The 57671-nt window shown below is 56.5% G+C and carries 50 protein-coding genes and 1 tRNA gene (2 of these 51 only partly in view); 29 read left to right on the forward strand and 22 right to left on the reverse strand.

Annotated features, from left to right (window positions below; translation table 11 throughout):
• Window positions 1–607, forward strand: partial view of an HlyC/CorC family transporter gene (locus DHN60_RS02480; RefSeq protein WP_108835653.1) — the final stretch only. It extends 704 nt beyond the left edge of the window; 607 of the gene's 1311 nt are visible here — the last part of the coding sequence; its start codon lies beyond the left edge, outside the window; its stop codon occupies window positions 605–607.
• A gap of 3 nt (window positions 608–610) precedes the next feature.
• On the opposite strand, the gene DHN60_RS02485 is transcribed toward DHN60_RS02480, so the two are convergent.
• The 3 genes from DHN60_RS02485 to DHN60_RS02495 all read right to left on the reverse strand — a co-directional run bounded on the left by DHN60_RS02485 (window position 611) and on the right by DHN60_RS02495 (window position 4966).
• Complete coding sequence (locus DHN60_RS02485) at window positions 611–1390, reverse strand: LytTR family DNA-binding domain-containing protein (protein ID WP_159089088.1); 780 nt, start codon at window positions 1388–1390, stop codon at window positions 611–613.
• A 189-nt stretch (window positions 1391–1579) separates the two neighbouring features.
• Window positions 1580–4000, reverse strand: a complete 2421-nt coding sequence (locus tag DHN60_RS02490; protein ID WP_108835655.1) for an FAD-dependent oxidoreductase — start codon at window positions 3998–4000, stop codon at window positions 1580–1582.
• 189 nt (window positions 4001–4189) lie between these two features.
• On the reverse strand, window positions 4190–4966 hold the full coding sequence (locus tag DHN60_RS02495; protein ID WP_108835656.1) for a potassium channel family protein: 777 nt from the start codon (window positions 4964–4966) through the stop codon (window positions 4190–4192).
• Window positions 4967–5293: 327 nt separating this feature from the next.
• Here DHN60_RS02495 and DHN60_RS02500 point away from each other — a divergent pair, with 327 nt between their 5' ends.
• Both DHN60_RS02500 and DHN60_RS02505 read left to right on the forward strand, forming a co-directional pair.
• The gene (locus DHN60_RS02500; RefSeq protein WP_108835657.1) at window positions 5294–7711 is read left to right on the forward strand and encodes an FAD-dependent oxidoreductase; all 2418 of its coding nucleotides are present in this window, start codon (window positions 5294–5296) and stop codon (window positions 7709–7711) included.
• 12 nt (window positions 7712–7723) lie between these two features.
• The gene (locus DHN60_RS02505; protein ID WP_108835658.1) at window positions 7724–8332 is read left to right on the forward strand and encodes an NTP transferase domain-containing protein; all 609 of its coding nucleotides are present in this window, start codon (window positions 7724–7726) and stop codon (window positions 8330–8332) included.
• A 524-nt stretch (window positions 8333–8856) separates the two neighbouring features.
• On the opposite strand, the gene DHN60_RS02510 is transcribed toward DHN60_RS02505, so the two are convergent.
• Together DHN60_RS02510 and DHN60_RS02515 are read right to left on the reverse strand one after the other, a co-directional pair.
• Window positions 8857–12756 (reverse strand): Hint domain-containing protein, encoded by a 3900-nt coding sequence (locus tag DHN60_RS02510; protein WP_108835659.1) that lies wholly within the window; start codon window positions 12754–12756, stop codon window positions 8857–8859.
• Between the two features lie 884 nt (window positions 12757–13640).
• A tRNA-Leu gene (locus DHN60_RS02515) sits at window positions 13641–13726 on the reverse strand.
• A 104-nt stretch (window positions 13727–13830) separates the two neighbouring features.
• Between DHN60_RS02515 and DHN60_RS02520 the strand changes: the two genes are divergently transcribed.
• The 5 genes from DHN60_RS02520 (at window position 13831) to DHN60_RS02540 (ending at window position 19070) form a co-directional block, all read left to right on the forward strand.
• Window positions 13831–15084 (forward strand): integrase family protein, encoded by a 1254-nt coding sequence (locus DHN60_RS02520; protein WP_108835660.1) that lies wholly within the window; start codon window positions 13831–13833, stop codon window positions 15082–15084.
• A gap of 399 nt (window positions 15085–15483) precedes the next feature.
• Window positions 15484–15786 carry a hypothetical protein gene (locus tag DHN60_RS02525; protein WP_108835661.1) on the forward strand — a complete coding sequence of 101 codons (303 nt, stop codon included), beginning with the start codon at window positions 15484–15486 and terminating at the stop codon, window positions 15784–15786.
• Window positions 15787–16157: 371 nt separating this feature from the next.
• The gene (locus DHN60_RS02530) at window positions 16158–17315 is read left to right on the forward strand and encodes a DEAD/DEAH box helicase family protein (RefSeq protein ID WP_108835662.1); all 1158 of its coding nucleotides are present in this window, start codon (window positions 16158–16160) and stop codon (window positions 17313–17315) included.
• A 604-nt stretch (window positions 17316–17919) separates the two neighbouring features.
• Window positions 17920–18600 carry an exopolysaccharide biosynthesis protein gene (locus tag DHN60_RS02535; protein ID WP_234423491.1) on the forward strand — a complete coding sequence of 227 codons (681 nt, stop codon included), beginning with the start codon at window positions 17920–17922 and terminating at the stop codon, window positions 18598–18600.
• Window positions 18597–19070 carry a disulfide bond formation protein B gene (locus DHN60_RS02540; protein WP_108835663.1) on the forward strand — a complete coding sequence of 158 codons (474 nt, stop codon included), beginning with the start codon at window positions 18597–18599 and terminating at the stop codon, window positions 19068–19070. The genes DHN60_RS02535 and DHN60_RS02540 overlap by 4 nt, the downstream gene beginning before the upstream one ends.
• On the opposite strand, the gene DHN60_RS02545 is transcribed toward DHN60_RS02540, so the two are convergent.
• Window positions 19051–19476 carry an Lrp/AsnC family transcriptional regulator gene (locus tag DHN60_RS02545; RefSeq protein WP_108835664.1) on the reverse strand — a complete coding sequence of 142 codons (426 nt, stop codon included), beginning with the start codon at window positions 19474–19476 and terminating at the stop codon, window positions 19051–19053. The two genes, DHN60_RS02540 and DHN60_RS02545, sit on opposite strands and share 20 nt — an antisense overlap.
• A 105-nt stretch (window positions 19477–19581) precedes the next feature.
• Between DHN60_RS02545 and rocF the strand changes: the two genes are divergently transcribed.
• Complete coding sequence (rocF, locus tag DHN60_RS02550) at window positions 19582–20505, forward strand: arginase (protein WP_108835921.1); 924 nt, start codon at window positions 19582–19584, stop codon at window positions 20503–20505.
• A 21-nt stretch (window positions 20506–20526) separates the two neighbouring features.
• Window positions 20527–21579 carry an ornithine cyclodeaminase gene (locus tag DHN60_RS02555; protein ID WP_108835665.1) on the forward strand — a complete coding sequence of 351 codons (1053 nt, stop codon included), beginning with the start codon at window positions 20527–20529 and terminating at the stop codon, window positions 21577–21579.
• Window positions 21580–21774: 195 nt separating this feature from the next.
• Here DHN60_RS02555 and dksA read toward each other — a convergent pair whose 3' ends face one another.
• Complete coding sequence (dksA, locus tag DHN60_RS02560) at window positions 21775–22197, reverse strand: RNA polymerase-binding protein DksA (RefSeq protein WP_108835922.1); 423 nt, start codon at window positions 22195–22197, stop codon at window positions 21775–21777.
• A gap of 185 nt (window positions 22198–22382) precedes the next feature.
• Between dksA and DHN60_RS02565 the strand changes: the two genes are divergently transcribed.
• The 7 genes from DHN60_RS02565 to DHN60_RS02595 all read left to right on the forward strand — a co-directional run bounded on the left by DHN60_RS02565 (window position 22383) and on the right by DHN60_RS02595 (window position 28655).
• Entirely contained in the window at window positions 22383–23222 is an 840-nt protein-coding gene (locus DHN60_RS02565) for a MoxR family ATPase (RefSeq protein ID WP_108835666.1), read from the forward strand.
• 301 nt (window positions 23223–23523) lie between these two features.
• A complete protein-coding gene (locus DHN60_RS02570) occupies window positions 23524–23979 on the forward strand; it encodes a GNAT family N-acetyltransferase (protein ID WP_108835667.1) in 456 nt (151 codons plus the stop codon).
• Between the two features lie 5 nt (window positions 23980–23984).
• Window positions 23985–25343: a DUF2927 domain-containing protein gene (locus tag DHN60_RS02575; RefSeq protein WP_108835923.1), complete on the forward strand. Its 1359-nt coding sequence runs from the start codon at window positions 23985–23987 to the stop codon at window positions 25341–25343.
• 34 nt (window positions 25344–25377) lie between these two features.
• A complete protein-coding gene (locus tag DHN60_RS02580) occupies window positions 25378–25548 on the forward strand; it encodes an apolipoprotein acyltransferase (RefSeq protein WP_108835668.1) in 171 nt (56 codons plus the stop codon).
• Between the two features lie 3 nt (window positions 25549–25551).
• Window positions 25552–26739, forward strand: coding sequence for a VWA domain-containing protein (locus tag DHN60_RS02585; RefSeq protein WP_108835669.1), 1188 nt, complete (start codon window positions 25552–25554; stop codon window positions 26737–26739).
• 39 nt (window positions 26740–26778) lie between these two features.
• Window positions 26779–27942, forward strand: coding sequence for a cytochrome P450 (locus DHN60_RS02590; protein ID WP_108835670.1), 1164 nt, complete (start codon window positions 26779–26781; stop codon window positions 27940–27942).
• Window positions 27943–27965: 23 nt separating this feature from the next.
• On the forward strand, window positions 27966–28655 hold the full coding sequence (locus DHN60_RS02595) for a M48 family metalloprotease (protein ID WP_108835671.1): 690 nt from the start codon (window positions 27966–27968) through the stop codon (window positions 28653–28655).
• Here the strand turns inward: DHN60_RS02595 and DHN60_RS02600 are convergent.
• The 5 genes from DHN60_RS02600 to DHN60_RS02620 all read right to left on the reverse strand — a co-directional run bounded on the left by DHN60_RS02600 (window position 28652) and on the right by DHN60_RS02620 (window position 34269).
• Window positions 28652–29200, reverse strand: a complete 549-nt coding sequence (locus DHN60_RS02600) for an RSP_2648 family PIN domain-containing protein (protein ID WP_108835672.1) — start codon at window positions 29198–29200, stop codon at window positions 28652–28654. The genes DHN60_RS02595 and DHN60_RS02600 overlap by 4 nt on opposite strands.
• Window positions 29197–30405, reverse strand: coding sequence for an RSP_2647 family RNA methyltransferase (locus DHN60_RS02605; protein WP_108835673.1), 1209 nt, complete (start codon window positions 30403–30405; stop codon window positions 29197–29199). The genes DHN60_RS02600 and DHN60_RS02605 overlap by 4 nt, the downstream gene beginning before the upstream one ends.
• A gap of 39 nt (window positions 30406–30444) precedes the next feature.
• Window positions 30445–31101, reverse strand: coding sequence for a DUF6778 family protein (locus DHN60_RS02610; protein WP_108835674.1), 657 nt, complete (start codon window positions 31099–31101; stop codon window positions 30445–30447).
• A 124-nt stretch (window positions 31102–31225) separates the two neighbouring features.
• Window positions 31226–31504, reverse strand: a complete 279-nt coding sequence (locus tag DHN60_RS02615) for a hypothetical protein (protein ID WP_108835675.1) — start codon at window positions 31502–31504, stop codon at window positions 31226–31228.
• Window positions 31501–34269 (reverse strand): glutamine-synthetase adenylyltransferase, encoded by a 2769-nt coding sequence (locus tag DHN60_RS02620; protein ID WP_108835676.1) that lies wholly within the window; start codon window positions 34267–34269, stop codon window positions 31501–31503. The genes DHN60_RS02615 and DHN60_RS02620 overlap by 4 nt, the downstream gene beginning before the upstream one ends.
• A 77-nt stretch (window positions 34270–34346) precedes the next feature.
• On the opposite strand from DHN60_RS02620, the gene DHN60_RS02625 reads away from it, so the two are divergent.
• The 5 genes from DHN60_RS02625 to DHN60_RS02645 all read left to right on the forward strand — a co-directional run bounded on the left by DHN60_RS02625 (window position 34347) and on the right by DHN60_RS02645 (window position 37874).
• Complete coding sequence (locus DHN60_RS02625) at window positions 34347–34814, forward strand: YbaK/EbsC family protein (RefSeq protein ID WP_108835677.1); 468 nt, start codon at window positions 34347–34349, stop codon at window positions 34812–34814.
• A gap of 136 nt (window positions 34815–34950) precedes the next feature.
• Window positions 34951–35358, forward strand: coding sequence for a DUF2852 domain-containing protein (locus DHN60_RS02630; protein ID WP_108835924.1), 408 nt, complete (start codon window positions 34951–34953; stop codon window positions 35356–35358).
• Window positions 35359–35430: 72 nt separating this feature from the next.
• On the forward strand, window positions 35431–35859 hold the full coding sequence (locus DHN60_RS02635; RefSeq protein WP_108835678.1) for an RDD family protein: 429 nt from the start codon (window positions 35431–35433) through the stop codon (window positions 35857–35859).
• A gap of 73 nt (window positions 35860–35932) precedes the next feature.
• Window positions 35933–36751: an arginyltransferase gene (locus DHN60_RS02640; RefSeq protein WP_108835679.1), complete on the forward strand. Its 819-nt coding sequence runs from the start codon at window positions 35933–35935 to the stop codon at window positions 36749–36751.
• A gap of 316 nt (window positions 36752–37067) precedes the next feature.
• The gene (locus tag DHN60_RS02645; RefSeq protein ID WP_108835680.1) at window positions 37068–37874 is read left to right on the forward strand and encodes a mechanosensitive ion channel family protein; all 807 of its coding nucleotides are present in this window, start codon (window positions 37068–37070) and stop codon (window positions 37872–37874) included.
• A gap of 442 nt (window positions 37875–38316) precedes the next feature.
• Here the strand turns inward: DHN60_RS02645 and cls are convergent, their stop codons facing one another.
• The 5 genes from cls to DHN60_RS02675 form a co-directional block, all read right to left on the reverse strand.
• Window positions 38317–39750 (reverse strand): cardiolipin synthase, encoded by a 1434-nt coding sequence (cls, locus tag DHN60_RS02655; protein WP_234423492.1) that lies wholly within the window; start codon window positions 39748–39750, stop codon window positions 38317–38319.
• Entirely contained in the window at window positions 39744–40430 is a 687-nt protein-coding gene (locus DHN60_RS02660; RefSeq protein WP_108835682.1) for an endonuclease/exonuclease/phosphatase family protein, read from the reverse strand. Before DHN60_RS02660 ends, cls begins: the two co-directional genes overlap by 7 nt.
• A gap of 127 nt (window positions 40431–40557) precedes the next feature.
• Window positions 40558–42912 carry a TRAP transporter large permease subunit gene (locus DHN60_RS02665; protein WP_108835683.1) on the reverse strand — a complete coding sequence of 785 codons (2355 nt, stop codon included), beginning with the start codon at window positions 42910–42912 and terminating at the stop codon, window positions 40558–40560.
• A gap of 68 nt (window positions 42913–42980) precedes the next feature.
• Window positions 42981–43937, reverse strand: a complete 957-nt coding sequence (locus DHN60_RS02670) for a TRAP transporter small permease subunit (RefSeq protein WP_108835684.1) — start codon at window positions 43935–43937, stop codon at window positions 42981–42983.
• Between the two features lie 114 nt (window positions 43938–44051).
• Window positions 44052–45137, reverse strand: coding sequence for a TRAP transporter substrate-binding protein (locus DHN60_RS02675; RefSeq protein WP_108835685.1), 1086 nt, complete (start codon window positions 45135–45137; stop codon window positions 44052–44054).
• 252 nt (window positions 45138–45389) lie between these two features.
• On the opposite strand from DHN60_RS02675, the gene DHN60_RS02680 reads away from it, so the two are divergent.
• The 4 genes from DHN60_RS02680 to ilvN all read left to right on the forward strand — a co-directional run bounded on the left by DHN60_RS02680 (window position 45390) and on the right by ilvN (window position 50246).
• Complete coding sequence (locus DHN60_RS02680) at window positions 45390–46844, forward strand: cache domain-containing protein (RefSeq protein WP_108835686.1); 1455 nt, start codon at window positions 45390–45392, stop codon at window positions 46842–46844.
• Window positions 46841–47494 (forward strand): response regulator transcription factor, encoded by a 654-nt coding sequence (locus DHN60_RS02685; protein ID WP_108835687.1) that lies wholly within the window; start codon window positions 46841–46843, stop codon window positions 47492–47494. Before DHN60_RS02680 ends, DHN60_RS02685 begins: the two co-directional genes overlap by 4 nt.
• 355 nt (window positions 47495–47849) lie before the next feature.
• Window positions 47850–49601, forward strand: a complete 1752-nt coding sequence (locus tag DHN60_RS02690) for an acetolactate synthase 3 large subunit (RefSeq protein WP_108835688.1) — start codon at window positions 47850–47852, stop codon at window positions 49599–49601.
• 84 nt (window positions 49602–49685) lie between these two features.
• Complete coding sequence (gene ilvN / locus DHN60_RS02695) at window positions 49686–50246, forward strand: acetolactate synthase small subunit (protein WP_108835689.1); 561 nt, start codon at window positions 49686–49688, stop codon at window positions 50244–50246.
• Here ilvN and DHN60_RS02700 read toward each other — a convergent pair.
• The gene (locus tag DHN60_RS02700; protein WP_234423493.1) at window positions 50243–51001 is read right to left on the reverse strand and encodes a helix-turn-helix domain-containing protein; all 759 of its coding nucleotides are present in this window, start codon (window positions 50999–51001) and stop codon (window positions 50243–50245) included. The two genes, ilvN and DHN60_RS02700, sit on opposite strands and share 4 nt — an antisense overlap.
• Before the next feature lie 266 nt (window positions 51002–51267).
• Between DHN60_RS02700 and DHN60_RS02705 the strand changes: the two genes are divergently transcribed.
• From DHN60_RS02705 to DHN60_RS02715, 3 genes are all read left to right on the forward strand, one after another.
• Window positions 51268–51624, forward strand: a complete 357-nt coding sequence (locus tag DHN60_RS02705) for a hypothetical protein (protein WP_108835691.1) — start codon at window positions 51268–51270, stop codon at window positions 51622–51624.
• A 110-nt stretch (window positions 51625–51734) separates the two neighbouring features.
• Window positions 51735–52889: an aromatic ring-hydroxylating dioxygenase subunit alpha gene (locus DHN60_RS02710; protein ID WP_108835692.1), complete on the forward strand. Its 1155-nt coding sequence runs from the start codon at window positions 51735–51737 to the stop codon at window positions 52887–52889.
• Window positions 52886–53104 carry a hypothetical protein gene (locus DHN60_RS02715; protein ID WP_108835693.1) on the forward strand — a complete coding sequence of 73 codons (219 nt, stop codon included), beginning with the start codon at window positions 52886–52888 and terminating at the stop codon, window positions 53102–53104. Before DHN60_RS02710 ends, DHN60_RS02715 begins: the two co-directional genes overlap by 4 nt.
• On the opposite strand, the gene DHN60_RS02720 is transcribed toward DHN60_RS02715, so the two are convergent.
• The 4 genes from DHN60_RS02720 to DHN60_RS02735 form a co-directional block, all read right to left on the reverse strand.
• The gene (locus DHN60_RS02720; protein WP_234423494.1) at window positions 53101–53892 is read right to left on the reverse strand and encodes a DUF2189 domain-containing protein; all 792 of its coding nucleotides are present in this window, start codon (window positions 53890–53892) and stop codon (window positions 53101–53103) included. The genes DHN60_RS02715 and DHN60_RS02720 overlap by 4 nt on opposite strands.
• A 12-nt stretch (window positions 53893–53904) precedes the next feature.
• Window positions 53905–55338 (reverse strand): amidase, encoded by a 1434-nt coding sequence (locus tag DHN60_RS02725; protein WP_108835694.1) that lies wholly within the window; start codon window positions 55336–55338, stop codon window positions 53905–53907.
• Between the two features lie 71 nt (window positions 55339–55409).
• Window positions 55410–56534 (reverse strand): peptide chain release factor 2, encoded by a 1125-nt coding sequence (gene prfB / locus DHN60_RS02730; RefSeq protein ID WP_108835695.1) that lies wholly within the window; start codon window positions 56532–56534, stop codon window positions 55410–55412.
• A 141-nt stretch (window positions 56535–56675) separates the two neighbouring features.
• Window positions 56676–57671, reverse strand: partial view of a penicillin-binding protein 1A gene (locus DHN60_RS02735; protein WP_108835696.1) — the 3' end only. Its footprint extends 1515 nt past the window's final position; only the last 996 of its 2511 coding nucleotides appear in the window; its start codon lies beyond the right edge, outside the window — the gene reads right to left on this strand; the stop codon is at window positions 56676–56678.

Here is a 57671-nt window from a genome sequence, read left to right on the forward strand (position 1 = left end):
GGAACAGTGCCTGAAATCGAACCACACCCGCCTGCCCGTCTATCGCGAGGAACAGGAAAACATAACCGGCGTGATCCACGCCAAGGATCTGCTGCGCGCGATGTACGGCGTCGTGGGTGGCCCGGATGGGGATGCGACGGCGTTGCGCTCCTTTGACATCACAGCAGTCGCCATGCCGCCGTATTTTGTGCCTGAGACCACAACGCTGGATGAACAGATGCGCCAATTCCTGCGCATTCGCAGCCACTTTGCGCTGGTTGTGGATGAGTATGGGACCTTGCAGGGCCTCATTACGCTCGAAGACATTCTGGAAGAGATCGTGGGCGAAATCACAGACGAATTTGATCCTGATGGCGATCAGCCCGTAATTCAAAGCGAAGACGGCCACTATTTCGTGGACGGTTCGACCACCATTCGCGACCTGAACAGGGCGACGGACTGGAACCTGCCAGATGACGAGGCAAACACAGTTGCAGGCCTTGTCATTCACGAGGCGCAAATGATCCCGACTGTGGGTCAGGTGTTCAGCTTTCACGGCTTTCGGTTTGAAGTACGCGAGCGGGAAGGCAATCGGATTACCATGTTGCGGATTACGGCGCTGGAATAGTCGTCAGGCCGCAGCAGCGATAGCGTTCCTTGCCTCGATCCACGCGCGGACTTCGTCCAACCGCCCGCGCGCGACCGGTATTTTGGATCCACAGATCAGACGCAACTTGCGCCCGCTCAAGGCTTCCACATAGCGCCGGGAGACCCAATGGGACCGGTGTGTCTGAATGCCATCTTCTGGGGTGACCTGCTCCAGAAAGGTCGACATCCGTTCACGGATCACTTCGCTGCCAGTCTCGTTGTGAATTTCCAGATAGTGCTCTGCCGCCTTGACCCTTGCGATGTCGGACAACAGAAAACGGCGGCCAGCCAGTGTGATCCATCTTTGTTGCTGACTTTTTTGTTTGCGTTCTCGTTGGGCCGGGATCAGCCACAGCAGGGCAACCGTTTCAAACGCATGGGCCACCAGAATGTTACGCACATTCATCTGCCATGTCATGATGTCGAACGGGTTGGTATCTGGTTCAAACACTATGCACAGGATCACAGCCGCCAGATAAGTTGACGCCAACACCAATGGGCCAGACAGCAGGATCAATGGAATGGCCTTGCCGAACAAACGGTGCCACATCTTGCCCGTTAGTTTGGAATACAAGTCCGATGTCAGTATGTAGATGATCAGGGCGACGAACCAGAACCCCATGCGCAGGCTGAAACTGTCGAATTGCGGCAAGGTCACCGGATGCCCTGTCGACATCATGAAAAAGCCGACCGTGATCAAAAGCCACATCTGCCAGGACCGATAAAGCTCTTGCATTTCGCGCAACGTAAAATGCGTAATCATGCCGTTCGAGACATAAACATGCACTTTATGATCAAGAGCCTTTGAAAACATATTGGACGCTAGCATGGGGCGCGAAATGGAGTAAACGAGCTGTGACGGCCTGAACCGGATGCAGTTCGGTGGCCTTTTCGGTATCAGTTACAGGCCTGAAACCACTAGTCTATGCTGCCGAGCTGCATCCCGCCTACACTATCCCCGAAGCCGTTTTCCGTCCGCATCAAAGGGCGGAGCGTCAAGTATAGTTGCCTTATGGGGCCGTCCCAGAACCATGACGTCGACGCGATCCCCGGGCCCCACACCTTTGACATAGGCGAGCGCAAGGCTCATCCCAACAGTGTACCCATAGGCACCGGACGTCACACGCCCCACGCCATTGTTACCGGAAAAGACCGGCTCTCCGCCTGTTGCATCCGCGCCAGAGGCCTCTGTATCCGTTTCATCCAGATGTAAAAGAACCAATGATTCCCGCGCGGTTTGGGTCATCACCTCGGCGACGGCGTCCTTGTTCAAGAACTCTTTGTCCATCTTGATCAGACGGTCCAGTCCGACTTCCTGAGGCCAGTATTCCGGGCTGTATTCCCGGCTCCAGGATCCATATCCTTTTTCGATACGCAGGCTCATGAGCGCCCGGCTTCCAACCGGACCAATGCCTATATCGCGCCCAGCCTCGATCAGAGCCGTATAAAGCTGCGCCTGATGTTCGGTGGCACAATGCAGCTCCCAACCCAGATCGCCTGTAAAGGACACGCGCAAGGCAAGGACCTCAACACCTGCCAGTTCGATGCGAGCCGAACGCATGAACGGGAAATCCTCGTTCGCAAGCGACGCATTGGTCATTCGCTGCAACATTGCGCGCGATTGCGGTCCGGCCACGTTGAAGCCGCACATCGCTTCTGTATGGCTTTCGAAAGTCGTTCCTGTCGGCAGTGGCACCTGTTTGAAAAAGCGGGTGTGATAGCGTTCGGCCATGCCCGACCCGATGATCCAGAATTCATCGTCGCCCAGTCGCGTGACCGTAAAGTCCCCAGCAATTCCACCCCGTTTGCTGATCAGAGGCGTCAGGCACGACCGCCCAACAAGGCGCGGCATGCGGTTGGCAAAGACTGCGTTCAACCACTCTTCTGCCCCCGGCCCCTTGCAGACGTATTTGGCAAAGTTTGAGATGTCGATGATGCCGCCTTTGTCCCGCAACATCCGGCATTCTGCGCCCACAGGTTCCCACCAGTTCTGCCGCGTGAAACCATCGGTGTCTTCGACTTCAGGTTCATCCGCAAACCAAAGAGGATGCTCCCAGCCATAGTTCAGCCCCATAACAGCACCCATGTCGCGCTGCATGCTGTATGCCGGGCGTGTACGCACGGGGCGGCCTGCGGCGCGTTCTTCGTTTGGAAAGTGGATTTTGAAGCGGTTGGCATATTGGTCGCCGACCCGCGCTTTGGTGAAGGCTTTGCCCGCCCACGTGCCATAGCGCGCCATGTCCCATGCGAACATGTCGTACTTTGTCTCGCCTTCGATGATCCACTGTGCCGCCAGCAGGCCCATACCGCCGGATTGGGAAAATCCTGGGATAATTCCGTTGCAACAGAAATAGCCCGTGAGTTCAGGCACCGGCCCAAACAGCACATTTGAATCTGGTGACCAGATCATCGGCCCGTTGATCACCCGCTTGATTCCGGCGGTACCAACGACAGGCACCCGATCAATGGCGCGCATCATGTTGTCTTCGATCCGTTCTAAGTCATCTGCGAACAACTCGTGCCCAAATCCCTGCGGCGTGCCCTCTTCGGCCCAAAACCGGTAGTCTTTCTCATAAGCGCCGACCAAAAGGCCCTTGCCTTCCTGACGCAGGTAGTACTCCCCGTCCCGATCCGCGACCGAAGGTAAACGACGGTCCATGGCGTCGATCTCGGCAATCGTTTCCGTGACAAAGTACTGATGTTCAGTGGGTTGAAGGGGCAGTTCGACGCCAGCGAGTGCCGCCACTTCGCGCCCCCAAAGCCCGGCGGCGTTCACCACCCAAGGGGTTGCGATGTCGCCCTTTTCTGTGCGCACGATCCACGTGCCGTCGGCTTGCTGCTCTGTCCCTGTTACAGGGCAAAACCGGATTATTTCAGCGCCGTTCTGACGCGCCCCTGCCGCATAGGCGTTTGTCACGCCGGACGGATCCACGTTGCCGCCTTCGGGTTCCCACATGATGCATCGGATGCCGTCGAAATCGACGAGCGGGTGCAGACGCTCGGCCTCGGCCCGATCCACCTCGAAAAAGTTCATGTCATACAGCTTGGCCTTGGCGGCTTGCAGCTTCAGCTGATGCTCGCGCGCCTCGGTTTGCGCGAGGTAGAGGCTGCCGGGTTGGAACACGCCGCAGCCCTGCCCGGTTTCCTGCTCCAGTTCCTTGTACAGGCCCATGGTGTAGTGCTGGATGCGGCTGATGTTGGTGCTGTCATGCAGCCCATGAATGTTGGCCGCTGCGTGCCACGTGGACCCTGACGTCAACTCATCCCGTTCCAGCAGAACAACATCCGTCCAGCCAAGTTTTGTAAGGTGATAAAGGATTGAACAACCGATGACGCCGCCGCCGATGACGACAGCCTGTGCGTGGGTGCGCATGAATGCCTGCCCTGTATTTGAGGTCTCTGGCTGGCATACTGTCGCGGCGTTTGCTGTCCCGATTGCGCAAAGGCGACATTTTCGGTCGCTGACGCGCAAGTTACAAATTTATGCGGAAACGCGGTTGCGACCGTCGGTACATGTTTGAGATGGGCGAACACGACAATAGGCCCATTTGTTCGGTCATGTTCAACTGAACCCGTGCGTTCGGATTTTTACGATTGCACCACAATGTTTGCAGTGTGACGCGTCAATGTCATGATCGGTCAAGCCACACTTTTTGCATTCGAAAAAAGCTTTGGAAGGCATGAAAATTGCACGGGCGAACTGAACAAACAGGGATACGCCGACGACCATCATCGTCACAGCCATCAATTTGCCCGGTACTGTTGTTGGCGTGATGTCGCCGTACCCCGTGGTCGTTAACGTTGAGATGGTGAAATACAATGCATCCACATAGCCAGCAAAGCCCGAAGAAGCATCCGCGAAGAAGGTGAAAACCAATGCGGTCGAAAAGAACACGAATACAAAGAAATTGACCAACGCAAATGCCGCCTGCTCATGCTTTTGAAAGAACGGGCTAATGTGGCGCAAGTCATTCAAAAGATGATATGAATGGACGAGGCGCAACCCCCGTAAGATCCGCAAGAATGCTGTGTCAGGCTCGATAAACGGCGAGATGAGCAAAGTCGCAATCACGACCATATCGGCAATGACATAAACCCGCCGCAGCAACGCCTTTCGATCTGTCGATATCCACAGTCGCGCCGAGAAATCGGCCAAGATAACCAACCCGACCGGAAGTGTAAGGAGTTCAAGACCCACCGTTTGCTGCAAAGGGGTTATCGCGACGAACAAAAAAATGCTGAAAAAATCGAATGCCAGCAGCGCATACCGAAACACACGCGAGCGTTGTGACGCCCCGGTATACAGTTCGATCAGGGTTTCTTTGAACGTGTGTGCCATCGCAAATGTGATCAAGGCCAAAATCCTTGGTCAAGGCAAGTGCGAAATCCACCCTGCTCTGATGCAAATGACATTGCGCGCGCGCATCGCCCCTTCAATCCAGTAATCGAGTGCGCATTCCGGCAAACGTCATGTTTTGTCGCCACCACCCGGATTGAACCTGCGATGCAAAAGCAGCAATGTCGTTCAACAAGATTGCAGTCTTCTCGGATACCGATTGGCATTCGCGACATGATATGTCGCTTGTCGTCGCTCAATTGCAGTCGTCAGGCAAATAGACTGTCCTTCAGCACATGAAATGACCAGCACAATGTCATGAGGTTCCCTATGAAAACCACCACCCGTGTCGCCGTTATCGGCGGCGGCGTTGTCGGCGCATCTGTTCTATATCACCTGACCAAGCTTGGCTGGTCCGATGTCATGCTCTTGGAACGCTCCGAGCTGACCTCCGGCTCCACATGGCACGCTGCTGGCGGGTTTCACACCCTGAACGGCGATACCAACATGGCAGCACTTCAGGGCTATACCATCAAGCTTTACAAAGAGTTGGAAAAGATCACCGGCATGTCCTGTGGCCTGCACCATGTGGGCGGTGTGACACTGGCAGAAGATCAGGATCGGTTCGATATGCTGGTGGCCGAACGGGCCAAGCATCGCTTTATGGGGCTTGAAACCGAAATCGTGACCCCGGACGAGATCAAAAAGATCGCGCCTGTCACCAATGTCGAAGGAATCGTGGGCGGGCTTTATGATCCGCTTGATGGCCACCTTGACCCGTCCGGGACCACACACGCCTACGCCCGCGCTGCGCGGATGGGAGGCGCGACGATTGAGACGCATACCATGGTGCAGGAAACCAACCAACGCGCAGATGGCACGTGGGATGTGGTCACAGACAAGGGCACCATCCACGCGGAACACGTGGTCAACGCCGGAGGCCTTTGGGCGCGTGAAGTGGGCGCGATGGCCGGCATCTACTTTCCACTTCATCCGATGGAGCACCAGTATCTGGTCACCGAAGATGTGCCGATGATCGTCGAGATGATGAAGGACGGGCACGAACATCCTCACGTTATGGACCCGGCCGGCGAATCCTATCTGCGCCAAGAGGGCAAAGGCCTGTGCATCGGGTTTTACGAACAGAATTGCCGCCCTTGGGCGGTGGATGGCACTTCGTGGAGTTTTGGGCAGGATTTGTTGCAAGACGACTTTGACAAAATCGAAGACTCGATCACCTTTGCCTACAACCGTTTTCCCGATCTAGAGCGCGCTGGCGTCAAGAACGTGATCCATGGTCCCTTCACCTTTGCGCCCGATGGCAACCCTTTGGTCGGCCCCGTGCCGGGCGTGCGTAACTATTGGTCGGCCTGTGGCGTCATGGCTGGCTTTTCCCAAGGTGGTGGTGTCGGTTTAATGCTGGCGCAATGGATGGTTGAGGGCGAGACAGAGCGGGACACGTTCGCCATGGATGTTGCCCGCTTTGGAGATTGGATTTCGCCGGGCTACACACTACCCAAGGTGATCGAAAACTATCAGAAACGATTTTCAGTCGCCTACCCTAACGAAGAATTGCCTGCTGCGCGCCCAAATCGCACGACGCCGATGTACGATATTTTTTCAGACATGGGTGCTGTGTGGGGCCAGCAATACGGGCTGGAAGTGCCCAACTACTTCGCCCAGGGCAACGAACCGACATATGAAACGCCGTCCTTCCGCCGGTCAGACGCGTTTGAGGCAACCGCGCGCGAAGTGCAGGCAGTGCGTGGCGCTGTCGGCATCAACGAGGTGCACAACTTCGGCAAATACCGCGTCACTGGTCCCCGTGCCCGCGCATGGCTTGACCGCGTTATGGCGGGCCGAGTCCCGCAACAAGGACGGATTTCACTGACACCAATGCTAAGCCCCAAAGGCAAGCTCATCGGCGACTTCACCATGTCCTGCCTCAGCGAAGAAGAGTTCCAGCTGACCGCGTCTTATGGCGCCCAAGCCTTTCACATGCGCCACTTCCTCAATGAGGCCGAGGACGGGATGCACATCGAAAACATCACAGATCGACTGAATGGCTTCCAGATCGCCGGACCCAAAGCACGCGAGGTGCTACAGGACTGCACCCGCACCGACATCTCGCAGATGAAGTTTCTGGATGTCTGGTCGATCACCGTCGGCATGACCGACTGCATCGTGCAGCGCGTCAGTTACACTGGTGACTTGGGGTTCGAGATTTACTGCGATCCAATGGCTCAACGCCAACTTTGGGCCACTCTATGGGCCGCAGGTCGACCGCACGGGATGACACCCTTCGGAATGCGGGCGATGATGTCGCTTCGATTGGACAAGTTCTTTGGCGGCTGGCTGCTGGAATTTGGACCCGACTACACGGCTGCAGAAACTGGCCTTGATCGCTTCATTTCTTGGAAGAAAAACGCGGCCTTTATCGGGCGTGATGCCGCAGAGACGGAACGGGCCAAGGGCCCCAGTCGCAAGTTGTGCGCATTTGTTGTTGAGGCCACGGATGCAGACGTACAGGCCTATGAGCCGATTTGGCTGGACGGCGAAGTGGTCGGCTTTTGCACGTCGGGCGGTTATTCGCACCACGCGCAGCTTTCTGTTGCGCAAGGGTTCCTTCCTGTGGACCGGATAGCTGAGGGGCTGGAGGTTGAGATCGAAATTCTTGGCCAGATGTGCAAGGCGCGTTTGGTCACCGAGCCATTGTTTGATCCGGATGGCGCGCGGATGCGGGGGTGATAGGATAGGGCCATGATGCCTATCCTGATCCTTGCCGCCGGAGCATCCTCGCGTATGCGCGGCGCCGACAAGCTGTTGCTGGATGTCGACGGCATGCCATTGCTGCGCAAGCAGGCCTGTATGGCCCTTGAGGTGAGCACAGATGTGCGCATCGCACTGCCACCGCGACCGCACCCACGCTATGACGTGGTTCAGGATCTGGACGTCCAGACAATTGAGGTCACAGATGCGGCCCAAGGCATGAGCGCGAGCCTGCGGGCTTTGTTTGCCACTCTGGAACCAGAGCAGTCGCATGCAATGGTGCTACTGGGGGATTTGCCAGACCTGATCAACGAGGATTTGCGCGCGGTCATGAGCGCAACGACCCAATACCCGGATGCGATGATCTGGCGCGGGGCAACCCAGACCGGAAAGGGTGGGCATCCAATGGTCGTATCCCGCTCCATTTTCAAGGAATTTCAGATGCTTGAAGGCGACAGCGGAGGTAATTCCATCATCGCCAACCACGATGATGCAGTCCACCTTGTGCCTTTGGTTGGGAACCGGGCACGCCAGGACCTCGACACGCCCGAGGACTGGGCAGCGTGGCGTGCAGGCCGTTCTAGCTCAAACGCTCCATGATAACGTGCGCGTCATACCGTTTCATAGACAAACAGGCCGCGCCGTATTCTTCCAGTCCGGACTGGGAGAGCAGCGCCGGGAAATGGACAACGTTTTAGCGCCAAGGGCCAGACAGCTGATCATCTCAGCTAGACGCATTGATCGTCTCATCTTCATTGGGACCCTGAAAGGTTCCATTACGGTAAGGTCCAGTGACCACAGACGTGACAACAGCCCTCACATACAAAAAACAATACCATCGGCCTCGTTACGCCGCCCACCGGACGTTCATACTACTCTGTGAAATTATCCAAATTGAGTGCACATTCTGAGGGGAGCTTCCCTAGAGTGGCAACCTCAACAACAACTTGGATCAATTGGCGCACGATTGCAGCAGCAAGTACGCCATCCAATGAAGCAAGCCGGTGTTGGGGACCCTTCTAAAACACAAAAAACGGGTGCAGCCCCCTGCCCCGTTTTTTGCGTTCCGCACGAGTCACACACGGAATGCTGCATATTTCGATGCGCCTTTGAGGCGCGAAACCTTATTGCGTCAGAAGCTTGGCCTCATGCTTTTTCAAACTGCGGCGCGCCGCTGCATAGGCCCTGATCCCTGTTTCTGTTTCCAACTCCAGGAACAGTTCTAGAATTTCAGCGCGCACAGTGTCGTCCATCGCATTCAGGGTCTGATCGCCCGGCTGGAAGCTTTCGGTCCATGTGCCATCGGACAGGATCACCTCATGCTGGTCGAACATTACGTGGATGTAGGTTGTGTGCGACACGTCCACAACGTCGATCCCTTCCATGTCTGTCAGATGCTTTGCCGGCACCAGCACTTCGGATTCTTCAAAGTAAAGGGCGGTCTTGTCACTGGACATCAACACACGGTGCTGCGGCGAAACGAGCATATCTCGCTCTGGCAGACCGTTGCCCAAGGCTCCTTGGCGGATAAGAACCGGACGCAGGTGTGCAGCGCGGCCAAGTTCGCAACCGCTCATGTCGCGCTGTCCCACCCAACGGATTTCCTGAATGCCATTGTCCCGGGTGATCACCCGATCACCAACTTGCAGATCCTGAACAAGGCGTTCGCCACTTGCCGTTGCGATCTTGGTACCGGGGGTAAAGCAGGGAATGACATTCTCAATTTCAGCGAATGTCAGTGTTCCGGTGACATTGCCATCGTCGTCAAGGAAATCGACCGTACCGCTTTCGCTGTTGGGATCCCCCCCATCAAAGTTGATAGTGAGCGGACCAGAACCAGTCAGATTGAGGGTGTCATCGTCATTGCCGCCTTCGCCACCAATAATTGTATCGCCGGCGCCACCACCAAATATCTGGTCGGCATCATCACCTGCAAAGACAATATCGGCCGCACCATCATCAACCTGATTGGTGTCCCCGACAAAGATCAGATCATCGCCTTTACCACCAACGATGAAGTCAGAGTCGTCACCGCCCACCACAAGGTCGCCATCGTCGCCACCTATGATGAAGTCATTACCGGCCCCGCCTTCCAACACGTTCGTGCCGTCGCCACCTTCGAGAATGTCGTTGCCTTCACCCCCAAACAATTGGTCATCACCCTCGTCGCCAGCCAATTGGTCATTGCCAATACCGCCGCGGATGGTGTCATCGCCATCTTCTCCGCGCAGGACATCATTGCCCTCACCGCCAAGCACGCGATCATTGCCGCCGCCAGCCAACACTTCGTCGTCACCAAGCCCTGCATCCACGGTGTCGTTGCCATCAAACGCAAGAATCGTGTCATCCAGACCGTCAGGGCCGTCTACTTCGTCACCGTCGGCATCGACATAGCCGGGGCCGATGGAATCTGGACCGTTCGTCCCCTCAACGACACCCGGTCCGGGTACTGGGACACTCGGAATTGAGACGGAGGTTGGAATGACCGGCACAACGTCAAATTCGTCGTCCTCACTGTCCGGTGCATCCGATGGCGGAGCGGGGTTCGGGTTGTCCTCAACAAAGATGACGTTTTCGATTTGCGAGAAAGTCGCCGTGCCCGTTGGCGTGATGCTGCCAAAGTCATAGAACGTGACCACACCTGCTTCTGGATCGTTCGGGTCGAATTCCACAACGGACGTGCTGGACACCACGATGGTGTCAAAGTCGTCACCCCCTTCACCGCCGACAATTGTGTCACCGGGACCAATTTCGATGAACGTGTCACGGTCATCGCCACCACTTTGGAAATCCGCACCTGCGCCGCCGTCGATCGTGTCGTTACCCGACCCACCTATCAGGCTGTCATCGCCGTCACCGGCAAACAGGAAATCAGCTCCCCCACCGGCCGTATTACCTTCGCCAACTGTGCCGTCACCGTACAGCGTGTCATTGCCGATACCACCGACCACAACGTCTTGATTGTCGCCGCCAATCAGACTGTCATTACCAGCCTCGCCAATTACGAGGTCGATGCCTGCGCCACCGTCGATGGTGTCATCGCCCGCTTCACCGTCAAGGATATCAATGCCTTCGCCGCCAGCAATGACATCATCACCCTCACCGCCCAGGATAAGGTCCGTGTCCGCGCCGCCATCAAGGTCGTCATCGCCTTGGCCACCAACAATGATGTCGACGCCGTCACCACCAACGACAGTGTCGTCGCCCTGGCCACCGCCCAAAAGGTCATTGCCTATGCCGCCATCGATGTAATCGTCGTCGATTTCGCCAAGAATGAGATCGTCACCCTCTTCTCCATAGAGGACATCTTGGTCGTCCGCGCCATAGATCACATCACTGCCGTCGCCGCCAAACACGGTATCACGGCCATTGTCTGGACGCAGGTCAGGCCCAAACGGGTTGGATCCGTCATCTTCGATGTTCAGCGCGTCCAGACCCAGATCAGGATCGTTGCCAGCATAGATCGTGTCGTTGCCGACGCCGCCTTCGATCAGGTCATTGCCTTCGCCGCCGACGATCCGGTCTGCACCATCGTCGCCGGTGATCTCGTCGTCGTCGATGCCCCCATCGATGACATCATCGCCGGTCCCGCCCACAATCGTGTCGCGGTCATCCCCGGTCGAGATGGTGTCGTTGCCAGCCCCGCCATCGACAAAGTCGCGATCATTCTCGGCGGCAGGCGTGCCTTCTTCACCCGGGAAGAGCCCTGGATAGCCCTTGTCGACCAGCAGATTGCTGGCCGGATCGCCCGAGGTGATCGAGTCATTCCCGTCGCCGCCCAAAATACTGTCAGACCCTGCGCCACCTGTGATGACGTCGTCGCCGCCTTCACCAAAGATGGTGTCGTCACCTTCACCTCCGTGAAGGGTATCGTCCCCGGGTACGGCAGGTGTCGTCGGAACGTATGTCGGATAGAAATCGGCATACTCAAGCACAGCATCATTGCCGGGCCCTTTGTTGATCGTGGGTCCAGGGTCCTCGGCTGGGCCATTTGTGTCCCCGTCCACTTGATAGAACCGCGTCGGCTGCTTCCCACCCTTGATCGAGGCGCCAATGAGCGGATCAAGCCCGTCCAGAGCAGACTGCTCGGACACAATGTAGTCCGACAATTGCTGGTAGAAATCGTCCAGATCGTTGCTGATGAAGGTCGGGGTGTCGCTATCGGGGAAGTTGTCTACTTTCACCGAGTAGTCATAGATCCCATCGCCCGTCGTGTCATAATACAAGACGACGTTCGAGATATCCTGTTTCCATTCTGGGAAGTAATCGGTGCCGGTTTCCGATCCGCCAAAGGTGCTGTCGCCATAGATTAGATCGTCACCGGTGCCGCCTTCGACACTGTCACTGCCGGAACCCGCATAGACGTCATCATCACCCGCGCCGGATTCAATCGTATCGTCTCCACCCAATGCATCTACGATGTCATCGTCGGGGCCTTCCCCGGGTAGTTGTGCGTCGCCTGCATCGATAAAGTCGCCATCAGGGTCTTCGTCGTAGACAGCGTCGATCAGGTTGGCAGAATTGTCGCCTTCCACCACGCCATCCAATCCAGAGTCGTCAAACACCAGATTGTCGATTGCGCCCGACCCATTCAGCGTCACGTCCATCCGCGCTACGCCATCGATATTGAAATCCTGAATCAGCTGTCCGTTATTGTCCGTGGCACCGATGTGCACAGTCTCGATCAGATGCCCGTTGGCATCAAAAAACTTGACCGAGGCACCTTCTTCAACATCAAGGAATGTCAGCTTGTTGATATAGGCCAATTCGTGGAAGTCGAACGTGATCGTGCCACCGTTGGCGTTGTCATCGGGATCATTGCTGTCACCATCTTCGGAAATGATCAGAACATTTCCGAGGTTCGTCGTTTCAAGATCATGATCACCGCCAGTTGGGTTTGCGGAGTCAAAAATCATGGCCTTGCACGAACCGCCCACAGCCGAAATGGTCACGCCTTCGGACTGGAATTCGTTATCTACAACTGTGCCTGTCGCAAGGTTATTGAAATCAAACAACTTTGTCATGGATCGAAACTCCTAGCCGGTCGCGCAAACAACGCGCGGCGCAGCGGGAACAAACAATTGGATCGGAGTTTTTGGGGCGCGCATGAAACATAGCGCGTCTTGCGCATGCTTAACCGCACACATCAGCGTAAATCGCTTCACAGTTCTTACCTCGTCACACACTCACTACCCGAACTGAAGCGATGAACCGAACACTGGGCGATCCACACATAACGCCCCGTAGGAAGGAACAGAGAGAGAAGCCGCACGAGGGCCTCGCGATACCAACTGTCTGGTATCCCTTGCTTACATACCGTCGCAACGCGACTTAACGAACGCACATCTCCCGTACCTTTAACAGTACGCACAGTGCGGTCGCCCCCGTGACCAAAATAATCATCGCCCCCCAGATGGGCTAACCTTAACTACGAAGTGGTTTAAGCCAACAAAAGTAAAAAATGTATGAAAAGCTGCGGTATTTCTTTACAGCGCCGCGTTGCGGACCTGAGAGGCCTAATGCAAACTCAATCCTGAGTAGAAGACTCCTTCTGGTATAATTTAAGACTCTTGGAACAATCACACGAAAACCGTTTGAAAATAGGGCTTTAAACAAAATAACGTGCTATTTTCAATTCAACTTAAAGTTTGAATAGAGAAAACACAGAACAATCTGCTCACAATATGGCAAAGTCGGTCGTTTTATAACAACCATGCGTTCCAGTATGGAGATCAATCCCAAAAAAATGGGCGAATTGATGCCAAATTACGGGATTATCTAGAGCGATTTGCGAATCATTTCGTCGAAAATGTGGTGGCAATGTGAAACCCTGCACCGCCAAAGCGCCCATGCATAAAGAATGCGGAGCCTCGTCTGCGGCACGACTGAAGAAACTACCTTATGAGGCTGGTACCCAAGGCCGGACTCGAACCGGCACGTCCGTTAGGACGGGGGATTTTGAATCCCCTGCGTCTACCATTCCGCCACTTGGGCCTCATTGAAAACATTAGACTTTCTCTGTCTACTGCTTCCCTTGTCTTGGTTTATTGAGGTAATCTCGTCTACTAAATGTCTACTGCTGGACACAGGGGACTATTATGCAAACCAAGATCACTCAAAGGGCCATCGCCAAGCTTGAATCAACTGGTAGCGTCCAATTCATACGTGATTCTGACCTTCAGGGATTTGGTATCAAGGTGACTGCCAAAGGGAAAGCCTCCTATTTCGTTGAAGGCAGGATCAAGGGAGGACGCACTGTCAGGAAGGCCATTGGCTCTGTGGATCATATCGCATTGGACCAAGCCAAGACGGACGCCAAGGGGATGCTGTACCGCCTCTCCAAAGGGATCGACATATCAAAGGAACGGACAACCCCTGCCCCATTACCCGTTGAACCTGACACGCTTCAGGATGCTCTGGACAAATACCTGCTGACCCGTGTCTCCCTCAGGGAAACGACAGTGAACGACTATAAGAAAGTGTTCGCCAACTGCTTCCCCGAATTGCTCCACATCCCGATTGAGGACATCAGCAAAGAAACTGTAGCCGCCAAGCACAGGGAATTGACCAAGCAAGGCAAGTCTACCGCTTACGTGAACAAGGCCATGCGGACCCTGAAGGCTGTCTTCAACTCAACGGACCTCACCCGCAATCCCGTCACTCAGTTCTACAAATCATCAGGTGTCACCACCAAACCGACAGCACGACACAGATACCTGTCAGCCCATGAAATTTCAGAGATTGTCCAACTGACCAGACGGGACAAGGAAGCCATTCCCTACCCCAATGTGAACAGAGACTTTGCAGACCTGCTGATGTTCTACCTTCTGACAGGCTGTCGATTGAATGAGGCTCTTGGGCTTAGGAAGTCAGATTACAATCACCGCGAGGACACGCTTACCTTCAGGGACACCAAATCAGGACGGGACCACACCATTCCCTGCACTGGATGGATCAAACGGATTACTCAACGCTACGCCACATCAGACGACGACAGCACACTGTTTCCATTCACGTACAGCACCTATCGCCACCAGTTCGACATTCACCGTAAGATACTTGGGTTCCACGAACCTTGGACGACACACGACCTCAGGAGGACATTTGCTGAGCATTGCCAGTTAATCGGGGTGGATCATCACGTCATATCCGCTTGTCTCAACCATGCCCCTGTCGGTGTCACAAGTCGATCATACTTGGGTGGCGGTCTTGCCAAGAAGCATATGCTGTCAGAAGTTTACGGCCAGCTACAGCGACAATACTCGGCTTACGTCATGGGATTGCCAGAGGCCAAGTACGCTCCTGAGGATGATCTGGCCACACTGGTTGATGAGATGTATTCAGAGCACTGATTCGCTTATGTTCTGATCCACAGTTATGTCCACACGTCAACAATAAACTTGACTTTTGTCTCAGAAACTGATACGCTTAATGCATGTTTTTCAAATTAACCCAACAAGCCAGGGCGAATCAGTTACCAAAATGGACGATGCTCGAACCCATACCAATCCTCTTATGTCAACAGAAACTTGACAAAAAGGAATTTTTCCCTTACACTATATGTATGGGGTGCAAGTAACCTCCAGTGATCTTTGGATCATGACCAGTACCAGATTTATCAAAGAGCACATTACGGTGTTCTCTTTCATGAAGCTGAGTGGGCCATACTCAGAATGTTACTCCTAACCGAGTAGCGGCAAACAAGCCCAACATCCCTACAATTAAATACCTACAATGAAGGATGCTTAGCTATGCCAAGCCGTACCCCTAAGCCATGGTCGCACTATCAGAAGATGCGCAAAGAAAACCCACGTCAGTATCGTACTGGTGCTGTACAAAACCAGATGCTCCAAGACAGGGAATATCTAGGCCAGTCATTCTACAAAGTTCAGAACGAGGACGACAAACTACAGAAAGCAGTAAAGCTATTAGAGGAAATTGTTGGTGAGCCTAACGACACTGACAACGATGAACCTAAAGTAGTCCGTTCCTCTCTGATGTTCCGTGGGGAGGATAGGGTAGAACGCACTGAGGAGGACTATAGCAAATGGTAGAGGCTGTCGTACTCACTTGGTTCATAATGTCTGCCGTACTTCTACTGCTCATGTGGTGGTTCAAGTAACTTAAAAAAGATTGGCCAATAGAGTGGGTGGGAGTCCCTCTATAGCCGATAGGCTCCTAGTCTGGTCCGCTAGTTGAGCTAAAGCTGGTCCCGGTGGATGTTCCCCTTCCTCAGTGTCTATCGTGGCCAGTGATTACCCCTAATACAAATGAAAGAACTTACTATGTCCCACGATCCTAACGATGATGAACTAGAGCAAGACTTCAACGACACTGAAGAAGACGATGAAAGCATACCTCCTGAAGCAATGTCCGAAGCTGAGCTAAGAGAGCGATATGAGAACGACCCACGGGAGATGCACTGATGCCCTATGACTTCACATCTACTTCAGTTCCAGCGCAGGAGGTGCAACAGCGTGTCTCCAAATTGGTCAAGAAAGCTATCAAAAAATCACTGCCAGACGGTGACAAGGAAACGTGGTTCTTCAGAAGCGATACTGGCACCGGGAAAACAACTGGCTTCATTCAGGCTATCGCGGACAGTTCAAATTCATTTGCAATTGCTGTCCCCACGATGGTCGATGTCGATAGCGTCTATGACGATTTATTCAGTCTTGGCGTGGATGTCTTCAGGTGGCATTCCAACTCTGGGACGGAAAAGAAGGACGGGAGAGGCTACCGTGTGGTTGTCGGCACTCATGCCTTTATGCTGTCAGAAAAGGATGATCCCACACGCCATATCGGGGACAAGGACATTCTGATTGTCGATGAGGTCCCCAGTACCGCTAGGGCCAAAGCTGTCCAGCATTCCGATATCGTGAAAGCGAGGGAATATGCGGAAGAATACCTATCCCAGGAATTGAAAGATGGGTTCCGTAATCTGGAGGAATGGGTTCAACGCAGACATGGTTACGCTGTGGACGATGGGGGCAACGCTGCATTCCATCCTATCAAGGTTAAGCATAGTCCTGCCTTGCTCAGTGCTGAGAGTGAGATTGTCGAAATACCGAATGAGAGTGCCAAGCGTAAGCTGCGTGAGGTTGTCGAGTTCCTAGTTGCTGTCAGTGAACAACGGGCATTTGAACGGGTGATGCGAGGTCCCAAGGGCCATGTCATGTATTACTGTTGGTTTGCCTTCCCTGCGTACAATTTCTCAAAGCAGATTGTTTTCAGTGCGACCTGTCACTTGGACGGGCTTCAATTCAGCCCTGATGGTGGCAAGATTGTCAGCGAGTATTGTGGCTTTGACGTGGACTACACGAACCTGACTGTGTGGGATGTCCCGTATCCGGTGAAGGAATTCCCCAAAGCTGTGAGTAGGTTCAATCTGCCAGACTTCGAAAAGGCATACGATCACGTCATGGCGATGGTTGAACATGCTGCATTGAAGAACAGGGAAATAGTCGTTGTCTGCCCCAAGCGGATGAAAGAAAGCATCGCACACAAGAACGACATTCCCACCAGTAGCGAGACATTCACCCTGCACACGTACACGCGAGGAGACTTTCTGGGGTGTGTGTGAAGGTCGCAAACAAGAAGCGCTTGTCGTCTAGGGCGATAAGGCAACCAACACCCTCACACACCAAAACAGCTTATGTAACTTTCTGAGTTACGTCAATGGAACCGATGTATGTTCTCAGAGAGGGGGCGTGTGTGAAGGCACCTCTGGAGTAGGTGTTGCTCTCTGGGGAACAGAATACAAAAACCCTCACGCACCAAAACAGCTTATGTAACTTTCTGAGTTACGTCAATGGAACCGATGTATGTTCTCAGAGGGGGGGGGGGCGTGTGAAGGCCGAGGTAAAATCTACTGATCCTTGTGAGTTTGGGGCACAAAGAGCAAAAGCCCTCACACACCAACAAACGATACGTAACTTTCCTGATTGCCCCAAGCGAGCATAAGGATAGGCCAGCTATACTTTCGGATAGGTGGAGATGACTACTAAATGTCTACTGGCCCTACCCTAGTGTCATTTAACATATTGTCTTTAAACGATAAGGCATTCTCTTTTGAATCCCCTGCGTCTACCATTCCGCCACTTGGGCCTCATGAGGCTCTCTACACCGGGATATTGGCATGGGCAAGCGGCCCCAACCCGACCTGCGCGACATTTTTTTGGTGTCCGATGCTGGGCACTGGCACACCCTGTGTTGATTTGATACCGCAGGCCGACACGTTTGGAGATTTCAACAGCATGGCGACGTTGGCGCAGGACATGGCGATCTCAGATCGACTCGCGCAATTGGTCGTAGATGCCGATGGCGATACAGTCACGCTCGAATGGATTCTAGGCCAGTTGCACGAGCGGGCCTTTGGCCTGTTCCTCCTCATTCTTGCGCTGCCCTGCTGCATCCCTTTCCTCTACGGCCTGCCGCAGGTTGTTGCCTTGCCGCTTATGTTTGTGTCCGCTCAGATCCTTTTGGGCCGCCGCGTACCTTGGCTGCCCGAAAAGCTCAGCGCGCGGACAGTGACGACACAAGGGCTCGACAGTCTTTCGCGTCGATCCGGCCCATGGCTGAAACGGATCGAAGCCATCAGCCGCCCAAGACTGACAGCACTGACGACAAAGCCTTTGGACCGGATTGTGGGCTTGGCTCTTGTGCTGTTCAGCGCGTCGATTCTGGTGCCGTTGCCTGCCACCAATACCGTGCCCGGATTTGCGGTGGTGATTGTGGCGATGGGTCTTTTGCAACGCGATGGCGTGCTGGTCATTTTGGGCGCCGCGCTGGGCACCGCTTGGATTGGCACGCTCATTTTTGCCGGGGCGACGCTGGCTAGCCTTATCAAAACCTGGATCGGCCTATGACTGTCACACGCCAACGCCTCATTTTCTGCGCCGCCCTTGGTTCTGCTCTGCTTTTGGGGGGCGCATTTGTCTTTCAGCTTTTGGGCTATGCCCCGTGCAAAATGTGCATCTGGCAACGCTATCCGCACGCAGCGGCCATAGCACTTGGGGCACTCGCCTTCTTTGTCCCCCTGCCCGCCCTCATCGCTCTTGGAGCGCTTGCGGCCCTGACGACAGCGAGCATCGGTGGCTACCACATGGGCGTCGAAAAAGGTTGGTGGGAAGGCCCGACAAGCTGTTCTGCCGGTGCCATCGACAATATCGACCCAGATGCCCTTTTTGATCAGATTATGGCCGCGCCGCTCATTCGCTGTGATGAGATTGCCTGGCAATTGGCCGGCCTCAGCATGGCAGGTTGGAATATGGTGATTTCGTTGGTGTTGGCCGGATTGTGGATCGCAGCCCTCAGGGTCAAGCAGACTTCCGCGTAGATAACAGCAGCGACGTTTCTGACGACATCACGCCTTCCAGTCGCCGGATGCGAAACAGCACGTCGTCAAAGCGTTCGAGCGTGTCTGTTCCGATCTCCACAATCACATCCCAGCGTCCATTTGTGGAATGAACACTGCGCACTTCGCTCAGGCCATTAAGCTGACGAATAATCTTTTCTGTGCCGCGCCCCTCAATCCCGATCATCATAAGACCCCGGACGGGATCGCGCAGCGTGTCTTCACGCAACACCACCGTAAAGCCAATGATCTCACCCCGCGCCCGCAGCTTTTCGATTCTCGCGCGCACTGTGGTGCGTGACAGACCAAGGGACGCGGACAATTCCGACAAGGACGCGCGGGCATCGTGGCGCAGCGCTGAGATCAACCGGGTATCCGTATCGTCCATTTTCAGCTTCCGTTTTGTACAATTGCCATCCGTTACGGTCATTTTGGCGACTTGTCTACGCTCCATTTCGGACAGATGTATCACACAAGACCAAAGGAGATCGTGATGACATTGCAAAACATACACCTCATCGGCGTGCCCATGGACAGTGGCAAAGCCCGGCGCGGCTGCGTTATGGGCCCAGACGCCTATCGCACCGCCGGACTGGCCGAGGCTCTACGTGATCTGGGTCATGAAGTTCTGGACACTGGCAATGTCACCCCCGGAAATTTCGACGACGTGCCGCACCCACACTTGCACGCACTTGGCGAAACCATCGCATGGACAAAGGCGCTGTCAAAAACGGCGGAAGCGGCATTCGCCGCCTCCTTGCCGATTTTCATGGGCGGCGATCACGCGCTCGCTTTGGGCACGGTACATGGTGCAGCCGCACATGCTAACGCCGAGGGCCGCCCTTTGTTCGTGCTGTGGCTTGACGCCCATACGGACTACCACACACCGCAATCCACTGCCTCGGGCAATCTGCACGGCACACCAATGGGGTATCTAACAGGGCGTGCGGGCTTTGACGGGTTTCCAGCGGTTGAACATCCCATCCCGCATGATCGGATCGCAATGATTGGCTTGCGCTCAGTCGACCGTCAGGAACGCGCGGCCCTGCAGGACACTGACGTCGCCTACATCGATATGCGCCACATCGATGAACACGGAATAGCCAAGCCGCTCTCGGCCTTTCTGGATCGCGTGGCCGCCGAGAACGGCCTGCTGCACGTCTCTCTAGACGTCGATTTTCTGGATCCTTCGGTTGCGCCTGCTGTGGGCACAACAGTGCCCGGAGGCGCCACAATGCGTGAAGGTCATCTGGTGATGGAGATGATCTGTGACAGCGGCCTTATGACCTCGCTTGATCTGGTTGAGCTGAACCCGTTTCTGGATGAACGAGGACGCACCGCGCAAGCCATGGTCGATCTGACGGCCTCCGCCTTTGGACGGCGCATCTTTGACCGCCCCACACGTGCTTACTCCTAAAACACTGCCCCGGAGGCCAACATGACCCAACTCGCCCCGTCTGACAAAGCGCTCGTTCCCTTTGTTTCTGTCGATCACATGATGCAGCTCATTCATCATGTCGGCCTGCCCGACATGCTGCGTGGCCTTGCCGCATACATTGAGGCCGATTTCAAACGTTGGGAGCTGTTCGACAAGACCCCGCGTGTGGCCAGTCATTCCGCCGAGGGCGTGATCGAATTGATGCCCACGTCAGACGGCGAAACCTACGGGTTCAAATACGTCAACGGCCACCCCAAGAACACAGCGGATGGTCTACAGACAGTGACAGCGTTTGGGTTGCTGGCGGACGTAGACACAGGTTATCCGGTCCTACTCACCGAAATGACGATGCTGACCGCCCTGCGCACGGCTGCCACGTCCGCGCTTGTTGCCAAGACGCTTGCACCCAAGGGGGCGACAACCATGGCCATGATTGGCAATGGCGCTCAGTCCGAGTTCCAAAGCCTTGCTATGATGGCGATCGCCGGAATAACCCATGTGCGGCTTTACGACATTGATCCTGCGGCAACGGCCAAGTGCGCACGCAACCTAGCAGCAACGGGATTGGAGGTTACCCAGTGCCGCACAGCCGAAGAGGCCATCGAAGGCGCTCAAATTCTGACAACCTGCACGGCGGACAAGGCGTACGCCACGATCCTAACCGACAACATGGTTGGCGCGGGCGTGCACATCAACGCCATTGGCGGCGATTGCCCCGGCAAGACAGAGATCGCGCCGGGCATCCTGCAACGCGGCGACATTTTTGTGGAATACCCACCACAAACACGGATTGAGGGAGACATTCAGCAACTGGACGCCGACCATCCGGTGACGGAGATTTGGCAGGTTCTGACCGGTCAGGTACAAGGGCGGACGTCCGAGAAACAGATCACAATCTTTGACAGCGTAGGTTTCGCGATCGAAGATTTTTCGGCTCTGCGTTTCGTGCGGGATCGGGTGGCGGATACTGCGTTTTTTCACCCTCTCGATTTGTTGGCCGATCCGGATGATCCGCGGGATCTGTTTGGCATGTTGATGCGTTCAGAAGGGTGAATGCATCGGTTGCCAGGGCTGCGCTTCAAAACAAAGCTGTCGGCCAAACGGTCGAACCATTGAGTGCCAAACAAAAAGGCGTGCCGATCAAACGGCACGCCTTACAAAGTGTTCACGAGCAAATCATCGGTGCGGCTGTTGGTTCTTTAAGAACCATCCCTTGCCACTGATCGAATTCACCTGCGTGAATTCAATTTATTCGTCGCGATGTACCTTCTCGCGGCGCTCGTGCTTTTCCTGCGCCTCAAGGCTCATTGTTGCGATTGGACGCGCATCCAGACGTTTCAGTGAAATCGGCTCTCCGGTGACAGAGCAGTACCCGTATTCACCTTCATCAATCCGGCGCAGTGCGCTGTCGATTTTGGATACCAGCTTGCGCTGACGGTCCCGTGTGCGCAACTCAAGCGCGCGGTCGGTCTCTTCCGAGGCGCGGTCTGCAACATCAGGAATGTTGCGTGTTCCGTCCTGAAGACCTTCGATCGTGTCGCGGCTTCCAGCCAGCAACTCGGCTTTCCAGCCCAGCAACTTCCGGCGAAAATACTCTACTTGGCGGTCGTTCATGAACGGCTCGCTTTCGGCGGGACGATAGTCGTCCGGCAAAAACACTTCCTGCTTCATTTCATTCCCCTCAACTTGGCTAGCGTTGACCATTTTTTGGTTCCCTGAGGTGTCCGGATCACTGCCCCATCCAGCTTCCTGCCGCAGCATTTATCCGAGGTGTGTTGGATTGTCACTACCCATTCCCGTGACAAGTTCGCTAAAAGCAACGTGATGAACAAAACAGCGCAACAGGGTGAACTCACATGAAATTCCAAGGTACAGACGCCTATGTCGCCACCGACGATCTGACCATAGCGGTGAACGCCGCCGTGACCCTTGAGAGGCCCCTGTTGGTCAAGGGCGAACCCGGTACCGGCAAGACCGAATTGGCCAAACAGGTCTCGCGGTCATTGGGCCTACGTCTGATCGAATGGAACATCAAATCGACCACCCGCGCGCAACAAGGCCTTTATGAATATGATGCCGTTTCACGCCTGCGTGACAGCCAGCTCGGCGAAGACAAGGTGCACAATGTTGCAAACTACATCAAAAAGGGAAAACTCTGGGAGGCCTTCGAGGCGGACGAAAAAGTTGTTTTGCTGATCGACGAAATCGACAAGGCGGACATCGAGTTTCCAAACGATCTGCTACAGGAACTCGATAAAATGGAGTTCTTTGTCTACGAGACTGGCGAGACCATTCGCGCCCGCCACCGCCCCGTCGTCATCATCACCTCTAACAATGAAAAAGAACTGCCTGACGCGTTCCTGCGCCGTTGTTTTTTCCACTATATCCAGTTCCCGGACATGGAGACGATGAAGCAGATCGTTGCCGTGCATCATCCCGACATCAAACAGGGGTTGCTGACCACGGCCCTTACCCAGTTCTTTGAAGTCCGCGACCAGCAAGGCCTGAAGAAAAAGCCGTCCACATCCGAAGTACTCGACTGGCTAAAACTACTCTTGGCCGAGGATATGAGCGCCGAAGACCTCAAACGCGATGGCGCAAACGCGCTGCCCAAACTCCATGGCGCTCTTTTGAAAAACGAACAGGACGTGCACCTGTTTGAACGGCTGGCGTTCATGGCGCGCGGGCAACGTTAACCGCCCAAACCCAATAGCCGCCGGTCTGGGCGAACCCAGCCAGGGCCGCAAGAAACGCGGCTTTGATCTAGCACTTTGGAAGGTCGTCTGAGGTCCGCACTCGGCCTGAGAGCCACCCCTCTGCTCACGGTCTTGCACCGCTCACAGGGGCATTTCAGCCACATGTTCGCTCGCTCTTCAGTTGCAGAACCAGCCTGTGGATAAAATGTCTTTCTTTTGCCTGAAATGCTTCATAAGTTGACCGTGATGAGAGGTGAAAACACCCGCATCCAATATGCTAAAAGGCAGGCAGGCAGTATAAATGACAGGTTCAGACGCACTTATTGTGCGCCCACTTTCTTTGTCGGATCGCGTCCAATGGGGCGATCTGTGGGCGGCCTATCTTGCGTTTTACGAAACGTCTCGTCCGAAATCGATCTTTGATACATATTTTGCCCGCCTCCTTGGTGATGACCCACAGGACTATAATGGGCTGGTGGCCGAAGCGGATGGCAAGTTGGTCGGACTGACCCACTACGTCTTTCATCGTCATGGCTGGAAAGTCGAAAACGTCTGCTACCTGCAGGATCTCTATGCGGATCCATCCGTGCGTGGTCAGGGGGTTGGCCGCAAGCTGATCGAAGCGGTCTACTCCGCTGCTGATGATGTTGGAAGCCCGTCCGTCTATTGGATGACGCAGGATTTCAACACCGAAGCCCGCAAGCTTTATGACCGCATCGGGAAACTCTCTCCCTTCATTAAGTATGAACGGGGATGAGTATGATGCGACGTTTTGTTCTGCCCTTCGTTCTTGCGCTTAATGCATGTGTGCCCGTGACGCCCGGTGATGTCACCACACGCGCTCTGCCGCAGTCCAGCGACCTGCCTCCGATGAAGACCTTTGGGGCGCCCGCACCTGGTGCGCCAATCAGGTCCAACAACGATCTCGCTCTGGACTTTATCGAGCTCAGCTTTCAACTGGAATCAGGCCGCGATCTGCCCGTCTTTACCCGCTTCGAAGGGCCCATTTCGGTGCGCGTTACCGGTGCCCCGCCTGCCTCACTTGGTACCGACCTGCGCCGTCTGATGCACCGGTTGCGCAATGAAGCCGGGATCGACATTTACGAGGCCGCGCCCGGTACTGACGCCAACATCACCATTCAGGCGGTAACCCGTGCACAGATCCGGCGCGCCCTGCCCCATGCCGCCTGTTTTGTCGTGCCCAACATTACCGATATCTCGCAATACAAACCCAATCGGCGCAGCGCACGCACAAGCTGGTCAAACCTGCGTACCCGCAATCAACTGGCCATCTTCCTGCCCAACGATTCAAGCCCTCAAGAGGTACGCGATTGCCTGCACGAGGAACTCGCGCAGGCAATCGGCCCGCTCAATGATCTCTACCGCCTGCCCGACAGTGTCTTTAACGACGACAACGTGCACACAGTTCTAACCGGCTTTGATATGCTTATTCTGGAGGCCTACTATGCACCAGAACTGCGCTCGGGCATGACGCGCGGACAGGTCGCGGCCAAGTTGCCGGGTATTCTGGCACGGATCAATCCGGCTGGCGAAAACATGGCCGCACAATTTGCAACACGCACCCCACGTGCATGGAGCGATGCGATCCAGACGGCACTCGGGCCCGGTGCAAAGCCTGCCCAACGGCGTGCGGCAGCCGCTGCAGCGCTCGAGATTGCAGAAGCAATGAGTTGGACAGACCACCGACGCGCCTTTGCCCACTATGCAAATGGCCGTCTCTTGCAGTCCACGGACCCTCACGCCGCTCAGACCCATTTCCGCGCCGCAGACAATTATTACGCCGCCACAAAAGGTGCGAGGCTACACCGGGCCTATGTGGCCACGCAATTGGCCGCGTACGAAATTACGCGCGGCGACGGAGACTCCGCCTCTGTCCTGCTGGCGCCGCATATTGATCAAGCTGCGCGCAACGAAAACGCGGCTCTTTTGTCCACCTTGCTATTGTTACGCGCCGAGGCGCTTGATTTGCAGGGGCGTTCTGCCGAAGCCCAGAGTGTTAGGCTGGACAGCATCGGATGGGCACGCTACGGCTTTGGACCAGACTGGGCGGTCCGGGCCAAGCTGCGGGAAATCTCTTCTTTGAACCCGCTGAATGGTTGAACTTGCCGCCCCAAGCAATTGAGAGGCAAGGATAATGATAGTCATCTCTGGCGCTATTCTAGGCGCTGTGATCGGCGGATATACGGCTTACAAACGCTCAGGCAATCGCCTTGATATCGCACAATACGCGGCCGGCTACGCCTTGGCTTTTGTGGTGGTTGGCCTGATCGTCACCGTCGTGATCGACCGTATCCTGAGCGCCTGACGCATGTTCCTGCCCTTCTTTGAGCAATTACGGAAAGGTGGTGTGCCGGTTTCCCTGCGCGAATTCCTCGCCTTTCTGGAGGCGATGAAGGCCGGGCTTGCGACCTATGATGTCGAGGCGTTCTACTATCTGGCCCGCACAGCAATGGTGAAGGACGAACGCAATATCGATAAGTTCGATCGTGCCTTTGCCGCTACCTTTGAGGGGCTGGAACAGATCAGCATTGAACAGGTGCTGGAGGCAGTCGACATCCCATCAGATTGGCTGGAAAAGCTGGCCGAAAAGCACCTGAGCGAAGAAGAACGTGCCGAGATCGAAGCTTTAGGTGGCTTTGATAAGCTCATGGAAACGCTAAAAAAACGTCTTGATGAGCAAAAGGGGCGCCATCAGGGTGGCAATAAGTGGGTTGGAACCGCGGGCACCTCACCGTTTGGGGCCTATGGCTACAACCCCGAAGGCGTGCGTATCGGTCAGAACGAAAGCCGTCACAAAAAAGCGGTGAAAGTCTGGGACAAACGTGAATTCAGGAACTTGGACGACACTGTTGAACTGGGCACGCGCAACATCAAGGTCGCCCTAAAGAGGTTGCGCCGCTGGGCCCGCGATGGTGCGGCAGAGGAACTGGACCTGAACGGAACCATCCGTGCCACTGCCGAACATGGCTATCTGGATGTGCAAACCCGGCCTGAACGCAGGAACGCCGTCAAAGTGCTGTTGTTCTTTGATATTGGCGGGTCGATGGACCCTCACGTGAAGATCGTAGAAGAGCTGTTTTCTGCCGCGAAGTCCGAATTCAAACACCTTGAACACTTCTATTTCCACAACTGCCTGTACGAAGGGGTGTGGCGCGACAATCGCCGTCGCTGGGATGCGCAAACGCCAACGCACGAGATCCTGCGCACCTATGGCCCTGACTACAAATGCATATTCGTCGGGGATGCCAGCATGTCGCCCTACGAAATCGCTTATCCCGGTGGGGCAAACGAACACTGGAATGCTGAGGCCGGTCAGGTCTGGCTGGCCCGTGCGCGTGACCAGTGGCAATCAAACCTGTGGATTAATCCGGTGCCGGAAAAATATTGGGGCTACACCCACTCCATCGGCATGATCCAGGAAATCTTTGGACCCGAAGCAATGGTGCCAATGACCCTCGAAGGGTTGAGCCGGGGAATGAAAGCGCTCACGCGATAGCGCTTTTCGGTTACAAAAACCTCGCCTAGGCTCGCGTCCATGTCAGACGCACCCGTAGTCCACATCGACCCGGCTTCCTTTCATGCCGACCCCTATCCGACGCTGGCGGATATGCGGCGCGATACCCCTGTCTGCTTTGTCCCCGAACTTGGGGCCACGCTGTTCACCCGGCGCGATGATGTCTTCGCCGAAGAAAAGCGGATCGATCTGTTTTCCAGTCACCAACCCAACGGCTTGCTGACCCGGGTGATGGGCGAAAACATGATGCGCAAGGATGGCGACGCGCATCAAATCGAACGCAAGGCCCTGTTCCCTGCCCTGTCCCCGCGCACTGTGCGCGATGTGCTTGGCATCCAGTTCGGCGAAATCGTGCAGCGCCATATTGATCGCATCAAACCGCAGGGCACATGCGATCTGGTGCGCGACTACGCGATGCCTGTGGCTGCAGATGCATTGCGGGTGATGACAGGCCTGATCAACATGGACGCCGCAGAGATGGATGCCGCCAGTCAGGCGATGCTCGACACGGCGGCGAATTACCAACGCGATCCAGAAATCGATGCCAAAGGCTTTGGCTATGCCACCCGTGTGCTTGAATTGATTGAGGAACGTTTGCCCGCGCTCCGTGCTTCCCCTGATCTGTCGATTATTTCGGTGCTCGATCAGGCGGGCCTCAGCCTTGATCAGATCGCGGGCAATGTCCGCGTTATTATCGGGGGCGGACAGAACGAACCGCGTGATGCCATTGCGGGGACCATTTGGGCGCTTCTTAGCCATCCAGATCAACACCAGCTGATTACAAAGGGTCAGGCAACTTATGAGGATGCCTTTGCCGAATATGTCCGCCTGATTGCCCCGATCGGCATGTCGCCACGCCGCGTTGCGCGCAACGACACCGCTTGCGGAGTTGGTTTTGAGGCCGAAGAGCTGATTTTCTTCATGTTCGGATCAGCCTGCCGGGACGAGGCGCATTTCGAAGATCCGGACCGCTTTGACATCACCCGCGACACACGCCCCGCCATTCCGTTTGGCGCAGGCCCCCATTTTTGCGCAGGGGCCGCGGCTTCGCGCACGCTGATTGCAGGCCATGCGGTGCCCCAGTTATTCAAACAATTGGATGGTCTTGAGCTGGCCGGTGACGTTCCATTTGCGGGCTGGGCCTTTCGTGGTCCAACTTCCTGTCCATTGCGCTGGAAAACCTGACGCGTTAGCCCCATATCTTTTCCATGATCAAGTTAACGCCGATCCTTCTGGCCATCGTCTATGGCCTCATCATGTACCGCTTTTCCGTTTGGCGGACATCACGCAATCTGGACGCGCAATCGACAGAACTGGCCGACCCTATGTTGCGCCAGATGTGTGATCAGTTAGCGGGTGCGCTCGACCTGCCCCGGATCAAGGTGCACATCTACGAAATCGAGCCTGTGAATGGCCTTGCCGCACCAGATGGGCGCATTTTCATTACCCGCGGCTTTTACGATCAGTTCCGCAAAGGTGCTGTGTCGGCCGCTGAAATGGCGAGCGTGATTGCGCATGAATTGGGGCATGTGGCCCTTGGGCACAGTCGTCGGCGTATGATCGACTTTTCGGGGCAGAATGCGATGCGCATGGCGATGGGCATGGTTCTGTCCCGGTTCATTCCCTTTGTCGGGGCGTGGATCGCCAACAGCCTGACAACGCTGCTGGCGGCCCGCCTGTCGCGTCAGGATGAATACGAGGCTGACGCTTATGCAGCGGCGCTTCTGACCAAGGCCGGCATCGGGATTGGTCCGCAGATATCGCTGTTTGAAAAGCTTGAAACGCTCACCAAGTCGCGCGGGGGTGCTGCACCCGCATGGCTGCTGAGCCATCCCAAAACGCAAGAGCGGGTCAAGGCATTGCAGGCGCTTGAGGCCAAATGGCAGGTCAGCACCTAGCTTAGGCGTTCTACTGCTTTGCCAAAACGCGGCAGGCGTGCCTTTTTCATTAATGAACGCAAGGTCCACGGCTCACCTGACAATCGGCGCGCTTCCTCCACGACGGCTTGCGCCACTGGAGCAACAAGGTCGGGGTTCGCCTCGGCACATCCCTGCAAGTAGCTGTCGGGGTCCGCGCGGTGCAGTCCTTCTTCGCTCAGCACATTGCGAGGGAAATCCTTGGCGTTCACCGTCATGATCGCATCAGAGGAACCAGCGATCGCGGCGGCCAGCACATGCACATCGTTGGGGTCTGGCAGCCACAAACGGTTTTCGAGTTCCGGGGGGTACCGCACTTCGGCCCCCGGCCAAGCGGCCTGCAACAACGCAATCTCACCGCGCGCCTGCGTTTCGCCCTGAGGTCCAAGCTTGATCGCAGCGCGCGCCCATTCCTCGAGGATGCGGGGAGACCATTGCGGGGTAAACAACCCGGTCTTGGCCACGCCCAGCACAACCTCCCGCATCACAGTAGGATAAAGGACATTTGCGTCGATCAGGATCTTCATAGGCGGAAGAACAACGCCTTGAGGTAACCGCTTTCGGCCAGTTGCGGCATCAGAGGATGATCTGGTCCGGCAAAGCCTGTGCGGATCAATGCAGGCGTGCGACCAGCCTTGCCGATCCCGCGCACGCAGGCAGTCTGGAATGCACTCAGGTCGGCTGCGTGGCTGCAACTGCACAAGGCAAGGATGCCATTTGGGGCCACCAGTGCCGCGGAAAGTCGTGCGACGCGTTCATAGGCCCGCAATCCCGCATCCAGCGCCGGTTTGGCCGGAGCAAAGGCAGGCGGGTCACAGATCACCAAATCAAACGTGCGGTTTTCCTGTCCCAAGGTTATGAGGACATCGAATGCATCACCTTGACGTGCTTCAAAACGATCAGAGGCGTCCATGGCAGCAGCACCCTGGGTTGCCAGCGCCAAAGCAGGTGCCGAACCGTCCACACAAAGCGCAGATATTGCCCCACCGGCCAGTGCAGCCAGTCCAAAGCCGCCCACGTGGGAAAACATGTCCAGCACCCGTGCATCGCGCGCAAGACCGGCGACAAAGGCGTGATTTGGGCGCTGGTCGTAAAACAACCCTGTTTTCTGCCCGCCCATGACATCCGCCATATACGTGGCGCCGTTCATGGGCACCGGGATTGGTGCGACAGGTGCCGTTCCTTGCAACACGGCGCTGACGTCATCGAGGCCTTCAAGGCTCCGGGCGCGGCCGCTGGCGTTCTTCAGAACCGTGCGCGCGCCGGTCACGGCCAGTGCGGCCTCGGACAGCAGGTCAATGCGGGCGTCCGCCCATGCAGCGTTTGGCTGAATCACCAACACATCATCAAAACGGTCGATGACAACACCGGGTAACCCGTCGGCTTCGGCGTGGATCAGGCGATAGTACGGGGCATCAAAAAGGCGGTCACGCAGGTTCAATGCCTTGGCCAATCGCGCCTTGAACCAGTTTGCGTCTACATCCGCTCCGACATCCATATCGATCACGCGCGCGATGATCTTGCTGGCCGGGTTCACAGCAACCAGCGCGAGGGGAGTGCGATGAGAGTCTTCCAGCACTGCGATCATGCCGGGCGCCATCGCCTTGGTGCGACGGTCAGTTACGACCTCGTTTGCATAGGCCCACGGAAACCCATGGCGAATGCGACGGGTGTCCATCTTGGGACGCAGGCGAATTACGGGGCGGTCAGATGCAAGAGAGGGCGCTGTCATAGCGCCCTCCTCTAGAGTGTTCGTTCAGGCGGTGAAAGCTCAGATTTGGTTCATCGCCTGGATAATGCCCAGTTTGGCGTTCTGGTACCCTTCCGGCGTTATCAGTTCCTGACGAATGACTTCGGCCAGAAAGGCGGAGATGCGCGCCTTTTGGGTCTCGCCACGTGCTTCAGCCGCAAGCGCCTGACTGCCACCAAAGGCAGTGAGGTCTGCGCGCACACGGCGCGTCTCACCCAGTTGAGCATTGGTGACTGCATGGCGAACGGTAACGTTAAAGTTGATGTTGTGCACACCGCCAGTGGAGTAACGCGCGCGTTCTGTCAGCGCGTGAAACCGGGTCACCTCAATATCCAGAAATACCGGGGTCGCACCATCCAAGGCTGCAGTGCCTTTTTTCATAGCGTCATTAAAGATCGCACCAATCTGGGCATAGCGATCGCCAATTGGATCACCGCGCCACACGATGTCGGATGAGGGCAGATATCCATTGCCTTCAGACACTGTCAGCGAACGTGGCACGCGGACGGTGATGTTTTTGACGCGGACGTCTGTGTTGTAAGCGCCGACTTGCTCGGTTGCAGCAAGCGGAAGCCCTTCGGCGTCAAATGCGGCGTTGCGGGATGTCGTGCTTGTTCCGGCGCAGGCTGACACCAAGGCGCCGATGGCCAACAAGAGAACCAATTTGATATGCTTCATTATGTCTCTCCGTTGCGGACACATTGGTCCACACTGCTCTTTTTACTCGCGCTAAGGATGCGCAAGCAGTGGGGCGGAATTGAGACATTTCCCGTTCAATTGCGGGATTGTTTCGCGGCAGTGGCTATTGCGGACGGGATCGGCTCCGCCATCCACCGCGCCGTTTGGGGCTCGCGACTTGTGCGCGACCTTCGGTCAGCACTTCGGTCATCGGATGGTCAGCGTGACCTGCGCCATAACGGTCCAACAGCACATCGATCGCAGGGACTGGCCGGATGGCATCCGGCAGGCTCAATGCCCAATCCAGAAAGATCGTGCGGCATTCGGACTTGTTGATCCCGTCAATGCGATAGGCTTCAAAGATCAGACCCTTGGGATCATGTTCATCGCCCTTTGCGATCATGGCTCCAGCCCCTTGCCAACCTTGCGCTCAATTGCAGCATCAAGCACGTCGCCAGCCGCGTTCTGTCCCCTGCTCAGCGCGGATTCGGCTTCTGCCTGTGTGCTTGCCTCTGTTGCAGCTATCAAAACGTCCAAACCTCTTGAGCCCAACACGTCCGTGTTCAGTGCGTCGGTGCTAAGCAACCGAGCGGCCATCTGCACCCGCGCCAACATTGCATACGTATCCTGCAACACCTGCGCTTCTGCGTCACTTACTAGCCCGGCAACGACGCATGCTACGATCCCCCCTGCCACATCCTGAGGGGCCGTCGGCGACAAAAGAGCACCGGTTTGCGAAAACAGTTCGATATCCTGCATCCGCCCCCGTCCAACCTTGGCGTCCCAAACGGAACTTGGGGCTTTTGCCGCGGCGATGCGCGCGCGCATCTCGCTGAGGTCGCGCATAATCGCGCTGATATCGCGCACTTCTGTCAAAACGTTGTGGCGCAACTGTGAGATTTCAGCCGCCAGATCGGCTGGCCCGGCGACGACCCTTGCCCGCACAAGTGCCAAATGTTCCCAAAGCCACGCCTCATTTTGCTGGTAGTTCTGAAAGGCGGTCCAGCTTGTGGCGACTGGGCCCTGATTGCCCGATGGACGCAGACGCATATCGGCCTCGTAAAGGCGCCCTTTAGCAGTTTGTGCAGTGATGGCAGTGATCATCGCTTTTGTGAGACGGGCATAATAGGTGCGCACCGCTAGCGGCTTTGCACCCTCTGAGTACTCGGCCGTTCCGGGGTCATAGATCACGATCACATCCAGATCAGAATGCGCCGTCAGGACCCCCGCCCCAAGGCTGCCCATGGCGACAATCGCCGCACCCCGCCCGGGCGGCGGACCAAACCGCACTGCAAACTGCGCCTGAACGACCGGCCACAGGGCGGCCAGGGCTGCCTGCGCGAGGTCAGCGTACTGCGTGCCTGCGTCCTGCGCCGTGGTAAGCGCGCGCAAATGATGGACGCCGATGCGAAAATGCCAATCTTTGGCCCAGTCCCGGATGGCATCCAGCTTGGCCTCATAGTCAGGCTCTGCCGCCATCCGCGCCTCGGCTTCGGCCCGCAGGGCCGCCTGCCCCGGCCAGTCGGCAAAAAAGCTGCCCCCGATGACGGCATCAAGCACAGAGGCATTGCGCGACAGATACCGGGCCAGCGCCGGTGACGTGCTGACGATATCAACCAGCAAATCAACCAGCTGCGGGTTGGCATCAAACAGCGAAAAAAGCTGCACACCCGCAGGCAGACCCGCCAAAAACCCGTCAAAGGCCGACAACGCCTCTTGCGGTTTGCCAGCTGTTCCAAGTTGGGTCAGCAGCGCAGGTTCAATCCGTTCAAACAATGCAGCGCCCCGTTGCGAGCGCAGGGCCGGATAGCTGCGCCAGCGCGCGCGCATGGCCGGATCAACCTCTGGCGCTGTTGGCTCCGGGTCGGTGCTGGACGGTGCAAAGAAACCTTCGGTTTCGCCGTGTACAGCAGAAAGACGTTCTACCAGCTCTCCTTCGAGGTGTGCTCGATCCATATCCATCATCGCGGCCAGCCGGTCGAACCCTTCGTCTGTGACAGGCAACTGGTGGGTCTGGGTGTCGCGCACCATCTGCACACGGTGTTCGACCGTTCGGGCAAAGCGGTAGTGATCGCTTAACGCTTCGGCCACATCCGCTTTGATCCAGCCCTTTGAGGCCAATCGCCCCAGCCCCTGAACCGTGCCACGCACCCGTAAATCCGGGTCGCGCCCGCCTGAAATCAATTGCCGGGTCTGGGTGAAAAACTCGATCTCGCGAATGCCCCCGCGCCCCAATTTCATGTTGTGGCCCTGCAGGGTGATCGGACCGCCCGTGCCTTTGTGGGCGCGGATGGCAAGACGCATATCATGGGCATCCTGTACGGCCGCAAAATCAAGATGGCGCCGCCAGACAAACGGGGTCAGATCAGACAGGAAGCGTTCCCCTGCGCCAATATCACCAGCGCATGCCCGCGCCTTAATGTACGCCGCACGCTCCCACGTCCGCCCAAGGCTTTCGTAATATCGCATGGCCGCCCCTGTCGACAGAACCACAGGTGTCACCGCCGGATCGGGACGGAGGCGAAGGTCCGTTCGGAACACATATCCGTCTGCTGTCATATCGTTCAGGATCGCGGACATGTCCTGCACAGCGCGAACGCATGCCTTACGGATCAGCGCGTGATCGGCAGGTGCGTGACGGGTTTCGTCAAACAAGCATATGAGGTCGATGTCGGACGAGTAATTCAACTCACCAGCACCCATCTTGCCCATGGCCAGAACGAACAGGCCTGCATCCTTGTCCGGCAGTTTGCCGCGGCGCACCTGATGTGCAAGCGCCGCATCCAAAGCAGCCTGCGTGGTCATTTCCGCAAGAGACGTTAGCGCCCCTGTGACCTGTTCCAGCGACCACGCGCCCCCTAGATCGGCGAGACCTGCAAGCAACGCCACCCGACGTTTGGCACCCCGCAATGCGGGTCGCATAGCGTCCATGTCCCCTTCAGGTGGTCGCAAAGCCGAAGCCATCGCTGCATCCGTGTCCTCAACAGCATCCCGCAGCCACTCAGCCTCGTGCGCGATCAAACCGGCCAGATAGGGGCTGCACGACGCGGCACCATATACGAGGTCCCGCACAGGACCACTGAGACCGGGAACAGCCGCCACCGCATCCTCTCCCCGATCAGGTTGAAACGGCCGCGGGAGCCGAGTGATGTGCTGTTCAAGTTGCATACTCCACACTCACCAGTGACACGGCGCGACGTCAATGCCTCTTGCATGGCGAAGCCGGTAAGCGCACCACTGCATTTATGAGTAAAAGTCTGAAACGTGTCCGCTCGGCCCTTGAGGCGGCGGGGGTAGATACCGAAATCCGCGAAACGCCATTGGCGCGTACCGCCGCTGATGCCGCCAATGCCATCGGCTGCGAGATTGACCAGATCGCCAAGTCCATTATCTTTCGGGGTGAAAACAGCTGTGCTGCGATCCTGTTCATCACCGCAGGAGGAAATCAGGTCGACCCGGAGAAAGCGGCCCACTTGGCGGGAGAGCCGTTGGGCAAGGCCGACGCCTCGTTGATCCGGACACAAACCGGGTTTGCCATCGGAGGGGTATCGCCCGTTGGGCATCTGTCCCCGATCACCGCATTTTTTGATCCGCAGTTGGCAGAATTTCCCAATATTTGGGCTGCAGCGGGAACACCGCACCATGTTTTTCGATCAAATCCGCAGGATTTAGTGAAAATTTCTGGCGCGCAAATATCTGATTTTAAATCGTAATACCAATTTATGTAAAAAACATTCACATTATACCTTGCAGTGATCGCCTCCAGTGCCAATCTATGTAATGTGAAACAGCTTCACATACGCACTTTCCCAAGGGGCCAAACGCCCCATAGCTCTGAAAGGTATGAAAATGACAACCATGTCCACCACCGCCACAGCGCAACCCCGCTCGGAAGGTTGGTTTTCGAAATCCGAACGCTGGCTTGATGAAAAGGGCAAAGGTGCCTGGATCGCGGCCATGGTCCTCGGTTTCATCTTCTTCTGGCCCGTTGGCCTCGCCCTTCTGTTTTATATGATCTGGAGCAAACGCATGTTCAACAAGTCCTGCAGTTCCCGCCGCATGAGCACAACAATGACCACCATGCGCCCCACAGGCAACGCGGCCTTTGACGCCTACAAGTCCGACACCCTGCGCCGCCTTGAGGACGAGCAACACAACTTCGAGGCTTTCCTTGAGCGGTTGCGTGAAGCCAAGGACAAGTCTGAGTTCGATCAGTTCATGGACGAACGGGCCAAAGCGGCCAAGACCGAAGACTGATCCAGCACAAATCGCCTTACCGGCCCCTGTTACGACTGGGGCCGGGATTTGCCTTTTCTACGGAGCACCTCCATGCAGCTTGCCGACCCGATCACCCAACCTCAATTCTACCGCGACGTGGCCTCCAAGCGGTTCTTCGCATGGGTCATCGACGTGATCATAGTGGCCCTTATCAGCCTTCTCATCGTGCCCTTTACGGCTTTCGTCGCTGCGTTTTTCTTTCTGGGGCTGATGGGCGTCGTTGGGTTTATGTACCGCGTGATTACGCTCGCCACGGGATCAGCCACTTGGGGCATGCGGATGATGGCAATAGAAATCCGTGACCAACACGGCGCGCGCCTTGATCTGGGTCAGGCCTTTCTGCACACGGTCGGCTATATAGTCAGTTGGACAGTCGCGCCGCTGCAACTGATTTCGATTGTTTTGATGGCGACGTCGAACCGTGGGCAAGGCCTTACGGACGTTGTGTTGGGCACTGCTGCAATCAACCGGAAGGCGTAAGAGCCATGCCAGAACGTTGCACTTGCCACGCGGGCCAGCACTGGTATCATCCGGCCATTAATTCGGAAAACACATGCGCCACACGCTTCCTCTTGCTCCGCAATTCTATGTGACGGCACCTCAGCCCTGTCCATATTTGGACGGTCGGATGGAGCGCAAGCTGTTCACGGCCCTGCAAGGCGACAACGCGGACAAGCTGAATGACTCCCTCAGCCAGCAGGGATTTCGGCGCTCTCAAAACGTACTCTACCGCCCCTCTTGCGCCGAATGCTCGGCCTGTCTGTCGGCACGCATTGATGTCTCGGCCTTTACGGCCAGCAAAAGCCAAAAGCGAACGAACAAGCGCAATTCAGATCTGGCCCGGCGCGCGACCTCGCCTTGGGCAACAGAAGAGCAATACGATCTGTTCCGAACCTATCTCGACAGCCGCCACGCAGACGGAGGTATGGCGGATATGGACGTTTTCGAATTTGCGGCAATGATCGAAGAAACGCCGATCCGCAGCCGAGTGATTGAATACACATCAAAAGACAGCGGCGACCTGATCGGGGTCAGCCTGACGGATGTTCTCTCTGACGGGTTGAGCATGGTCTACAGCTTTTATAAGCCAGATCATGCCCAACGCTCGCTTGGGACCTACATGATCCTCGATCATGTGGAAATCGCGCGCGAGGCGAACCTGCCTTATGTATATCTTGGCTATTGGGTGCAGGGCAGCCAGAAGATGGGCTATAAATCAAACTTTGCCGGGCTTGAGGTTTACCTGGGCGGAAGCTGGCAAAAGATGAAAGACCCCAAGAACTTCCAACCCAACATGCACCCCCTTTCGACAGACCCGATTGCCGAACAAGTGGCAAACATCTCGCTGCCTGACACAAGGCCGACACGTTAGTTCAACGGGTATGCCCCGGCTTGAGGCATATGCGCATATTCTGAAAATCAATGCGTTCCAGAGGCCGTTAAAAAGGTCCTGTTTGGTTGTGACTGTCATTTGAGTGTCCCATTGGCACCTGACCTTGGGTGCAAAGTCTTACAACACAGATACCTTTGCCCTACTGCCAAATCTTGATTGCGACCGGCCTGCTGAGGCGATCCATGGGATGTAGAAAGTTTTGTCTGGCGTCTTTGATCATTTCTATTAATTTCTGGTTGCGCATGAACTCTAAACGACGGACACCGTGCGCCAAAACAACATATGGAGCCGGAATATGGATGACGTAATGTCCAGCGTTGGAGGTCTGGGACCTCTGCTTATCAGCACAATTAAGGCACTGATTGTCCTTGTCGTCGGATGGATTGCAGCAGGCGCAATAAGTGGGTTGGTGCGGCGTCGCGTAAAAGCCGCGCCCCACATCGACGAAACACTGGGAAATTTCGCAGCAAGCATCGTCAAATGGGTCATTCTGATCATTGTTCTGATCGCCGTGCTGGGTCTGTTCGGAATCGAAGCAACCAGTCTTGTCGCCATCCTGGGTGCTGGCACGCTGGCCATCGGCCTCGCGCTGCAAGGCACCCTGAGCGACCTCGCAGCCGGGTTCATGCTCATACTGTTCCGGCCCTACAAGCTGGGTCAGTTTGTGGACATCGGCGGCACATCAGGCACCGTTAAGGACCTCAATCTTTTCGTGACCGAACTGGTCACACCCGACAATGTTCAGATCATCATTCCGAACGGACAGGCGTGGGGCGCCATCATAACCAACTTCTCGGCACATGATACGCGCCGCTGTGATCTGACTTTTGGGATCGACTATGGAGACAGCGCCGATAAGGCTGCAAAGATCATCACCGATCTGGCCGCAGCCGACAGCCGCATCCACGACGATCCGGCCCCTTGGGTTCGCGTCACAAATCTCGGAGACAGTTCCGTCGATCTGACGGCGCGGCTTTGGTGTGATGCCGCCGATTACTGGGACGTCAAATTCGACATGACCAAAACCGTCAAGGAAGCATTTGATAAGGATGGTATCTCCATTCCTTACCCACACACTGTTGAGATCAAGAAGGCTGGCTAAGCTGAACTGGTGCTGCCCCCTTCTACGCGGCATTGATCGCGTAGAAGGGCTCTTACAGATAACCAGCGCCGCCAACGGCGGCGTCGGGCCCAATGCGCAAATTGCAAACGATCGCCAAAGTCAGGCATTTGACCTTCGTTCTCACTGGCACTGAACGTTCACCGGAATCTATTGTTTGATCGGTCGGCAGCCATTTTGCGGCACACCTTCGACTTTTCGCGGGATCGGCGACATCAACCACGCAACTGGTGCACAAGAAGACTGTGTCTGTGACGCAGCCGTTTGCGCGCTCAATCACGGACTACGCCAACTGCCTCCAAGCAAAAGTGGGCTTGCACACCGCCGTTGGTCTTATCCCTTCCGTACTTGGATTTTTGACCGGTCAATCCACCTCAATTGTCTGAGGCATCGAGTACCCGACTGGAACACCCAAAGACCGCCATCAAAGGATCGGGCCGACTGTTGCGACCACGTTGTACCAAGCTCTTCTTGGACGCGACCAGTCTGAAACGTCACTCAGGTCCACGGGAAATGAAGATCCCAGATAATCCTGCTGTCTGTCGCGCACGGCCGTGGTTGTGGTTTCGTCCTGAAGGAGAATGTTGTTTTCATAGTTCAGATCAAAGCTGCGCAGATCGAGGTTTGACGACCCGATCAGAGTGATCTGCCCGTCCATGGTGAGCGTCTTGGCGTGCAGCAATCCACCTTCAAACTCATGAATACTGCACCCGGCTTCCAGCAAGCGGCGGTAATAGCTGCGGCTTGCAGCGGCAACGATCCAGCTGTCGTTTCTGGCCGGAAAGACCAGCGTCACCACAACCCCGCGATAAGCGGCAGAGCACAGCGCGTCCAACAAGGTTGCGTCGGGTACGAAGTAAGGTGTCGTGATGGTGATGGTTTCGCGTGCACAGGCGATCAGGTTGGCAAAGAGTTGCGGGGTTGCTCCTCGCCGTTCAGTCGGTCCGTCGCCGACGACCACCGCCGGAAATCCGCCCGAAGCCAGGTCTTCTTTGCCTGCTGAAGATGCGATGTTTTCTCCGGTTGCAACCATCCAGTCCGTTGCAAACAGTTGTTCGTTCTGCGCCACGATGGGCCCTTCAAAGCGCAGCATGATATCCACCCATGGCGCGTATTTTGGTTTGACCAGAAACGCAGGATCTGCCGAGTTCCGGCTGCCGCAATAGGTGATCTGACCATCTACAATCGTAATCTTGCGGTGATTGCGCAGATCAAGCCGACTGGTCAGGATCGTGCGGATCGGCTTGTCGAGCGGTAATGCCACGGCCAGATGCACCCCGGCTGACTGCATCCGCTGCCACAGGGGTGATCCAACAAGGGGGCGAGATCCCAGACCATCTGCCATAGCCCGGCATGTGACGCCTCGCTGGGTCGCGCGGATAAGCGCCTCGGCGATCGTTGTTCCTGTAGTGTCATCAAGCCAGATGTAATAGAGTACGTGCACATAGTCAGTCGCGGCATCTATGTCCTGCACAATCTCTTGCAACGTGTCCTCTGCCGAGGACATCAGGCGCGCCGTGTTGCCGCCGACAATCGGAAAACCATTGACCGAAGCGGCGTAGTCGAAGGCTGGTTGATAGTTCGGCTTAATCTGTGGCGCGACGTGCTCCAAGCGGCCGTTACCATTCTTTGTGAGCTGCTTTACTTCCGCAAATATCGCCTTGTAGCGCTGTGACGCGCGGTGCCCGATGTCGACTTCGCCAAACAGAAAATACATCACGCTACCGGCATATGGCAGGATGATCAGAACGATGAACCATGCCGTTCGGGCGGGCGGCGAAACGTCATCCCTTAACACAATGCGCGTCATAAACCCGGCAACGATCAGTGCGTGGCAAACAGTCAGTAAAATCAGCATGGTGCATCCTCTGACGCCACTTCGAAGTCCAAGACAACCGGCAGATGATCTGACGCCTGCCGCGATTTGAGCGAGCGGTGCACGTAGGAATCTGTTGCTTTCACGCCGCCCACCAGAATGAACCGGTCAAGCGCAGCGATCAGTCGGCTGGCATGAAAGCTCAGACCCGGCGTGATTACCTCGTGTTGCCCGACAGGTAAGTGTCTGCCCCAATGGTTGAAGTCTCCAGCGATGATCGTGGGAATGTCAGAATGCGCGGCATGAGCACAGAGCGTTTGAAGTTGCTCGCGGCGAACCCCCGAGGTCACAGCAAGGTGCGCGCCAATCACCTTGACCTGGTGGCAGGCAAAATGCGCGCCCACTGCACCCCTTGGTTCGCGCGCCGGGATGGGTATCCTTTCTGTGGTGGGCTCAGAAAAGCCGTCGAGACGATAGAGAATGGCGTTGCCGTGCCACCCGTGGCTGCGGCTCGAAGAACTGACTTGAGCAAGGCCGTATTTGTGATCCGCAATCAACCGGTCGAGCGGGAGGACACCGGGGCGCTCGCCAAGCCTCTTGTCGGCTTCTTGCAACACGACAATATCTGCATCGATCTCGGCGATGACATCCACAATCCTGTGCGGATCTCTGCGCCAATCAAGACCGACGGCTTTGCGAATGTTGTAGCTTGCGATGCGCATAAACGCCTACTGACCCAGACAGTTGCCCAAATCTCTCCAGATTTTCCGCGTGTTATGCAACCAAAGAGTCGGGGCGATACGCCCAAAACCGGTAGGACGGACCACAGCCCGCCCTACGCGGCCCCGATCAATTCGGGATCAAATCCGGGATCAATGTGACGATACCCGGGAAGGTCCATAGCATCGCCAGACCCACCACCTGAATGATCACGAAGGGAATGATGCCGCGATAGATGTGGCCTGTCGTCACCTCTTTGGGTGCGACGCCGCGCAAGTAGAACAGCGCAAATCCGAAAGGCGGTGTCAGGAACGACGTCTGCAGGTTCACCGCGATCATGATCGTCACCCATTTAGGGTCGAACGTGCCGCCATAGATGACCGGGCCCACAATCGGGATCACGATGTAGATGATCTCAAGAAAGTCGAGCACGAAACCCAAGATAAACAGCACCAGCATCACGATCAGGAAGACCGTGAACTCGTTGTCAAATGACTTCAGGAACTGCTGGATATAGTGCTCGCCACCGAACGAGATCACGACGAGGTTCAGCAGCTGCGAACCGATCAGGATGGTAAAGACCATCGACGTGACCTTGGCCGTTTCCCGCACGACCGGAGACAGCACCCCATTTACGTACAGAATGTAACAGCTGAACAGCAGACCGAAGAGCGCATAGAGGTAAGCAGCATAAGCGACAAAGAACGCGAACCAGCTTTGTGCTGCGACCACTTCTTGATTGATACGCAGGTCAAAATTGATGCCGACCAGAATGCAGACAATGATGGCAAGCGTGGACCAAATGATAATCTTGGGATTGCGATCCAGATCCTTGAGCTTGCGGTAGGCGGCCAGCATGATCGCGCCCCCTGCCCCGAGCGCCGCTGCCGGCGTTGGGTTTGTGATCCCACCAAGGATCGAGCCCAGAACAGCCACGATCAGGATCAGCGGCGGGAACACCACCCGGATCAGTTCGTTTCGCGCACAGCGCTTGGTCGCCTCGACTGTACCATACAAAACCAGCGCAAACGGGAGTGCCATGACAAAGACGTAGTATCCCGACGAATTGAGCGGCCCCACAAGCGCGATGTCCGCCAGCAAAACCAGCACCACACCTATCCCACCGATGATTAAGGGTCGCGGATCAGAGCTGGGTGAAATGCCGCGCGCTGTGGTCATGATCAGGCCCAGAATGATCAGCAGGATGGCCGTGCCGGTGCCGATTGGGGCTGCGCTTTCGACCAGTTCGTCGAGGGCAGTGGCCAGTTCTTCTTCGCTCAACCGTTCAGATTGCTGCACACCGCCTGCAGCTGCGATGGCCTCCTGTTCAGAGATCGCTGCATCCCATGCCTCTTGACCGTGCAAGTCGATCATGGCGGCCTGGCATTCCTCGCCAACGTTTGTGCGCAAGGATGCGGATTGGCCGATGTCAGAGAAAGACGAGATCGTCGTGGACTGGCTGCCCACGATGTTGAGAGAGCCAAGCAGGATCGTGCCCGCGATCATCAAGACCGGTGCACCGAGGAACCAAGTGAACGCTTCGGAGCGCGTGACCGGTTCGGCGTTGGTCGTCCCCATTTCAACCGCGGGGGCCTTCTCCGGGTTCAACAGCGCGTAACCAAAGGCGTAGAGCGCATAGAGCAGTGCCAACAGGATGCCCGGCAACAGGGCCGCTTGGAACAAGGTGCCCACAGAAACAACGGCAGGTTCACCCAGATATGTCAGGGCGTCCGTACACCCAACGGACTGAGCGCGCGCTTCTTGAGCGGCAGAGTAAAGGTCACCGGCCAGTGTTCCGAGCAAAACGATCACGATGGAGGGCGGAATAATCTGACCCAGCGTGCCTGAGGCAGCGATGACGCCCGTCGACAGTTCGGGCGAATAGTTGTTGCGCAGCATGGTCGGCAGAGCCAGCAGGCCCATGGTCACCACGGTCGCGCCCACGATACCTGTCGAGGCCGCAAGGAAGGCCCCCACAACCACGATCGAAACAGCAAGGCCGCCGGGCAACGGGCCAAAAACGCGCGCCATGGTGGTCAGAAGGTCATTGGCGATTTTCGAACGTTCGAGTGTGATCCCCATCAGAACGAACATCAAAACAGCCAGCAGTGTTTCAATCGACTGACCCGCCAGAACGCGTTCGTTCATCCGGTTCACAACGAAAGAAACGTTGCGGTCCAATGCGACTTCCCAGCCGCTTGGGAACACAGGTTCGGCAATGCGCGCCAGGTCAGGGTAGCGGAAAACCGAGATCGCATCCGGTTTGATCCCACTGTTCACCAGATCACGATAGGCTTGGCTGCTTTGGTCAATCGCCTGGTGGATCAACAGTCCGGCGCTGTCGAGCGCTGCGATAATCCCAAAGGAGATGACCCCTGCTCCACCGATGGCAAAAGCCACCGGAAATCCGGAAAGAATGCCGCCAAACAGGCAGACAAAGACGATGATCAGGCCGATCTCTACGCCATCAAGTCCAAACAACATCTCTTACCGTCCCCGTCTTACTTTAATTGCGCGCTGTGCGCCTGTGCCTTGCGTTGCCACCAAGCAGATCAATGCGTGCCCTCATAGGCTTCTTCACCGTCACCCAAGGTGTCACGGTCCATGTATTTGCCTTCGGACGCCTCGCCCTCTTTCCATTCAAGGTAAGAGCGCATGAAGAAGGCCACCCCGTGCAGGAACACGAGCCCGGCGAATGAGACCAGAAGGATTTTGAACAGGAAGTATCCGTTGAACCCGTTCGGGCTGAACCCGATGGTTTCAACGCTCCACCTCACAGCACGCGAGGTGCGCATCAACCGCTCAAGGTCGTAGCTCGCCGCCGGATTTGGCGTGATCAGGTGGCGCCAAAGGAAATACCAGCCGTAGAGCCAGATCAAAACCGCGGTCGGTATCATGAAAATGAGCGACCCGACCATGTCGATCACACGTTTTGTACGGTGGCTCACAGCGGCATAGATCAAGTCAACCCGCACATGCCCGCCTTGCACAAAGGTGTAGGTCACACACAAGCAGACGACCAGCGCGTTGTAGAGTTTCAGTTCTTCGGCGAACCACGAGATGTCGAACTGCAGAGGAATGCCGAACCCAAACGAGATGTCGGGGCGGGTAAAGATACGCTGCATAAACACGATGATGATCTGTTGCAGCACCATCAAAAGGCCAGCCCATGCGAACAGGCGGCCCACTCCGTTAGCGAGCCCTTCCAGCGCGCGCACGCAGCCCCACATAAATTCATTGCGCCACATGCCGACGCCGATAACTGTCAGGACAATTGCCAGCACGGCAAAAAAGAATTCTGTCGATCCGCCATAATAGACGAACCGCATCAGGGATTCCTTATCTTCGGTCGTGTTGGCCCAGGTCACCCAGTCCAGCCATGAGCTCGGATGTGTGATGGCGTAGAAAATGTTGTAAAATCCAAGTGCGAGGCTTTGCACAAACCAGATCAGCCCGTCAAAGACAGCTGCAAAAAAGCCGCCCGCCTCAGCGCCGTTTTCGTTTTCCATGTGCGTGCCCCTCCCCGGTTTGGCTCACTCGATGGCGCGCTAACCGGTCCTCTTCATCTGTCAAGTATCGGGGGCCCTGCATATAGGGCCCCCGACAATCCGTTTTGGTTTGGATTAGCCGCCCAGAACGCGCACACGCTGTGCGACATAGTAGGCGTCAGACTTGTTGATCCAGCTTGCGGATGTGGCAAGGCTTTCTTCGAAGGACGCGCGGGTACGTGCGAACAGTTCGTCGTCCATGTTCTCGTCCATGACTTCTGCCGAGGCGGCGCCGAACGCATCCCAGACATCGTCGCCGAACTGCAGAGTTTTGACGCCTTGCTGTTGCAGACGCGCAAGAGCCGCACCGTTGTTGGCCAGTGTCTCGGACAGCTGGTAGTACGTTGTGGCACGCGTTGCGTTTTGCAGGATCGCCTGATGCTGTGGTGTCAGGTCGTTCCAGACGTCGAGGTTGACGTTGGCGGCCAGAGCCGAACCTGGCTCGTGGAAACCAGCTGTGTAGTAGACTTTCGCAACTTCTTGGAAGCCGGCGCGTTCGTCGGCCATTGGGCCAACCCACTCCAGACCGTCCAGAGCACCGGAAGACAGCGCTTGGTACAGTTCACCACCGGGAATGTTCTGAACGGAGGCGCCCAGTTTACCCAGCACTTTACCGCCCAGACCGGGCATACGGAATTTCAGGCCGTTGAAATCGTCAGCGGACGCGATTTCGTTGCGGAACCAACCACCGGACTGTGAGCCGGAGTTACCCGCCAGCAGGCCTTTGAGGTTGAAGATCGAGCCCAGTTCGTCGTGCAGTTCCTGACCGCCGCCGTGCTCGTACCAGTTCGTGACTTCCTGCGCTGTGCCACCGAAAGGAACGGCTGTGTAGTAGGCAAATGCAGGGTGCTGACCAATAAAGTAGTAGTCAGCGGAGTGATACATGTCAGCCTGACCCGAGGACACAGCGTCGAACACTTCGAACGCGCCAACAAGCTCGCCAGGAGCTTTTTTGTCGATTGTCAGGTTGCCGTCAGACATTGCGCTGACGAATTGTTCAAGATAGCTGGCCGCGTCATCCAGAACAGCAAAGCCGCGGGGCCAGGACGTGACCATTGTCAGTGTACGCTTACCTTGGGCATATGCCGGGGCTGCGAGTGTTGTTGCGGCGGCTGCGCCACCACCAAGTGCAGACGTCTTCAGAAAAGAACGACGATCCATAGAGATACTCCTCCCAAATTTGATGAACGCCCCCCGCGTCTGAACGCGATAGGCGTTTCGAGTGGAGCCACACTAGCGAGGGCGTTCGGATTGGGAATACCTAGTACTGCGTAGAAAGACCGCAAAATCCGCTGTTCTGGTAAGTTTTCTGCACCAATTTAACGCGGTTCTCGTTAAGCTTGAGATCCGTTAGCGCGACCAGTTCTTTCGCAACCCCTTTGATTCGTCCCGCTTTCATCGTATCGCAAGGGTGTGCGCACCTTGTTCTCTGCCCTGCGCCTGACCTATGCGCAAAAGCTGGCCCTTGTGGCCGCAATTCCGCTTGTTTTGGCGGTGGCAGCCATTGCTGCCATTGTCGGCCTTCAGGCCCGCGACTTGGCAGAGCGTGAAATACAGGCCCTCGAGACCCAGTTGATCGAAGCCAAGAAGCGCGAGTTGCACAACTATGTCACCCAGGCGCGCAACGGGTTCTACTTTATTTACGGCACTGCCGCCCCGGATGATCAGGCGGCAAAGGATCAGGTCGCGCAGATCCTTTCGGCAATGATCTATGGGGATGAAGGGTTTTTCTTTGTCTACGATTATGATGGCACAAACCTTGTCAGCCCGCGCCAGACCGAGATGATCAACCTCAACCACATGGACCTAGCGGACAGTCAAGGCACGCCCGTGGTGGCCGACTTGATCGAGATAGCCCGCCAAGGTGATGGGTACCTGACCCACTTGTGGCCAAAACCAAGCACCGGCCAAGAGGCCGAGATGATCACCTATGTCACGTCCTTTCCCTCTTGGCGGTGGGCTGTGGGAACGGGCGTTTTCATTGACGATGTTCTGACATCTGTGGCGGCAGCACGGTCTGAAGCCGAGGCGCGGGTACAGCGCACGTTCTACTATATCTCTGGCATCACCTTGGCGGCTCTGCTCTTGGTCTTTGGCTCTGGCATGGCACTCAACTTTCGCGAACGGCGTCTTGCCGATGCCAAGTTGAAAACGCTGACACAACGCGTGCTGGACGCTCAGGAAGAAGAGCGCGGTCGCGTGGCCCGCGAGTTGCATGATGGGATCAGCCAGATCCTTGTGGGCGTGCGCTATGCGCTTGATTCCGCGCGGCGCCGATTTGAGAAAGGCAGCGGTGATGCCGAGACCCCGCTGAAACAGGGCATTGAAAACCTCGGCACCGCAATCTCCGAAGTCCGCCGCATCAGTCGGGACCTGCGCCCCGGCGCTTTGGATGATCTGGGCCTTGGCCCTGCCCTCAAGGCACTGGTTGAGGATTTCAGCGTGCGCACAGGCACCGAAGTCGAATTCAACACTGTGGTCTTCCGAAATCGCCTTGATTCAGAATCCAAAATCGCGCTCTACCGCATCGCACAAGAGGCGCTGACAAACATCGAGCGGCACGCGGATGCCACAAAGGTCTCGGTCGATCTGCGTGGACACAAGCGTGGCGCGACGATGCGGATTTCAGATAATGGCATTGGCCTTGATCACACACAGCGCCAGCGCGCCAACGGCATCGGCTTGCGCAATATGGCTGAACGGATCGAACAGCTGGACGGTCAGTTCCGCATTTTGTCGAGCGCAGCCGGCATCGGTGGTGGTACCGTAATTGAAGTAAGCGTACCGCTGTCTCACCTGTTGCCGCCCGAACCCGCACAGCCTGACGTCGAACCAACCCAGACTGACAAGGAGCGCGCCCGCGCATGACTGCCCCCAACTCTCCCGCCCGTGTCGTGATTGTGGATGACCACCCGATGGTGGCCCAAGGCGTGCAATCTGTTCTGGAAGACCATGATGGCATTCATGTTGTCGGCACCCTCGGCACTGGCCGCGCGGTGCTTGAACAACTCGATGAACTGAACCCCGACGTAATCCTGATGGACCTCAACATGCCGGGGATGAGTGGGTTGACGGCGACAGAATTGGTTCTTGAAAAACGCCCCGGCACCCGTGTGTTGATCCTGTCCATGCATGACAGCCCGGAATACATCTCTTCCGCTCTCAGCCATGGGGCAATGGGGTATGTTCTCAAAGACGTCCCCACGGACGAAATCGCAGACGCGATTGAAACGGTGATGCGCGGAGAGCAGTATCTGTGCACCGGGGCAAAAGGTGCCATCGCACCCCGCAATGCAGATGTTCCAGGCGCTTTGACAGGGCGCGAACAGACGATCCTGCTCAAGCTCGCTCAGGGTCTGTCGAACAAAGAAGTCGCCACCGCTTTGGACATCTCTGTGCGCACGGTCGAGACCCACCGCAAAAACATCAAACGCAAGCTCGGGATCTCCTCGACCGCTGGCTTGACCCGCTATGCATTGGAGCATGGTGTGCTGCAGGGGACTGGGCACTCGATTTAGACGGAGTGGTTGAGCCGCCGGGCAAGCCAGCACGTTCCGAGCGGTTCAGACGGCCAAAAACAGCTGCTATTTTTCAATTTCTTGCGGTTGCACCACGCAAAACGCAAGAAAATATCAAAACTTTATACGTCAGAGACACTTTTTTCTCTGTTTTGCCTGTTGACGCCCTTTTGGGCTGCGCATAATGTCCGTCAACGCAATGAAAGGGCCACTTGGTCAATGACACCTGTCGTCGTCATTCTAGGACACACGCGCATGGGCCGGTAACGGATCGCCAGACCTGACCCCATGCGCCTCCCACACCCGGGGGGCCTTTTTTTTGCTTAAACGAAACCGCAACTCGGAGCACGCGGATATGACACGTCAAATGACCGGAGCGAAAATGGTTGTCCAAGCCTTGATTGATCAGGGTGTCGACACAGTATTCGGATATCCCGGAGGAGCTGTGCTACCGATTTATGACGAGGTCTTTCAGCAGAACTCGATCAAGCACATCCTGGTGCGCCACGAACAAGGCGCTGTGCACGCCGCCGAAGGCTATGCGCGTGCCACCGGAAAGCCCGGTGTTTGCCTTGTGACGTCCGGCCCCGGTGCCACCAATGCGGTGACCGGGTTGACCGATGCGCTGATGGATTCGATCCCGATCATCGTTCTGACGGGCCAAGTGCCGACATTCATGATCGGCTCGGACGCGTTTCAGGAGGCTGACACCGTTGGCATCACCCGCCCCTGCACCAAGCACAACTGGTTGGTGAAAGAGACAGATGCGCTGTCCGGCGTTCTGCACGAGGCCTTTCACGTCGCCACGGCCGGTCGCCCCGGCCCTGTGTTGGTCGACATCCCCAAGGACGTACAGTTCGCAACCGGCAACTATCAGACAAAGAAGCCGTCGACCTCGCATTACAAACCACAGATCAAGGGCGATATGGAGGCGATTACCGAACTGGTCGCAGCCATCGAGACGGCCAAGCGTCCGGTCTTTTATACTGGTGGCGGTGTAATCAACTCGGGCCCTGCGGCCAGCCAGTTGCTGCGCGAGTTGGTGGAGGCAACCGGCTTTCCCATCACCTCAACCCTGATGGGTCTGGGCAGCTATCCCGCGAGCGGAGACAAGTGGATCGGCATGCTGGGCATGCATGGCCTTTATGAAGCGAACATGGTGATGCACGACTGCGACCTGATGATTAACATTGGCGCGCGCTTTGATGACCGGATCACTGGCAGGATTGATGCCTTTTCGCCCAATTCGATCAAGGCACACGTGGATATCGATCCGTCCTCAATCAACAAGGTGATCAAAGCCGACATCCCGATCGTCGGCGACGTCGCGCACGTGCTCGAAGACGTGCTGAAGGTTTGGAAGTCACGTGGTCGCAAGACAAACGACGGTGCGGTAAGCAAATGGTGGGGTCAGATCAACGAGTGGAAGACCGTCGACTGTCTCAAGTTCGAGCAAAAGGGTAAGACGATCAAACCGCAATACGCCTTGTCGCGGCTTGAGGCGCTGACCAAGGATCACGATCGCTACATCTGTACCGAAGTTGGCCAACACCAGATGTGGGCTGCTCAATACCTGAACTTTGAGGATCCCAACCGCTGGATGACGTCCGGAGGGCTGGGCACTATGGGTTATGGCTTCCCTGCGTCCATTGGTGTGCAGATGGGCCATCCGGACGCTTTGGTGATCAACGTGGCCGGTGAAGCATCATGGCTGATGAACATGCAGGAACTGGGTACGGCAATGCAGTTCAACCTGCCCGTCAAACAGTTCATCCTGAACAACGAACGCTTAGGTATGGTGCGCCAGTGGCAAGAGCTGCTGCATGGCGAGCGGTATTCCCACTCCTGGTCCGAAAGCTTGCCTGACTTTGTTAAACTGGCGGAAGCGTTTGGTGCAAAGGGCATTATCTGTTCGGACCCTGATGATCTGGACGACGCGATCTTGGAAATGATCAACTACGATGGCCCGGTGCTGTTCGACTGTCTGGTTGAAAAGCACGAGAACTGCTTTCCCATGATCCCGTCAGGCAAGGCTCATAATGAGATGCTGCTGGGCGAGGCGGATACCCAAGGTGTGATTGACGCCAAAGGAAGTGTCTTGGTGTAGGGGCGTTTTCCGAAACGCAAAACAGCCGGAAACCGCTTCGGTTTCCGCCCTCCACCCTCAGACCACAAGGATAAGGATGCAAACATGTCAGCCCTAAAACTCAAAAAAGGCTCCACCAGCCACTCCGCCTACAACCTACGCCCAACATTCTCAGACGTTGTGGAAAAGCACACCCTCGCCGTTCTGGTCGAGAACGAACCCGGTGTTCTGGCCCGTGTGATCGGTCTGTTTTCGGGCCGTGGTTACAACATCGAAAGCCTCACCGTCGCCGAGGTCGATCATCAAGGGCATCTGTCGCGCATCACCATCGTGACCACTGGCACACCACAGGTGATTGAACAGATCAAGGCGCAGTTGGGTCGGATCGTGTCCGTTCACGAAGTGCACGACCTCACCGTTGAAGGACCATCGGTTGAGCGCGAACTGGCCATGTTCAAAGTGTCCGGGAAGGGCGACAAACGGGTTGAAGCGTTGCGGCTGGCCGACATCTTCCGCGCCAATGTCGTGGATAGCACGCTTGAGACGTTTGTGTTTGAAATCACCGGCGCTCCGGAAAAAATCGACGCGTTCGCGGATCTTATGCGCCCGTTGGGCCTGACCCAAGTTGCGCGTACCGGTGTTGCTGCCCTGCCCCGCGGCGATTAACGGAACGGGATTTCCGGCTGCAACAGGCGTTGATGAAACGGCAGCAGGTCTTCAAGCTGGCAATAACCTGATGTTTTGCACGCGGCTTTTGCTTTGCCGATCCCCGATCCGAGATGTTCGTAGACCATCCGCACAACGCGGTCGGACTCGGGCGACTCGCGCACTGTGCGCGTGACATACCCGACCCAATAGTTGTTCTCAAATGACGTGACACGGCTCAGAAAGTTGAATGACGCGGTCATAGCGTCCTTGCGCGAGATCAGCGCAGCAATGCCGTCTTCCTGCCGAAACACCATGCCGCGAAACTCGCGCGCGGTGCGATCCGTTGCCAAACCCTGCGACTCCATGGCTGCGCGCGCCTCGTACCCGCGAATAAATGTCGTCTGCCCGTCTCGGAACACATGCACAAGTCCGCTGATAAACTGTTCACTGGACAGAAAACTGCGCCGAGAGAAGCGGTAGAACCCTGAGGGAAACATCGATTCTGACACGTCACTAACGCCCTGACCGACATAGCCCCGCAAAAAAGGACCTGTCATCGGATCGTTACCGCGCCCGATGTTGTCCACCGGTTCGAGCAATACACGCGCGTCTACACTGAAGAACGAGCAGATGCGGGCCAACACGTCCGGTCTGGGAAAACTTTCGCCCGACAGATAGCGATTAAATTGCGTGCGATTGATACCCAACTGACGCGACAGTTCCGATATGGACGGGTAAGGCTGTGCCAGCAGGCGTAGATTCGCGCCGAACATGCTGCGTAATTCTGCAGGTGATCTGGGCGTTTCCGCCATAACGGCCTCTTATTGCTATCATCCTTTGAGCGTCGGATGACCCTAGTATTGACGCTTGTGTGGCACGGGAAAACACGAACTGACTCCATACAGCGTCAACTGTGACGCTAAAAGCCAACAAACACTACAACCATAGACACAAAATGCAAGCGTACGTTGCGCATCTAATTATATCCAATGCACGCAAAACTGGATTTATTTAAGTGAGTCCAACTGTGGGTAGAAAAATGATCGGCATTATTTTATGGAGCGACGCGGCAGACCGCAAAGCCGTCATTTGGTGTGAAGATCAAGGTGATCTCGCTTACTTTTCCGATCCCGACCTGACGTATTCGGATGACACATTTCTTGACGTCGGCGACGTTGTCGAATTCGAGGTCAAGACACAGCGGAACATGCGTCTGGCCGCAAACCCGCGCTGGATCAAACAGAATGCGGGCTCCACGCTGGCCGATGGGCTGCGTGCGGTCCCGATGACGCAGGACCATGTGATCAGCAATACGGCCCAAGTCATTCCATTTCGTGCTGAGCCTGCGCCACGCGCTCGGCACACCAGAGAAGATGTGAAAAAACGTCTAGGCTGACCTGTACGCCACCACTCACAGTGTCGGAGACGGAAAAGTCTGGTCGAAATTGCGCATGTGAGAGCATGGGAAACCGGTAAGATGCTTGAAACAGCATCCGGAGGCTTCTCATGCACCGCACCGACCTCAGCACCGTGCGCCAGCCCATCAGCAGCGCCCATGGCCTGCCAAACGCGCACTACGTGGACCCAGAGACATTTGACGAAGAACGCGGAGCCCTGTTGATGTCAGGTTGGTCCGGTTTAGCCGTCGCTGCCGATGTTCCGGAACCCGGTGATGCGATCCCCCTCACCTTCCTGGATATTCCGCTGTTATTGGTGCGCGACCGTGATGGCGAGGTGCGCGTCTTTCATAACATTTGCCGCCATCGCGGCATGATCCTTGTGGATACGCCACGCAAAATCGAAGGAGCGATCCGCTGTCCCTATCACAGTTGGTGCTATTCAACGAAAGGCCGCCTTGTGTCCACGCCGCATGTGGGCGGGCCGGGGCAGAACACGGCTGATGGCATTGATCGTGATCTGTTAAGCCTTGTGCCTGTGCGCAGCCACATCTGGCTGGGCGTCGTATGGATCAACCTGTCCGGAGAGGCCCCCGCCTTTGAGGATTCAAATGCCGATCTGCTTGCCCGTTGGGCCGAGTTTGACAAACCGCTGTACCATGGCGGCGCTGACAGCGCATTTCAGCTAGAAGTGAACTGCAACTGGAAGCTGGCGGTCGAAAATTATTGCGAGAGCTATCACTTGCCGTGGGTCCATCCCGGGCTGAACAGCTATTCCCGCCTTGAAGATCACTACCACATTGAAGCGGCGGGCCGGTTTTCGGGGCAAGGCACGCTCGTTTACCGCCAATTGACAGGCGATAACGGCCAGACATTTCCCGACTTTGAAGGGCTGAGCGACAAGTGGGATACCGCGTCTGAATACATCACCGCCTATCCCAATGTGCTGTTGGGCGTGCATCGTGACCACGCCTTTGCGATCATTCTTGTTCCGCAAGGCCCCGGGCGCACCGTTGAACATGTGCACCTGTTTTATGCCCAGCCCGACACTGACCCCGCCTTGCGCGCCAAAAATGCCGAACAATGGAAAACCGTGTTCGAGGAAGACATCTTTGTTGTCGAAGGCATGCAGCGCGGGCGACACTCACCCGGATTTGACGGAGGCCGCTTTTCACCGGCAATGGACGGGCCAACCCACATGTTCCATTCGTGGGTGGCCGAACACATGGCCCTGCACCGCGCGCAAGGCAAGGCTGCGGAGTGAGCGATCTGGACGCGCAGCTTCTTGCGGCGCACGAGGCCTATGATGTTCCGGCGTTGGTCGCGCTTTATCGGCAGGCGGCGGCCACCGCAGACAATGACGACGCCCGAGGGTTCTATCTGACCCATGCCCATGTGTTTGCTCTGGAAATCAACCATCCGGATACCGCACGTTTGCGCGATGCATTGATTGAGATGGGGCGGGAAAGCGCGCTTTAACGGGCGCCAGCCGCGATCTGCGCATAGATGTGCCAAGACGCATGCCCGAGCCACGGCAGGATCACCAGCAATCCTAGCAAACCCGGCAACATTGCCAATCCTAGCATGACCACGATCACTATCGCCCAGCCGATCATTGCGCGGCTGTACTCACGCACATAGGCCACGCTGCTGAGGATCGCCGTCATGTAATCGACCTCTCGTGCAAGGAGCAGCGGCAGACCCAGAACGCACATGGCAAAGAACAGGAAGGCGAACAGGCCCCCAATCACCGTCCCCAACGCCATCATCATCAAGCCGTCAGGGCTCAGAAACACATCAAGCGACGTCGTCACATTCACCATCGGCTTCAGCCCCAGAAACAGTGCAAAGATCATGTGACCGAGGAAAAACCAGAACAAGAGAGCGACCACCATCAACATCGACAGCCACGGGATTTGTCGCCCGCGTTCGACCCGCAATCGGTATAGGACGGCGCCGAGTGACACAGGTTCACCCGCACCAATGCGCCGGGACACCTCATACGTGCCAAGCGCACAAAGCGGGGCCACCAGTGGAAAGCCAAAGACTGCCAATATGAGCCAGAATGTGTGCCCGGCCCACATCGTTAGTCCCATCAGCAACCACCCCGTCAACACAGCACTCGCGCCCGCCAGAAGGCCAAACGCGGGGCGCGCCCGGAAATCAGCCCATCCAAGGCGCAGCGCGCGGGACATAAAGCCCTCGGGGGGGGCATGAAACGGGGGCACGCCTGCGGGCAGATCCGGGTACGGGTTGGTTTGGGTCATAGTATGTTCCCCCTACATTTTTGGTGGTCTGCGCCCCGGCCAGTCAGTTGCGCTGTGCCATGCGTCAGCAAGCCTTAATAGCTTTGCGTCGCTGCCGCGCCGTCCAATCAGCTGCAACCCCATGGGCAGATCATCTGGCCCTCCGAACCCTGCAGGCACGCAGACCGCAGGCAACCCGATCAGACTGGCGGCGATCACCACCTCCATCCACCTATGATATGTGTCCATCGCCGTTCCCGCAATCTCGCGCGGGTAATCCAGTGTCACATCAAAGGGCCACATCTGTGCGGAAGGTAGGGCCAGTACGTCATATTGATCAAACAGCGCTGCGGAGGTTTTGAACCAGTCCGAGCGGATGACACTGGCACGGTGCACGTCCATGGCAGACAGGGCAAAGCCCCGCTCGACCTCCCAGATGGCCGTGTCCTTCAGGTGATCGCGTTGTTCCGGATCAGCATAAAGAGGGGCGAGACCGCCCGCGACCGACCAACTGCGCAAGGTGATCCACGATTCCCACAGCGCATCCCGGTCAAAAGGAGCATCCAGCGCATCAACGCTCACTCCCATGTCCGCCATCTGACCAAGCGCGCCTTGGCACAGATCCAGAATACCCGGATCCATCGCCAACGCCCCGCCCCAATCTGCCAGCCAACCAACGCGCAATCCCTGTGCGCCACCCTCAATCTGAGGCAAAGTCGGAGCTTGTGTGACCCCATGTGGCTGACGCGAGTCTGGCCCGGCCATAGTGTCAAGCAATGCCGCCAGATCGCGTGGATTACGTGCCATCGGACCGTTGGTGGCCAGTTGGTGCAAAAACGTATCGCCCACCGGCTCAGAGGGTACTACCCCCCAGCTTGGTCGCATCCCGTAGACGTTGTTCCAGCCAGCGGGATTGCGCAGGGACCCCATCATGTCCGACCCATCCGCGACGCTCAGTATACCGGTGGCAAGCGCAACCCCTGCCCCGCCAGATGACCCGCCCGCACTGCGCGAGGTGTCATATGGGTTGCGTGTGGCGCCAAACACCGGGTTGATGCTGTGTGAGCCGAGCCCGAATTCCGGCGTGTTGGTTTTACCGATTACGATGGCTCCTGCCGCACGCAAGCGGGCAATTGCGACATCGTCGGTTTCAGCAATCGTTCCGGCAAACAATGGTGACCCCATCGAGGTCGGCAATCCGCCAGCATTGGCCAAATCCTTGACGGCCATCGGAATGCCGTGCAGCCACCCCTTTTGGGGGCTGGCATCCGCTGACGCCGCTTCGGCCATAAGGTCATCGCTGTTACGCAAGGACACAACGGCGTTCACTGTTCCGTTTACCGCTTCGATCCGGGCCAGTGTCGCTGCCATCAGGTCTTGCGCGCTGATCTCTCCCGCGTCCATCCGCGCCCGTAGGGCGAGTGCGCCATCATCGATCATGTGTGCCTCGTTCTTTAACGCAGACATTGGTCATCTGCTGGCACCAGCGTCTTCCCTTTGGCACGCAAGATCAAGGTCAGCTTTGAAAGGCAGCCCGATCAGTCGCCCTGCGCTTCGGCCCGGCTTTTGCCCGACACGTCCAGCGCCAGCGTTGCAGCCATAAAGCCATCAAGGTCACCATCCAGCACACCCTTGGTGTCGGATGTCTCGTAGTTGGTGCGCAGGTCTTTGACCATCTGGTAGGGTTGCAGCACGTAGGATCGGATCTGGTTGCCCCAGCCCGCATCGCCCTTGTTTTCATGCATCTCGTTGACGGCAGCGTTACGAAGATCCAACTCCATCTGATAAAGGCGGGATTTCAGGGCCTTCATCGCAATGTCGCGGTTCTGGTGCTGCGACTTTTCCGAACTGGTAACAACGATACCTGTCGGCGCGTGCGTGATCCGCACGGCCGAGTCAGTGGTGTTCACGTGCTGCCCGCCTGCCCCGGATGAACGATAGGTGTCGATACGGATGTCCGCCGGGTTCACCTCGATCTCGATATTGTCGTCGACCACCGGATAGACGCCGACAGAGGTAAAGGACGTGTGCCGCTTGGCCGCGCTGTCGAATGGGCTGATACGCACCAGACGGTGCACACCGGATTCAGATTTCAGCCAGCCATAGGCGTTGGTGCCGCTGATCTTGTAGGTGGCAGATTTTATGCCCGCCTCTTCCCCAGCGGACTCGGACTGCAATTCGACCTTGTAGCCCTTCTTTTCCGCCCAACGGACATACATGCGGGCCAGCATCGAAGCCCAGTCGCAGCTTTCTGTGCCACCCGCGCCAGAGTTGATCTCAAGAAAGGTGTCGTTGCCGTCGGCCTCACCATCCAGAAGCGCCTCAAGCTCTTTTTGCGCAGCAAGATCGGCCAGTGCCCTCAATGCAGCTTCTGCATCGGCCACAACCTCGGCGTCTTCTTCCATCTCGCCAAGCTCGATCAGCTCAATGTTGTCGGTCATGTCCTGAGAAATGCGGCCATGCACTTCAAGCGCGTCAACCAGCATTTGCCGATCGCGCATCAGTTTCTGCGCGGCCTCTGGATTGTCCCACAGGTTCGGGTCTTCTACGCGGGCGTTGAATTCTTCCAGCCGATGTTGGGCGGTCTCGATATCCAGACGTTGCGCCAACAAATCCACCGACTTTTCGATTTCGGTCACGATGTTCTGAATTTCGGCGCGCATCACGTTTCCCTTACCTGGCGAGCCTGTGAAATAGCCCAAGCCCCTGCGCGCCACAAGCGCCCTTCACCCCGTCAGATAAACTTCGAAGCGCACGCCATCACGAGAATGGCGAGCCGCCTGCCCAACCCCGAAAACGCCGTGTCAGTATAGGCCACCGGAACTCAACGATCCAAAGCTGGCCTTGGGCCCCACAACCGCCTTGCGCCCTGTGGATGTGGTAACTTCTCTCCCACTGGTTTGAACCTCTTCAAACAAAGGAAGGTCTTCTCCCATCGCAAAGCCACCGTCGAAGGCCAGACCAAAGATCGGATCTTCGCCGGAGCGGAAGTATTCGGCCACCACGTTTGGCCCGCTGGCATCGTCACTAAGACGTGCACCGGTAAAGCGGTCGATCTTGATAAAGTAACCTCCCGGAGGCACCTCAAATTCGCCGCCGCCGTATTTCTTGATCGCTTCGGTCATGAACTCCTGAAACACGGGGCCGCACATGCCTCCGCCAGATGCACCGCGTCCAAGGCCGCGCGGCTGGTCATACCCGATATAGCACCCAGCCGCGATGTTGCTGGAAAACCCGACGAACCAGACGTCTTTGGCATCGTTCGTTGTGCCCGTCTTGCCCGCAATCGGCACCGGCAGGTTCACAGTCCGCGCCGCGGTACCGCGTTCGACAACGCCCTGCATCATCGAGGTGAGCTGATAGGCCGTGATCGGGTCCATGATCTGTGCTCGGTTCGACGTGATGCGCGGGCCAAAGCCCGCATCAAGGCTCGCCAATTGCGTACAGTCATTACAGCCCCGTTCGTCGTGTCGATAAACCGTGCGACCAAACCTGTCCTGCACCCGGTCAACCAGCGTGGGCTGCACCCGCTCACCGCCGTTTGCAAACATCGCGTAGGCTGACACCATCTGATACAGCGTCGTTTCTTCGGAACCCAGAGAGTTGGCAAGGAAGGGCGACATGTAGTCATAGACCCCGAACCGCTCTGCATAGGAGGCGACTGTGTCCATCCCCACCTCTTCGGCGAGACGAATGGTCATCAGGTTCCGCGACCGTTCAATCCCGGTGCGCAAAGGTGTCGGGCCATAAAACTTGTTGGAGGAATTTCGTGGCCGCCACAGACCCTGCGGTGTGTTGAT

The sequence above is a fragment of the Tateyamaria sp. Alg231-49 genome, from assembly GCF_900143535.1.
Lineage (GTDB): Bacteria > Pseudomonadota > Alphaproteobacteria > Rhodobacterales > Rhodobacteraceae > Tateyamaria.

What these genes read in the sequence shown, in the direction of transcription:
- prfB (WP_108835695.1), bottom strand. Translation starts at nt 56,534, where the DNA reads ATGCGCGCCGAAATTCAGAACATCGTGACCGAAATCGAAAAGTCGGTG.
- DHN60_RS02595 (WP_108835671.1), top strand. Translation starts at nt 27,966, where the DNA reads ATGATCAAGTTAACGCCGATCCTTCTGGCCATCGTCTATGGCCTCATC.
- DHN60_RS02720 (WP_234423494.1), bottom strand. Translation starts at nt 53,892, where the DNA reads ATGACCCAAACCAACCCGTACCCGGATCTGCCCGCAGGCGTGCCCCCG.
- dksA (WP_108835922.1), bottom strand. Translation starts at nt 22,197, where the DNA reads ATGAAGCAGGAAGTGTTTTTGCCGGACGACTATCGTCCCGCCGAAAGC.
- DHN60_RS02710 (WP_108835692.1), top strand. Translation starts at nt 51,735, where the DNA reads ATGCACCGCACCGACCTCAGCACCGTGCGCCAGCCCATCAGCAGCGCC.
- DHN60_RS02665 (WP_108835683.1), bottom strand. Translation starts at nt 42,912, where the DNA reads ATGTTGTTTGGACTTGATGGCGTAGAGATCGGCCTGATCATCGTCTTT.
- DHN60_RS02520 (WP_108835660.1), top strand. Translation starts at nt 13,831, where the DNA reads ATGCAAACCAAGATCACTCAAAGGGCCATCGCCAAGCTTGAATCAACT.
- ilvN (WP_108835689.1), top strand. Translation starts at nt 49,686, where the DNA reads ATGTCAGCCCTAAAACTCAAAAAAGGCTCCACCAGCCACTCCGCCTAC.
- DHN60_RS02505 (WP_108835658.1), top strand. Translation starts at nt 7,724, where the DNA reads ATGATGCCTATCCTGATCCTTGCCGCCGGAGCATCCTCGCGTATGCGC.
- DHN60_RS02660 (WP_108835682.1), bottom strand. Translation starts at nt 40,430, where the DNA reads ATGCGCATCGCAAGCTACAACATTCGCAAAGCCGTCGGTCTTGATTGG.
- DHN60_RS02575 (WP_108835923.1), top strand. Translation starts at nt 23,985, where the DNA reads ATGCGACGTTTTGTTCTGCCCTTCGTTCTTGCGCTTAATGCATGTGTG.
- DHN60_RS02585 (WP_108835669.1), top strand. Translation starts at nt 25,552, where the DNA reads ATGTTCCTGCCCTTCTTTGAGCAATTACGGAAAGGTGGTGTGCCGGTT.
- DHN60_RS02495 (WP_108835656.1), bottom strand. Translation starts at nt 4,966, where the DNA reads ATGGCACACACGTTCAAAGAAACCCTGATCGAACTGTATACCGGGGCG.
- DHN60_RS02685 (WP_108835687.1), top strand. Translation starts at nt 46,841, where the DNA reads ATGACTGCCCCCAACTCTCCCGCCCGTGTCGTGATTGTGGATGACCAC.
- DHN60_RS02705 (WP_108835691.1), top strand. Translation starts at nt 51,268, where the DNA reads ATGATCGGCATTATTTTATGGAGCGACGCGGCAGACCGCAAAGCCGTC.
- DHN60_RS02600 (WP_108835672.1), bottom strand. Translation starts at nt 29,200, where the DNA reads ATGAAGATCCTGATCGACGCAAATGTCCTTTATCCTACTGTGATGCGG.
- cls (WP_234423492.1), bottom strand. Translation starts at nt 39,750, where the DNA reads ATGCTGATTTTACTGACTGTTTGCCACGCACTGATCGTTGCCGGGTTT.
- DHN60_RS02675 (WP_108835685.1), bottom strand. Translation starts at nt 45,137, where the DNA reads ATGGATCGTCGTTCTTTTCTGAAGACGTCTGCACTTGGTGGTGGCGCA.
- DHN60_RS02555 (WP_108835665.1), top strand. Translation starts at nt 20,527, where the DNA reads ATGACCCAACTCGCCCCGTCTGACAAAGCGCTCGTTCCCTTTGTTTCT.
- DHN60_RS02670 (WP_108835684.1), bottom strand. Translation starts at nt 43,937, where the DNA reads ATGGAAAACGAAAACGGCGCTGAGGCGGGCGGCTTTTTTGCAGCTGTC.
- DHN60_RS02645 (WP_108835680.1), top strand. Translation starts at nt 37,068, where the DNA reads ATGGATGACGTAATGTCCAGCGTTGGAGGTCTGGGACCTCTGCTTATC.
- DHN60_RS02580 (WP_108835668.1), top strand. Translation starts at nt 25,378, where the DNA reads ATGATAGTCATCTCTGGCGCTATTCTAGGCGCTGTGATCGGCGGATAT.
- DHN60_RS02500 (WP_108835657.1), top strand. Translation starts at nt 5,294, where the DNA reads ATGAAAACCACCACCCGTGTCGCCGTTATCGGCGGCGGCGTTGTCGGC.
- DHN60_RS02630 (WP_108835924.1), top strand. Translation starts at nt 34,951, where the DNA reads ATGACAACCATGTCCACCACCGCCACAGCGCAACCCCGCTCGGAAGGT.
- DHN60_RS02525 (WP_108835661.1), top strand. Translation starts at nt 15,484, where the DNA reads ATGCCAAGCCGTACCCCTAAGCCATGGTCGCACTATCAGAAGATGCGC.
- DHN60_RS02485 (WP_159089088.1), bottom strand. Translation starts at nt 1,390, where the DNA reads ATGATTACGCATTTTACGTTGCGCGAAATGCAAGAGCTTTATCGGTCC.
- DHN60_RS02535 (WP_234423491.1), top strand. Translation starts at nt 17,920, where the DNA reads ATGCTGGGCACTGGCACACCCTGTGTTGATTTGATACCGCAGGCCGAC.
- DHN60_RS02540 (WP_108835663.1), top strand. Translation starts at nt 18,597, where the DNA reads ATGACTGTCACACGCCAACGCCTCATTTTCTGCGCCGCCCTTGGTTCT.
- DHN60_RS02545 (WP_108835664.1), bottom strand. Translation starts at nt 19,476, where the DNA reads ATGGACGATACGGATACCCGGTTGATCTCAGCGCTGCGCCACGATGCC.
- DHN60_RS02510 (WP_108835659.1), bottom strand. Translation starts at nt 12,756, where the DNA reads ATGACAAAGTTGTTTGATTTCAATAACCTTGCGACAGGCACAGTTGTA.
- DHN60_RS02490 (WP_108835655.1), bottom strand. Translation starts at nt 4,000, where the DNA reads ATGCGCACCCACGCACAGGCTGTCGTCATCGGCGGCGGCGTCATCGGT.
- DHN60_RS02605 (WP_108835673.1), bottom strand. Translation starts at nt 30,405, where the DNA reads ATGACAGCGCCCTCTCTTGCATCTGACCGCCCCGTAATTCGCCTGCGT.
- DHN60_RS02640 (WP_108835679.1), top strand. Translation starts at nt 35,933, where the DNA reads ATGCGCCACACGCTTCCTCTTGCTCCGCAATTCTATGTGACGGCACCT.
- DHN60_RS02590 (WP_108835670.1), top strand. Translation starts at nt 26,779, where the DNA reads ATGTCAGACGCACCCGTAGTCCACATCGACCCGGCTTCCTTTCATGCC.
- DHN60_RS02625 (WP_108835677.1), top strand. Translation starts at nt 34,347, where the DNA reads ATGAGTAAAAGTCTGAAACGTGTCCGCTCGGCCCTTGAGGCGGCGGGG.
- DHN60_RS02565 (WP_108835666.1), top strand. Translation starts at nt 22,383, where the DNA reads ATGAAATTCCAAGGTACAGACGCCTATGTCGCCACCGACGATCTGACC.
- DHN60_RS02700 (WP_234423493.1), bottom strand. Translation starts at nt 51,001, where the DNA reads ATGTTCGGCGCGAATCTACGCCTGCTGGCACAGCCTTACCCGTCCATA.
- DHN60_RS02570 (WP_108835667.1), top strand. Translation starts at nt 23,524, where the DNA reads ATGACAGGTTCAGACGCACTTATTGTGCGCCCACTTTCTTTGTCGGAT.
- DHN60_RS02690 (WP_108835688.1), top strand. Translation starts at nt 47,850, where the DNA reads ATGACACGTCAAATGACCGGAGCGAAAATGGTTGTCCAAGCCTTGATT.
- DHN60_RS02635 (WP_108835678.1), top strand. Translation starts at nt 35,431, where the DNA reads ATGCAGCTTGCCGACCCGATCACCCAACCTCAATTCTACCGCGACGTG.
- DHN60_RS02610 (WP_108835674.1), bottom strand. Translation starts at nt 31,101, where the DNA reads ATGAAGCATATCAAATTGGTTCTCTTGTTGGCCATCGGCGCCTTGGTG.
- DHN60_RS02620 (WP_108835676.1), bottom strand. Translation starts at nt 34,269, where the DNA reads ATGCAACTTGAACAGCACATCACTCGGCTCCCGCGGCCGTTTCAACCT.
- DHN60_RS02725 (WP_108835694.1), bottom strand. Translation starts at nt 55,338, where the DNA reads ATGTCTGCGTTAAAGAACGAGGCACACATGATCGATGATGGCGCACTC.
- DHN60_RS02530 (WP_108835662.1), top strand. Translation starts at nt 16,158, where the DNA reads ATGCCCTATGACTTCACATCTACTTCAGTTCCAGCGCAGGAGGTGCAA.
- rocF (WP_108835921.1), top strand. Translation starts at nt 19,582, where the DNA reads ATGACATTGCAAAACATACACCTCATCGGCGTGCCCATGGACAGTGGC.
- DHN60_RS02615 (WP_108835675.1), bottom strand. Translation starts at nt 31,504, where the DNA reads ATGATCGCAAAGGGCGATGAACATGATCCCAAGGGTCTGATCTTTGAA.